Below are 57,671 nucleotides of genomic sequence, written 5' to 3' on the forward strand. Positions count from 1 at the left end.
CACCAGACCCCCACCACCCAACCGAGTGGCGAAGCACCCCCAGGAATCCGCTATTGTTGTGCCGTCGCCCCACGGAGCCGATCTCGATCGGAGCTGCGGGACGTGCTATTGGCGGGTTGCCCGAGCGGCCAATGGGAGCGGACTGTAAATCCGTCGCGAAAGCTTCGAAGGTTCGAATCCTTCACCCGCCACATCCAGGCAAAACAGCCCCTGACCAGGTGAACTCTGGTCAGGGGCTTGTTTGTTCACACTGCCACTGATGTGCGATCCGGACCGCTGTGGATCACTGCTCGCGACAAATACGCGACAAAGTTTCAGCGGGCTAAGCGCCGTCCGGCCCTCCCAACGCATCCTCGATCCGTCGCCTGGCAACCTCGTCCTGGCCGTCAATGCACTTGGCGTAGACCCGCAGCAACACCTCGACGCTGTGGCCGGCCCACTCGGCGATCTGGGTCGGCGGAACACCCGCGTTCAGCCAGGTGGACACGGCAGCATGCCGGAGGTCGTACGGGCGCTTCGCCATCGGCGAGGCGAACTGCCGGGCTGTTAGTGCGTCGAAGCGGGCGTCGCGCCAGGTCTTGGTATAGATGCTGTCGTTGACCACACCACCGCGTGCCGCGACGAACAGCGGGCCGCCGTTCCTGGGTGGGAAGTTGGCAACGTGATCGCGCAGGATCTTCACCAGCTCCGGACAAGCCGGTACCGGTCGTACATCGTCAACGGCCCGATGCTTGAGCCCCCGCTCTTCGTGCGGCTTTCCATTGTCTGTCCAGGCCGAGCCAGCCCGCGGCGCGCTCTTCGCCAGATGGAGAGTCCCCCAACCCTGCTCTGGCAGCTCGCACTGATCCTCACGCAGGCTCTTTGCCTCCGATGGCCGCAGCGCTGCGAAGTACATGAGGGCGAAGAAGGCCACCAGCTTCTTCCCGTACCGGCCTTGTTTCTCGACCGCTGACAGCAGAGCTCTGGCTTGCACCGGGTTGACCACCACGCGCCGATCCACCACCTCGGTCGTCCTCGGCGCCCTCCAGCCGATCTCATTGATGGGATTGGTCGGTAGCCGCTTAAGTTCAACGGCGTAGCCCAAGGCGTTGTAGAACACGGCACGCTTTCGCGTGACGCCCTTCGCCGCGGCTGCACTGCCGTCCATCTTGAGGCTCAGGGCGTCCAACGCTTTGCGAACCACCATGGCATCTGCCAGGTCCTTCAGCGGAATAGAAGACTTCACGATCCAGTCCAGCGCCTGAGTGACGTCCTGTGGCGCTGTGTCCTTACTCCGGCTGAAGTTGAAGGCGTAGCGGTACAGGGCGCGCCGCAGCACAACTGGATCGGGCCGACCAGGAAGGTCTCGACTGAGCACCGGAGCCACCACTGCCAGCGTCTCAGCCACACCTGAGCGTGAGTTCGGCGCCAGACGTGGCCACTTCATCTCCGCGTACTCGACCAGGTGCTCATAGACGGTCGGCCCTTTCGGCACGGCCTTCTTCGCGATCATGTGCTCCGGCAGACCAGTCTCGGTATCAAAGGGAAAACCCTCGCGAGCTGCTGTCAATAGCTTGGCGCGGAACGCTTCAGCCAGCGCAGACGTCACGAACGACTCGGTGAACGTCCTTCCCGCCACCAACCATCGGAGCCGGTGCGTTGTCCGTTTCTTACCCTTGTACTCCTGGATACTCCAGATGTGGACGTCGTAGGACGGGTCCATGGTGGTACCTCCGTGGTGCGGGGCCGGCCCGCCGAAGCGGGCCGGCCGGTTGTGCTGGTTCAGCGCCGGTTCTGGCAGTCCCGAAGGAATCGCTCCAACGCAGTACGCCGGATCCGGATCGAGCCGTTGGGCAGTTTCAACGACTCCGGGGCCAGCCCTAGGCGCCGCCACCGGTAGAAGGTGCTGCGTGCCACGCAGAGCTCAGCGGCGACCTGGTCGATGGTCAGGAACTCGTCTCTGGGCATCAGGCTCCTTGCACAGGCGGCGCGGATCGATCGGAGTGCGGCTTCACGGGTCCTGCCAGAGGCTCCGCGAAGCCGAGCGAAAGGAACTTCGGGCCAGAATCAGCAGGCACGGACTCCGGGAAGTCCGTCACCCGCCAGATCTCACAAAGGTCGATCACATCTGGACGCGCGGTAGCCTTTTCGTTCACGCCGATCTCCTGCTCGATGCGTTATAGCGCAGGTCAGGACCGCAACCACAGCCTGTGTTCTCCATCGAGTGATCGTCAGGGCCACCAGCGCGAGCCACCACGAGCGGAGTGTCCGCCGCGCAGCCCATCGGCTCATCGTCTGGTGGGGCGAGGAGTAGATGGCAGCGCTCGTGTAGAGCAAACCCGGCGTCGAGTACAGCATCAACGGCCACAGCGGCGACGTCGCCCGCCTGGCCAAGACCGCGTCCGGCGTTGGCGACGATGACCAGGAACCCATCGGGCTTCAGCAGCGTGCGGCAACTGGACAAGACCTGTACGAACGCGCTGCTGTCGCAGCACGAATCGCCCAGATTCCATGGCAGCGAAGCAAGCACAAGCGAAGCCCTCCTCCGCACATCCCGGCCGACGAGCGCTTCGATTTCACGAGCGTCGCCATTCACGACGGTCGCGAACCCAGGCGCACCGCGGTTCACAGCGTGCTCGACGTTCTGCATCGCCAGCGCCGCCCACCGCGGCTCGTACTCCACGCCGATGGCCATCCGGTCGAGGCGCATCGCCTCTACAAGGGTGGTTCCGATCCCGGCCATCGGATCGACGACCAGGTCGCCCGACTCCGTGTAAGCGGCGATGGCGTGCGCGGCGACCGCAGGAAGCACCTTCGGCGGGTGGGCATCGGACTCCGGAAGGTATTTGTCTCCGGTTCGCATAGTCGGGTTGTCTTGAGCCGTATCCCAGGGCAGCGGTGGCACGGCGAATGACGCTGAGTCGGGTGGGGTGCTCGCGGCGGGAGCTCGCAAGGGCTTCCTTCCGATGGATGGCGTCCCGGCCGAGGCGGCCGTGATCGCTTTTACCCCTAGGAATCAGTCACCGCCTGCCAAGACGGGGTCACCCCTGTTCCCGTGGCCACGAGGTGCGAGGCTGCGCGCCCGAGTGATCTTTGTGGCAGCCGGTTACGCCACCGCTGTCTGTCGCCTCTGTTCACCTCCGAAGGGCCCGGCTTAGCGATGTAACCGCAGGTCCGAATCAGCTTCCTCGCAGTACGCACCCCTAATCACCACCCGTTACGCACATGTGGTCGCCGAGAACGATTACAGCGCTCTGAGCTGGGCGTTTACACGCTTCCTAAACGTTCATTACGTCTCCGGTCCCTTGCCTTGGCGGCGGGTCGAACCCGGCCCCTCGAAGCCCCTGACGCAAGGGAGCCCGCCATGTCCCTGACGACCACGAGCAAGTCGTTCGAGGCCACCTCCATCGCGATCGCGGAGGAGGCGTTCCTCACCCGCTTCTCCGACACAGCCATGCTGTCCATTCCGGGCACGATGCTCGGATCCGACTGGGCCCGTCGCGATGTGTCGCTGGCCGAGGCGAAGCACCTGCTAATGGGCCCGGCCGCCGAGGCCTGCGATCGCGTGTGGGCGATGATCGCCCGCAACGCGCGCCGTGACGGCGGCGATTGGAGCCTGGCCGCTGTCGGCATGGCCGCACCAATGCTAAAGCGGATCGCGGCCGGCGCCTGCGCCAAGTTCGACGGAATCCGGCAGGACGACCTAGCCGCAGAGGTCGTCGCCGCCTTCTTGTCCCACCTAGCAGTCGTCGACCTAGAGCGGGCCGGGATCCTGGTGCGGCTGCGCTGGGCGACCTGGCGTGCCACCGTGAAGGTCGCGCTTGCGAACACCGAAGCACCGGCGCCTTACTCGTTCATCGGCTCGATGCCGCCGGCGATGCCCTGCGCGCATCCCGACGTGGCGCTGGCCCGGGCTGAACGTGCCGACGTAATCACCCGTGCGGAGGCCGATCTGATCGGTATGACCAGGCTGGACGAGGTGTCCCTGGCCGAGGCAGCCGAATGCCTCGGGATCACCGCGAACGCAGCGAAGATCCGCCGCCAGAAGGCTGAAGCGCGGCTTGTCGCCTTCTTGACCGGCCAGCCGATCCCGACGCGGAAGGACCTCAAGCACGCCCGCGTCCGGTCCACGGTCAACTCCGTATCGCTCGCAGCCTGAGCATCCCCATACAGCTCAACCGCGGTGACCCGATCTGCGTCAAGTAGCTGATTCCTAGGTGCGACGGGATGGCTGTCAGCCCTCCCGGAGCACCGACGGGAAGGCTCGATCGTGAACGACACGAACCACAAGATCCGCGCTGCGGTCCTCCTGGCAACGTCAGCTGTCTTGGCCTTATTTGCCGTGACCCGCGCTCACGCGGACACCGGTCAGTACACCGTTGTCGCCGCAGCCGCACTCGACAAGGTCATCGACAACGTCACAACTTGGCTGGTCGGGCTGCTCACCGGCCTGGCCACGATGTTCCTCACCATCGGCGGAGTCAAATACCTGATCGCCTCGGGCGATCCGGGCGAGGTCGAGAAGGCGAAGGGTGCTCTGAGGTCGGCGGCCATCGGATACGCCGTCGCGATCCTTGCCCCTGGGCTGGTCAGCATTCTGCACAAGATCCTCGGTGCGGGGTGATCGCGCCGCGTCCGTGCCGACTTCCGCCATCACCCCACACAGGAGCAGCGCCATGCCGTCATTCATCCGCCGAAGCCTCGCCGCCGTCGCCATGCTCAGCCTCGTCGTAGCAGCCTCAGGCTGCTCAGCGCATACACATGTGGCTCCGACCAGGAGGGTGATCGTCATCCCCAGTCCTGGTCAGGCTCCGCTCGCCACGCTCCCAACCGGCCTGGACTGGCTCAGCCGCTTCATCGCCGTCCACTCCGGACGCACCGGTCGTTGACGTGCGTCCCCACACCTCCCGCACCGGCCGAGCGATGCTACTGGCGGGTGTCTCCACAAGCCTCGTGATGCTCACCTCAGGGACCGCCTACGCCGCTCCCACCCCGCCAGGCCCAACGCCTCCCGCACCAGCGTCCCCAGCCGGAGGCGCCGATCCAGGGATCTACGGTCCGCTGGTTGGCGGCGGCACGATGTCCCCGCCGCCGGCAGTCGGCCCGGGTCTCACGCCGGCCGGCGGGTCTGATCCGTCGTGGTGGGACGTCCCCGGCCAAATCGAAAAGGCGATCGACACCTGGTTCGGTGACCTGGTGAAGTCCGCCCTGGAGCCGGTGCTCAAGCTGATCGGCGACACACTGCTGTCGAGCCCTGACGTGTCCGACGGCCGCGTCGCCCAGGTGTGGACAGGCGTTCTGATCACCGCCAACACGCTCTACATCCTGTTCTTTCTGGCTGGCGCGGTGATCGTCATGGGGCACCAGACGGTACAGACGCGCTACTCGATGAAGGAGATCGCCCCGCGCCTGGTCATCGGGGCAGTCGCTTCGAACGCCTCACTGTGGGCGATCTCCCAAACGGTGTCCCTCGGAAACGCTCTCGCCGCAGCCCTGATGGACAGCAAGTTGTCCGCCGAGGGCATCGGTTCGCGGCTGACCTCGATGATCGTCGACAAGCTGTTTCTGCCATCTGGCATCACCCAGCTGTTCCTGGTACTCCTCGGCGGCGCGGTGGCGGTCATGGGCATCGTGCTGCTGATCACCTGCCTGATTCGTGCAGCGATCTTGTTGACTCTGACAGCCGGATCTCCGCTCGCCCTCGCCTGCCACGCACTCCCGCAGACCGATCCGCTCGCCCGGCTCTGGTGGCGAGCGATCATCGGCTGCCTGGCCACGCAGGTCGCACAAGCGCTCGTCCTGATCACCAGCATCCAGATCTTCTTCGACCCGAACGCCGACACGATCCTCGGGCTCCCCTCAGGTGGCGGCCTAGTGGATCTGCTGCTCTGTCTCGTCTTGCTATTCGCCCTCATCAAGATCCCGATCTGGACCACCAGGGTGGTGCTAGGGCGTGGTGCGATGGGCGCGACAATGGTTGGCCGACTCGCCCGCTCATTCATCTATTACAAGGCGTTCACCCTTGCACGCAGCCGCCTTGGCGGGCAGGAGGCCCGGCAGCGCACCTCGGGGGTCTGGCACAACAACTTCCGGCCCGGCCCGCCCACACCGGGCGCGGGGCTGGTTCCGTCCGGAGGCCCGCGGCCCGAAGACGGCGGCGGACTCGGCGGCTGGTCCCCGCGACCGGAGACGGTAACCGCGACCGCGACCGTTCACCAAAGCAGTTCATCATCCGGTTCCGGGCACCCCGGGCCGCCGCATGGACGGGGCCCGAGCGGCCAGCCCTCAACCATCCCGCCAGGTCCAACCCGACGTCCGCTCGCGCTCCCGCCCGGCCGCTCGACCAGGCTCGACCGGCTCGCCAAAGAACGTGTGGAGAACCCACTCCCGAACCGCGGAGTCCAGGAAGGCCTGTTTCCGCCGATCAGCAGCTCGGCCGGGCCACGCCAGGCGAAGCCTCACAACAAGACAGCACCAGCGGCTCAGCGCCCAAACGGCCAACACGAGTCAGCTCCACCGGCCCCCACGCCGCATACGCCTGCCACAAGCGCAGAACGGCCTGCTGGCCGCACATCTGGCGCCCCAGCAAAACGCACTTCAACACGTAAGCCCGACGGCCCAACCGCCAAGAAGAGGAACAGGGGCTGACCGGCCATGACCCAGGACTACGGAACCGCCAGAATCCCCCAGGACGTCTCGCAACCAGACAAGATCATGTTCGGCGCGACAGCCCGCCAGTGTGTAATCCTCGGCGGGACCACCGCGGGGCTCTGGCTTCTCTGGCTCGCTCTGCGCTCGTCCGTCCCACCGCTGATGTTCGCCGCTCCAGCCGGATTGCTCCTGGTGCTGCTCGGGATCGCCGTCACCGCCGAACGCGACGGGATGAGTGTCGATCAGTTGCTGTTCGCGGCGATCCGCCAGGCGCTGTCGCCGAAGCGACGAGTCATGGCGCCCGAAGGCGTAGAAGACCCGCCGGCCTTCGTCTCGGGTCTGTTTCAGGGCAACGCCCCGAAGACCCCTGCCTCGCTCGGCCTTCCTGTCCGGCAACTTCGCGATGACGGCGCAGTGGATCTCGGCCCGGACGGGTGTGCGGCGCTCGCGTCGGCATCCACAGTGAACTTCGCACTGCGCACCCAGGGCGAACAAGCACTGCTCATCAGTGGTTTTGGCCGATGGCTGAACTCGCTGACCGGGCCGGTGCAGATTACCTCGCGCACGACGCCTGCGGACCTTGGCAAGCAGATCAATACTCTGCGCGACTCGGCACCGCGTCTGCCGCATCCCCTGCTTGAGGCCGCCGCACAGAACCACGCTGACTTCCTCGCCGATATCAACGCCTCCGGCTCAGTACTGCATCGCAGCCTCTTGGTCACGGCACGCGAGTTGGACCCGAAGCATGCGCCCCGCGCCGCACGTCGCATTGCGGAGACCGCCGCGCTCTCCGCATCCGAGATCGACGCCGTTCCGCTGGACTCGATCGCCGCGCAGCTGGCTCTGTCCGCCGCACTCGACCCCGATTACCGATGAAGGGAGCCCGATGATGCGCCCCCTGGCCATCGCGACCGCCGCAGCGACCATCCTCCCGATCAGCACGAAGACGAAACAACGCGGGCAGGACAAGCTCGGCCTCGGCCCGTCCAGCCTCGCGGTCGAGACGAAGAAGCTCAGAATCGGCGAGTCCACCCACGCCGCGACCTTCGCCGTGGCCGGCTACCCTGCCGAGGTCGGCAACGGCTGGCTGGAGCCGATCCTGTCCTACCCCGCGCGGATCGACGTCGCCGTCCACATCGAGCCGATCCCCGCACGGATCGCCGCCGACCGGCTCCGCAAACAACGTGCTCGCATGGAGTCGAGTCGTCGCCATACCGCAGAACGCGGGCGGCTGGACGATCCGATGACAGAATCTGCCGCGGCGGACGCACGGGAGCTCGCCTACCGCGTTGCCTGCGGCGAGGGGTGCCTGTTCGACGTCGGTATCTACCTGACCGTCTTTGCCGGCACCGAAGCGGATCTCGACGAAACTGTCGCGGCGGTGCGATCCGTGGCAGACGGGATGCTGCTGCGGCTGGTGCCAGCGACCTTCCGCAGCGTTCAGGGCTGGACCACAACGTTGCCCCTCGGGATCGATGGCCTGAAGATCCGTCGGACATTCGACACCGACGCCTTGGCAGCCTGCTTCCCGTTCACGTCCGACCAGCTCGCACAAGTCGTCGGCTCCACCTCACCGGTTCTGCTCGGCGTAAACGGCACTGGTGCCGGCCTGGTCTGCTTCGACCGGTGGGCCCTGGACAACCACAACTCCGTCGTCCTCGCCCGATCGGGGTCCGGCAAGTCGTACCTGACGAAGCTCGACATCCTCCGATCCCTCTACACCGGTGTCCACGTACTGGTCGTGGACCCGGAGCAGGAGTACGTGCGGCTGGCCAAGGCTGTCGGGGGTACCGTGCTGGAGCTCGGGGCACCCGGAGTAAGGATCAACCCATTCGACCTGCCCAAAGACGAACAGTCACACGACGCAGTGAAGCGTCGGACGCTGTTCGCCCACACAGTCGTCGCGGTGCTCCTCGGGGCGGAGCTGACCGCCAGCGAGCGCGCCGAGCTCGATTCAGCGGTCCTCACGGCTTACGAGCGCGCGGGGATCACCGAGGACGTTCGCACCCACACTCGCGATGCTCCGACGCTTGCAGACGTGGCCGCTGTCCTCGCCGCCCGGGGTAGCAACGAGGCCCGGTCGCTTGCGAGTCGCTTGGCTCCGCACACCAGCGGATCCTTCGCAGGGCTCTTCGATGGGCCGACAACTACAGCCGTAGACGGCCACCTGGTGGTTTTCGCGCTCAAACAGCTCCCCGAAGAGATGAAGGCGATCGGCACACTGCTCGTTCTCGACGCGATCTGGAGGCAGGTCACCTCACCGGAGCGGCGCCGAAGACTGTGTGTGGTCGATGAGGCCTGGCTGCTGATGAAGGAGCCAGCTGGCGCGCGGTTCTTGTTCCGCATGGCCAAGGCAGCCCGGAAGCACTGGGCCGGCCTCGCGGTCATCACTCAGGACGCTCCCGACTTGCTCGGTACCGACCTCGGCCAAGCGGTCATCGCCAACGCCGCGACCCAGATCCTCCTCCGGCAGGCGCCGCAGGCGATCGAGCAGGTCGCTGCGGCCTTCCGGCTATCTGCCGGGGAGCGCGCCTATCTGCTCACGGCCACCCGGGGAACCGGTCTGATCAACATCGGCAGCAGCCGCGCTGCCTTCGCAGCCGTCGCCTCGAACGACGAACACCTTCTCGCGACCACCGACCCCGCGGAGCTGGCAAGGCTCGAAGAGTCCAAAACAGCCGAGCCCGAGGGCGAGGGCATCTGAGATGCACGGCGACGCCTCAGCGCCCCAGGTCCCGGTGATCCAGTTCCTCAACAGCCCACAGTCCTTCCTCAGCTCGGCCGGCCGCGTCATCGGCAGCTTCCTCGAAACGTGGTGGCAGGTCGCTACGCCTGCCGCGCTGGCCCTGACCGGAACGGCGGCGGGTGCACGCCTTGTGCTGCACGCTCGCCATCGACGCTTCATGTCTACCGGAGCACGGCTGGTCGAAGTGCAGCTACCGCCGGAAGTCGGCGCAGATGCCGCGTCGAAGTTCTGGTCCCACGTACACGCCATGCTTCGTCCAACATGGCGGCGGTTCTTCGACGGCCAACCACACCTGTCGTTCGAATACTGCTTCAGCGATACGAACACACGGATTGAGATCTGGGTACCGGGAGTCGTTCCGCCGAGGTTGGTCGAAGCGGCCGTGGAGTCAGCATGGCCCGGGGCACACACGACGGTGCTCAAGCCGGCTCCCAGCCCAATCCCGTCGACAACGGTCGCCCCAGCCACAGGCGGGCGCCTTCGGCTGGCCAAGACCGAAGTCCTCCCGCTGAACACCAAGCACGACTCCGATCCACTGCGACCGTTGTTCGGAGTCGGTGCCGGCCTGCGACCCGACGAGCACATCGCAGTGCAGGTACTTGCTCGTCCGGCCACGGGCCGCAGGTTACGGATCGCACGGCGAAAGGTGCATCGCCTGCGAAGCCACGCCATGGGTCTACGGCGAACCAGTCGGCCCACGATGGTGCTCTCAGTGCTGGACGAGCTGACGCCCGGAGTGAAGAACGTCCCCCTACCTCTCGGCGCCCGCACGGATCCGATGGTCGCCGCAGAGGTACGTGCAGCCGTTTCAAAGACAACAGGATCGCTGTGGGAAGCCGAGATCCGATACGTCGTCGCGGCCGTCGGCCCGATCGGATCGCGACCGCCTGGCGACCGGCTGCGAGGATTGGCGGGAGCTGTCGCCGCCGCCTTCGGTGTCTTCGCCGAGCGGAATTGGTGGGCCCGCAGGCGGCTGCGACATCCAATCGAGAAGCTGACCAGTCGGCATTTCGACCGTGGAGATCTACTCAACAACGCCGAGCTCGCCAGCGTCGCCCACCTGCCGACCGACGCCTTCGCACTCGGCGTCGAGCGGGCTGGAGCCCGCTCAGTCGCGCCGGCTCCGACTGTCGCGACCGCCGGCCGATTCGTGAAGCCGCTTGGCGAAACGGATGCCGGCCCCGCTCGCATCGTCGGACCGAAAGTCGCCGATGCACGTCAGCACCTGCACATCATCGGCTCCACCGGATCCGGGAAGTCCACCCTCATGGGCGGTCTGATCCTGGACGATGTCACAGCAGGCCGCGGTGTTGTCGTGGTCGACCCCAAGGGCGACCTCGTCCCAGATCTTCTCGAACGGCTCCCGGAGTCAGCTGGTCGGCGCACCATCCTGATCGATCCGACCGCTCCCGATCCGCATCCGACGCTGAACGTCTTGGCCTCGGCCGCCGGAGACGACGATCTCCTAGTCGACAACCTGGTCGGAATCTTCCGCCGCATCTTCTCCGCGCATTGGGGCCCACGCACCGACGACGTTCTGCGGGCGGCGCTACTCACCTTGCAAGCCACCAGTTCGAGCAAGGTGCTGGCGAGGGTGAAGGACCCGACTCTCATGGACGTGCCGGAGCTTCTGACCAATGACGCCGTCCGGCGAAGAACCCTGTCTCGCCTCTCCGGCGACGACAACGTTCTGCGTGGCTTCTGGCGGGGCTACGACGCTCTCTCCGAAGCCGGCCGTTCAGCCGTCGTCGCCCCGCTCCTTAACAAGCTACGAGCCTTCTTGCTCCGAGACTTCGTGCGGTCGACCGTCGGCGACCCCGCTTCCACGATCGACTTGAGCGAAGTTCTGAATGGGGGAATCTTGCTGGTCAGGATCCCCAAGGGCGTCCTGGGCGAGGAGACGGCACGGCTCCTCGGCAGCTTCGTGGTCGCAGCGACCTGGCACGCGGCCTCAGCACGAACCAAGTCCGCTGAGGGCGCCCGCATCGATGCCGCGCTGTACCTGGACGAGGCACACAACTTCCTGTCGATGCCGATCTCGATGGAAGACATGCTCGCCGAAGCTCGCGGCTATCGACTGTCTCTCACGCTCGCCCACCAGAACCTGGCGCAGATGCCAACGGACCTGCGCGAAGGCATCTCGTCCAACGCCCGGAACAAGGTGTTCTTCGCCTGCTCTCCCGAGGACGCCAAAGCGCTGGCGGTGCACACGTCGCCGATGCTCACGGAGCACGATCTCGCGCACCTCGGCGGGTACCAGGCAGCCGTCCGGTTGAACGTCGATGGAGTGCAGGCGCCGGCCTTCACGCTCCGCACACTCCCGCTTCCCTCGGCCATCCCGGGCCGCGCTGACCGCATCAGGCAGCTGTCCAGGGAGGCCACCAGCGCTCGACGGCGAGAAATCGAGCAGGCCGAGCCATCTCCTCGGAATCAGGGCCTCGCGTAATCCGAGCCAGCCGACCTGCCCACGGAGGAAGCTATGTCGTTCAGTAAGGCAGCCAAGACGCGTGCCCAGCCCGCTCGCACTGCGAGTCACGCGGCTGCGGACCTTATCACCTCGCGTGACGCCCGCATGCTCCGACTCATTGCCGAGCATCGCGTCCTCACGAGCGGACAAATCACCAGCGCGCTGTTCACCGACAACACCCGCGCTCGCAAGCGAATCAGCACGATGCGCGACGCAGGCCTGATCGAGACGTTCCGCCCTCCGGCCGCCGGGTCATCTCAGCTTCACTGCGTCGCCACGGCCAAGGCGCTGAAGTTGCTCGGCCTCCCGGCCCGAAGCGCCGTGCCGGCCGGCATCGGGCAGGCGGCCATCGCGGCCGCACTCCGCCAGGACCTGGACCACTTGCGAGGCGTCAACGAGCTCTTCTGCCGGCTTCTCGCGCACGGACACGTGCGTGGCTCCGGGGCTGCGCTGGAGGACTGGCGATCAGAGTGGTCCACTGCGCAGCTCTTCCCCGGTCGCGTCAGGCCTGACGGCTTCGGTCGATGGCGCGACGGCGAGGCCTGGTGCGAATTCTTTCTCGAGTACGACACAGGCACCGAGCCGCTTCACCGGCTCTGCACGAAGTGGCTCGGCTACGACAACCTCATGCAGGCCGCCGACACCTGCTCTCCTGTGCTGTTCTGGCTCCGCTCCCCAGGTCGCGAGCAGCACCTGCATGAGCTGTTCGCCGAGAGCAGCACTGGAGTACCAGCCGCCACTGCGGTCGGTGACCCGCAGACTGCCGACATCGCCGGGGCGGTCTGGCGACCGACGTTCGCTGAACGGCGCTTCACGCTGGCCGGACTGGGCAAGGCTGCCTGCGATCACCTTGGTGTTCCACAGCGACCGAACGTCCTGTAATCGCCTCCTGAGCAGGGATTACAGCAGAAATTACACCCGACACGGCCTCGGACTCGTCCGAGGCCGCAGCTGTGTAATCCTCACGATCGGAGCGTTGTGATGGGTGTTCCCGCACGTGTCGCCACTGCCGCGGCCGTCGCGTTCCTGTTCCTCGTCGTCTTCATCTCAGCGGCAGCAAGCGCAGTAACCGCAGCCATTGCTGCGCCGCTCTCTCACCTGTGGCACGCCGTGGCCGCCGATCCACGAGGCACTCAGAGCCTGTGGTCGGCACAGGACTACGTCCACCTGATCGCCGCCGCAGAACACGACGCACCGTCCCCGCAGGCCGCCACCGCTATCGCGTTCGCCGCCAAGCAGATTGGGCGACCCTACATTTGGGGTGGAACAGGCAACCCGGGATATGATTGTTCCGGGCTCACACAAGCTGCCTACCGCTCGGCAGGAGTCGATATCCCCAGAGTGGCAACTGCGCAATATGTCGAAGGTGTAAAGATTGAGTTGGATAGCCTTCGGCCCGGGGATCTCGCCTTCTATGGAAGCACGGCATTCGCGCATCACGTCGCAATTTATCTCGGCGTCGTCCGAGGGGTTCCGGTGGTGTTGGACGCGCCCGCACCAGGCGAAGTCGTGCGGTTCGATCCATTGACCTCAGGTGGCGATCTGTTCGCCGCCACCCGTCCGACTGCCGCTCAGTGACAGCCCCGGCGCGGTGTACGGCGCAGTCGGGAACGCGATGGGCCGCGCGTCAGGTGGCGCGGGCAGCAGGCACCGTAGAACCCCTGTAACGCCAGGTCAGTGGGGGATTACAGGGCTGACGCCGCAGTCCGACGATCATGGTTACCACGATTTCTATGGCTTCCGCCGCGACGCCCTGATCGCGTCACTCCACCTTCCGGCCTACCTAGCACCTACTGCTCTATCCACCCCCGTTCGCTTCGCTCACAGAAGCCCAGCCGGGTCGGGGGGCGCCGTGGTTTGCCGGCCTGAGGGCCCGCCGCGAGCGGTCAAGGAATTTCCTCGAATGATCTGAATAACAAATAGCGGAAGTCGTACTCCATATGGGTGAAGAAATGGCGGATCAGGGCTTTGACCTGTGCGTTTATCAAGATATCCTGGGTACATAAGAACTTGAGGGCGAAAGCGAATTGAAGTGATTCGCGTCGAGCCCGAGGAAAGGACATAAAACGCAGAAGGCAAACCCCTCAAGGTGCGCCCCGACGGCGGGATTAGGGCCCCGCCGCCGGGAATCAGGCACCGACCACCCCACGATCCCATCACAGATCAGTTAGGAGCACGTCATGAGCCTTGACCTCATTATCGCGGAGCTGCGCGAGCTCTCCGCGAACGCCACGCGGGCCGTGAAGTCCCCGGTCCCGTGCTGCGACGGCAGCTGCCCGCACGCCCAACGCGCCGAAGCGATGGCTGCGAAGTTCACCGAGCTCGACATCGTGCTGTCCAACCTCGGACGGCTGCCGAAGGCCTGGGCCTCTCCGTTCATCCCCTCTCAGCGGGCGCCCCGCTGACCCAGCGCGGTCACACGACCGCGCCGCACTCCTCGTAGGCACTGACGGTGGACCGCGCTGACCCGCGGTCGCGCCCTACCGGTCCACCCGCAGACGCCTGACCACAGCCGCCGCTGGGCTGTCGCAGCTTTTTGCGACAGACCACCGGCCGCCGATCACAAGAACTCAGAGCGCCGCGGCCTGGGCGGAGCCATGCCCAAAACAGCCCGCCCTGGCCGCCGTATCGAACTGGAGCCATCCGAATGACGATCCGGGACACGAACTTCCCACCTGCCCCCGACCGGCTCAGCCCTTGGCTGACAGCCTGCGGATTCACCCACCGCCGAGCCGACATCACCCGCTGAGGAGGAGAGCCAACCATGCCCATTCGCACGCCCGTGACTACCAGCGTTCAGCTGGCCAACGCCGCAGCCGTCGGCAGAGCCTTGCGGCCTCTCGGCTGGACGTCGCAGGAGGAGCCGCAAGGCAAGCACCCCGGGGCGCATCGCGCCACCGTCTGGAAGCCGCAAGCGGCGCCGGACCTCAGTCTCTTGATCCTCACGGTGGAAGGCCAGCGCGGTCAGATGGCCGAGCTGATCAGGTCATGCGTGGCGTTCTCGGAACCCGACCGCAGTGGCCGTCGGCACCGCGGGCGTCGACCCTCGTGGCGCTTCACGTGTTACGACGCGCCGCCGCTGGCAGTCACTGCCGCCGCACTCGCCGCTTTCGACAACGCCCCTGACGGCAAGCTGCTGGACGAAGCGGGATGGGACCTTACCCGCCACGTCGCCCGCGGCCACAAGCGGCCCGCGTTGACAGAGTTCAGACGGCGCGACAGCGCGGTGTCCGCCGTCTTCCGCTTTCCGAACTTCACACCGCCGTGCGAGCGCTGCCCGGCAACCAGCGATCTCGGCGACGCCGGCGGCTGGCTGATCTCCGGCCCCGGCTTCTCCGCCGACGCCACGGCCCACGCACCGGGCGCGGTCATCACGGCCTTCGCGCTCAATCTGCCGGGCCGATCGAAGGCCGCCTCGCTCACACCAGCATCGGACCAGGTGGCGAAGGGGCACGAGCGATGAGCACGTCATCAGCCTTCATCGCACAACGGCGAGTCGGTGAAGAACTCCTCGCATCCGGGTGGCACGCCGCGGCCATCGCAAGTCGGCATCGGCCGGGATCGGCGTGGATACTGATCGACCCCAGCCGCCGGGTCAGGATCCGGATGGCAGCGGACTTCGCATCTCCTCGCGCGACCATCACCGCAGCACGTCTGCCTGGGTTCCCCTGCGCGGGCACCGCCTGGGCTGCCGTGATCGACTTCGCCGATGCCGTAGTTCTGCACAAGGCAGCGCTGGCCAGTGCGGCAACTTGCAGAACGAAGCTGGGCGGCGGCGCCGATCGCCGCGCGGTCATCCGAGCTCTGGAAGCAACGGGGCTGATCCCGGACCGCAGCGCCTTCCGCCGCTCAGTCACGGGCGCTGGCTGGTGGGTCACCTCAGATCGTCGCGCCCGCGCAGCCTGGGCCGCACCGCACCGCAACGATCCGGGCGGATGGCGGATCACGGCTCCCACGCTGCGCTTCGATGCCACGTTCACCACTCCCGCGACAGTCCTCACCTCGATCATCGGCGCAGCGGCGCCCTGGAACCGGCAGGAGCCCACGCGATGAGCACTCAGTCGCGCAACGACGAAGCGATGCTGAACTACCTCGTCGGGGAAGAGGCCGTCACGGCTGCGGCCGACGAGATCTGGACGGTGTCGGGCCGCCTGGTAGACGCCCAGGGCGACCTAGAAGTCGCCACCGACCGCTACCGCGCAGCCGTCGCCGACGCCGGCATTCCCTTGAAGCACGTGGAGCGCATCGGCGCCGCCCTGATCCTGCGGCTCAACCGGAAGCGGCTGATCGAAGAGGTCGAGCGCGCGGACGAGGAAGACCGCGATACCCGCGAGTGAGTCCTTTCGGACCGCGGCGTCTCCGCCATACGCGCAGCCGGGCGCCGGAATGGGCACGCCCGCCGCCACATCAGCCCATCGACCTCGAACAAGATCGCTTCCAACCTCAAAGGAACAATCCAGTGAGCACGAACACCGAACCCAGGCCGTCGCCTACGCAGGTCCCGCGTGGTCCCATGCCCGGCCCCGCATCTCAGGCATCAACGCCTACTGACTGCTGCGTGAACTTCAACCTGCCCGACGGCCGGGTCGTCTGCTTCTCCGTCCCGGTCGGGATCTCAGAGGCTGACGCGAACTTCATCGGGAACCTGCTTCAGGCCTACGCCTTCGCCGTCGCCCGACGCGGGCGCTGACGTGACCGGCCGGCGGCCCACCCGGGCCGCCGGCCCTCTTCGCGCCCTGACCCTCGGCCAGGCAGGCCGCGGAGGTGGACTCTCGCACCGCCCAGAACGTCGCTGGCCTGCGCTCAGGCGCTCAAGCAGCCCGGTCCTCTGGTGGCTGGTCGGTCGCAGCCCGTCCAGCGCCGCCCATCCCGAGTGACAACCCGCCCACAGACCGCCCAGACGCTCAACGCGCTCACTCACACATCACTACGGAGGCCCCACAATGGCTCACCCGACGGCCACCCCGCTGACCGACCCGCCCACGGCCCCGATCAGCGCAGTCCGAATCGCCCGCATCGGCGGCACCGCCGCCGAGGTCGCCGCAGCCGCGATCAGCGCCCACACGCTGTACCACTTGGGCGGTCAGCTCAACCTCGGGCCGTTCACAGCCTGGCTCCTGCCGGCCGCGTTGGACGCCTACGCGTTCACGGCGCTGGCCGTCGGCTACAGCCTCCCGGCCAACCACCCGGGCCAGAAGCCCGTCCTCCGAAACGCCCGCCTCGCATTCGCGATGACCCTGGGCTGCAACGCGCTAGACCACGTTCTTCAGAAGGTCGGCCACCTGATCGACCCGACCGCCCGTGACCTGCTCTTGGCGGCCGTAGCGACCCTGCCCCCGCTCGTCGTCGAGCGGCTCCTCAATCTGCAGAGCCTCTTGGCCGACCACCGCAGTGCGCGGGCCGATCAACTGCCGACCGACCCGCGCAACCTCCTCGACCAACCGGGCACGGTGGACGCGGGAACAAGCCCGGACCAGGCCACTCCACCACACAAGCGCCCCGACTGGACCAACCTCGGGTATGCAGTGTTTGCAGAACTAGCAGACCGGCTGGGTCATCGCCCGTCGGGTCGCGAATTCCAGGCCGCCCTGGCGCTCCGGGCCGAAGAGCTCATCGCGGCCGATCAACTGCCCAACAGCGTACGAACACCGTCGCTCTCGTCAGCTAAGCGAATCCGAGCGGCTATCGAGTCGCAGATCGTAAATCAGGTGAGTCGCGTTCCCGATAGCGCCGATCACCAACTGGATCGGAAGGTCTGAGCTTGACTCTGTTGGGGATCTTGGTGCTGCCGCGCTGTAGCAGTGGTCTGATGATGCATACTCGGGCTCGTTCGAAGGATTGTCGCAGTGAGTTGAGGTGCTCGTTGTCCGTCCGTCCCCGTCATAGTGAGCATGTTCCGGCTTTGACCGCGCAGGTCGCGCGGACGAGCAATCCAGGTGGAACGACGGCAATGTGGATGCGCGACCGACTGGACGGCCTGTGGAGCGATGAGGACTTCCTCGGCTGGTATCCACGCGACGGGCGTCCCGAGCTCTCCCCGGCCCAACTGGCTACGGTCTGTGTGCTGCAGTTTTTGCTCGACCTGTCGGACCGTCAGGCTGCTGAGTCGGTGCGTTGCCGCATCGATTTCAAGTACGCCCTGGCCTGGACCTGGACGATCCGGGCTTCCACCACAGTGTGCTGACCGACTTCCGCGAACGGCTGACCTGTGACGACCGCGCCGACCGTTTGCTGGATCTGGCGCTGGACCGCTTGAAGCAGGTCGGACTCGTGCGCGAGCGCACCACGCAGCGCACCGATTCCACCCACGTCCTGGCTGCGGTGCGCGATCTAACGCGGCTGGAGCTGGTCACCGAGTCGGTCCGCGCCGCGCTGGAGGAGGTAGCTCGCATGGCCGGGCATCTGCTGGTCGGGTTGGTCGACCAGGACTGGGGACGCCGCTACGGCCGTCCGGTGCGACTGGGCAAAAACCCCACACGGCCCAAGACCAGGATCCTGGCCGCAGGACGCCTGCCAGTTGCTCAAGCACCTGGACCAGAGCGGATCAGGATACCGGCCCGGCCCACAGGCCGAGGCCTTGCGGCAGATCGTCATGCAGAACCATTTCCGCGACACTGCCGGCCGCCTGCGCTGGCGCACCGCCGACGACGGCGGGCTGCTGCCCTCCTCGTTGGCGATCGTCTCTCCCCACGAAGCCACAGCGCGCTACGTCCGCCACGGCCACATCATCAACTGGAAGGGGTTCGCCGCCCACCTCACCGAGACCTGTGCCCCGGACAGCGTCAACGTGATCACGGACGTGGCCACCACCTCGGCCGCCGCGCGCCGCGGACTACTGCCCGTCGAGCATCTGGTCGACGGCGGCTACACCTCCCTGGTCCACCTGGAACGCGCCGCCCGCGAACCCCAGGTCACCGTCAGCAGGCCGCTGCCGGGAAACCCCACCGGCCAGCACCGCAAGAACGAAGGCTACGACCGGGACGACTTCCACATCGACTTCGACCGCCGAGAAGTCACCTGCCCGCAGGGCCAGGTCAGCCAGGGTTGGCACGGGCCCCATCCGGCATCCTTGCCCACCGCGGCCCCGCTGATCGTCGCCCGGTTCACCAAGGGCCAGTGCCAACCGTGCCCGGCCCGCACGCAGTGCACCAGCTCTCGCGACGGCGCCCGCAACGTGGGCTTCCCCGCGCGAGAACTGCGCGACCTGCAAGTGCGCGTCCGCGCTGAGCAACAAACACCCGGCTGGAAGACCCGCTACGCAATCCGCTCCGGAGTTGAGAGCACCATGAACGATTTTGCCCACGGGCACGGCATGCGCCGCTGCCGCTACCGAGAAGAGCCCAAAGCACACGTGCAACACGTGCTGACAGCCATCGCCGTGAACATCGAGCGCCTCAGCGCCCGGCCGACTGCCGAGGAAACCTCCCCAGCAAGACCGCCGACCGCCCTCCAGACCTTTCTTGACCACCAGGGAATCCACCGCTCGAAGTCCCGGCGAACCCTCTGCACCTGACCTCGACCACCAAGATCCCCGACGGATTCAAGCTTAGCCTGATCAAACCTCTTACTGTGGCGGCAGCGATACTTGCGCGTTCGGGTTGGGAAGCGGATTGACCTGTGTGCACGAGATTTCGGCAGGCTCCGGTGCAACCGATTCTGAACGCTGAACCGTGCCCTGGAAGCAAGCGATTTTCAGCCCATCGCTGATAGACCCCGGGTCAGCATAGCGAGCACTCATAGCGAAACTGATCACCACCGTGCCGTTCTTGTCCACGGCATCGACCCTGTCTGGACCGGGTCTCGTCGTGGCCAGCGTTTTCAGCTGTCCTACGGTCAGCGGGCCGGCGTGAAGCGCCGTCGCGGCGGCGGCGAGGTAGCTGGCCGCATTCGTCTCGATCACTTTGCTCGCCGCAGCCTCTTGCTTGTCTGCTATCGAGTTGTCGCGGTGCCAGCTGATGAGCAGAATCGCCCCGTACAGCACGGCCCCACCGATGACAACAGACATCACGATAATGAATCCCCTACGCAACGCGTCAATTCCTCCTGCAGTTGATCGCCGGGGGGCCGGGAGCAGTATGGCCAGCCTGCTCCCGGCCCCTCGGCGAGTGTGGTCTATCAGTAGTTTGCCGCTCTGAGGGCGTTCAGGAACGCCGCTGCGTAGATGGGTGTGCCGGTGTTGTTCGGATGGTAGCTCTCCATGCTGCCACAAGGCAGTTTGCTGCCAGGGCAGGAGAAGTCTCCAGGTCCTGTCGGCGCCGCGACGGCGTCGTTGATCCCAGATGTCGCGTTGTCGCAGATGCGGTGGTTGGAGAACTCGGCGTTCGGCCAGTAAAACGTCGCCGGCACGTGGGCCTGGCTGGCAACTGCCGTCGCCACCGCGTCGGCCTCGTGGGTCTCCATGTAGTCGGCCCAGCCGTTCAGCTGGGACGCGTTCGAGGACGCCATGACGCTACACCCGAGGATGACGTTGGGGGCGTTGAACAACTCGGGGTAACCCAGCAGAACGATCTTCGCGTTCGGCGCCTTGTCGTGGATCGCCGCCAGGACGCCCGGGATATTCGCCGTCGCAGCGACGATGTCCCCCTTGACCTTCGAGTCCGCGGGACAGTCGAGCTCGACGCAGTGCTTGACAACGTCGCTGAACCCGGCATCGTTTCCGCCAATAGTGAGCGCCACCAGGGTCGTGTGCTCGTCAAGGAACCCCGCAGCGATCTGTGGAACCTCGTGGTATTGGCCCATAGTGCCCCAGATAGGTTGATTCGTTTTGGTGTCAACGAGTTCACCGGGGCCGAAGTTGTATGTATACGCCCCCGAACAGGCCGTCGATTGGTAGTCGAGGCTGTCGCCGAACACATCGGCCGTCTTGCCGATGGTGTTGGTCTGGTGCGGCAGCGTAGTCAGGCGGATCCACGAGTTCTGGCTCTGTCGGCATGCGTTCCAAGTCGCGTCCGGCGAGGTCGAAGTGTCCTGGCTCGCATACGGGCCCACATCTGTACCGGGCAGGTACGGTTCGGCGCCCTCCCCGGAGGAGTATGAGTCGCCCATCGCCACTACGAAGTCTGACGGCTGGCCCGGCAGTTGCTGAAAGGCTATGGCATCCCACGCGATGTCCGCCGAGCCGGTGCCGTCGCCGTCCATTGTCGTGTTGCTCAGGGACACACTGGTCGGTCCCGATCCGCTGTTCGTGAACTGGAAGGTCCCCAAGCTCACCCAGGTGTTCTGTCTCAGGTGAGTGTTGATGATCCGAGTCTCGGACTTGCCGTCGCCCGTATTGATCACGTACGCGGCCTGCTGTGTGGTCGCTGCGATGTCAGGGATGTGAGTCATGACTCGCACCCAGCCATTGAGCTTCGCCGACGGCGTCCACGTTCCTGTGACCGTCAGGTTGCCGCCTGGTCCGCCACCATAGTTGTACTGCGCTCCCTGGGTACCGGCACCGCGAGTGTGGGCGAACCACATGTGCCCGTCGAAGCCTGCGGAGAGTTGGTGCAGGTCTTCCTTTGCTTCGTAGGCGCCGCTGGCGTCCCCGTAGAAGTTGAAGGCGAACGATCCGGCGTCGACGGCCGTTTTCGAGCCCGAAGCACAACCGACCTGGATCGGTGCTGAGTCCGGAACCGAGGTGACGACGCTGGTGTTCGGGGCGTTCGGTAGGACGCAGTCTCCGGTGGTCGGATAGGTGGTGCCGTGCGCGTCACCGGGTTCGCTGCGTGGCGTCTTATAGGTCATCGTCTCGTTGCCGCAATCGGCGGGGCAGGTCTTCCAGGTGACCGACTGGTGATACCACAAGGCCTGGTTGCAAGCGAGAGTCGTGCACTTCGGCGGGTTGGTGGGGTCGCAACCGTTGCTGGCGTCACAGAAGGCGTTCAGCGGCGGCTTCACAGTCGTCCGGTCTCCGACGGCATTCCACCATGCGGCCTGGTAACCGTGAGTGTTCCCATTGTTCTGCAGCCCGTTGTCGTCATAGGAGTAGCCGGCGTCGATGGGCCAAGCCGCCCAGCCAAGTACCTTCTCCTCGTACGGCCAGTCCTGCGGGTGCCCGGCGTCGCTGTAGGTGTTGTTGTCCAAGAACGGGTGCCGGTTCGGCGGATAGTTCGGGTTGGCCGGGTTGTTCAACCAGCCCAGACCCCAGGCAGTCATGCCGGCGGTGGGGATGTTCAAGCCCTCGTTGTAGTCCCACAGGGCCGCGAACCAGTTCTCGAGCTTCGAGGGGTCATCGTTGTTGAGGGTGATCGGCTGCGCCAGCATGTGCAGTTCGTTCCACTTGCTCTCGAGGATCCGCAGACTGGCAGCGATGTTGGTCGCGTAGTCCACCGCGACGGCGGTCTGCTCGTCCGGCGGCAGGGCGACTTCGCCAGGCTTCTCCTGGCCGGCCATCCGCATGCCGTCGGTCACCTGACCGACACCGTAACCACAGTCGGCTTTCGACCAGTTGACCGCCCACGAGCCTGGGTCGTAGCCGGGAGTGGCCGATACCTTGACGCCGTAGAAATTGGCCACCAACGGGTTGCCGTACTCGCCTGGCAGCGCGTGACCTGTGGCCTGCCAAAGATTGGACTCCTGGGCCAACACGCCGAGCAGCACCTGGGCCGGAACGCGGGCAGTGGATCCGGGCAGTGGCTGTCCGTCGGTCCCGACCAGCGGGATCGACGGGAACATGCCCTGCGGGGTCCAGGCCGCCAAACCACTGTTCTTCCAGTTCGTCGGCCGCTGTACGTTCAGGATGCCGCGGACCGCGTCGTCCACAGCCCACTCGACCTGGTTCGGCGTTGGCTGGTAGACCTGCGTGTTCGCATCATTGCGGGCTACAGAACAAGATCGGTCGGCATCGACCGGGTCAGTGGGCGATCCGGTCGTGGCCGCCGTCCCGACGCCGTGTGCCTTAGACGTTGGAGCCATCCGCATCAAAGCGGGCGTTGGCACGCCGCCACCGGCTGGCGACTGCTGGTCGGAGGCAACCGTGAAGTCGACCGATTTCGACGTTCCAGCTATGTCCGCCTTGATGGAGAAAGGGGCCGGCACCGAAGCGTCAGCCTCGGGTGACCCAGCGACTCGCGTCTGCGCCATCCGCTGCCCGAGGTCGGCCGGCTGGGCCGAGCGCACCACCAATCGCGCTTCGGTTGAGACCATACTGTCCACGTCCGCTGCCACCTGCATGACGTCACCCGGCAAGGCTTTGACCGTTTTAGCCTCCCCGGTGATAAAGACGCGGCCCGCAGTGCCGGCTGCGATACCGACTGCGGAAGCCGGGCCGGACCCCAAAATCGAAACAGTGCCACCCGCCATCCGCTTGGCTGTCGCCGACGAGGCATCCTGCTCGACGTAGTCCAGCCCGTTGTGCGCGTCCGGGTGCAGATCGAACAATGTGCCCTTGCCATGGGCGACCTCGGTCACCGCCCCGCTTCCGTCGATCGAGTCGAGGACGGAGCCCTTGGCTCCGAGGAGTTTGTTCCCTACCGGAACCGCGGAGGTTATCTGACCCGGGACCGTAACGATCTTTCCGACCGAACCAGTCGCCGCGTCGATCGGTATCAACCGTGTTTGCCCGGCCGCCGAATTCTCTTGGGTAAGTACCGCCGACTCGCCTACGCCGCAGCCGGGACTAAAGTAGGCGAGCGTCGTCGTCACCGGAAGCTTCGTAACCTTCCCGGTATCCAGATCGACGACTGCGGCGAACGCACCTCGCTCGAACATCGTTGCGTCATTCGACGCAGAGCGTGGCGCGTAGCTAACGACCGCGTGCGTTCCGGATCCAGTCACACAGGCGTTACCGATCCACTGATCGTCGGTAAGCCCCGGCTCCGACAACACTGTGGCCTCGCGCCACTGATAGGCGTTCTTGCTGTCCGCCACCAACACGTGGAGGCCGTTACCATCGCCGACGACCTGAACTGCGCGGTCTGTAGACGTCCGCCAGTCGCGGGGCAGCACTTGGTCTGGATCGTTCACCCGGTCCGATTGAGCGGCCGGAGATTGCGGCTGGTTCGAAGTCTGGCGCTTACCCGACGGTGAATCCGGTGGTTTCTGGACTGTGGTGGCAACAGATGTTTGAGCGGCACCGACGACGAAGACTGTTGCCAGCGTCACCAGCGCGAGAGAACGTCTCGTCCGCCTTGATTGTCGTTGAGTACGCAATTCGAATCCTAGGATAGGAGGTTCCGAGCACCATCGAGGTGATATTCGCCTTTGCGACCGTCATGCCGACCGTTCAGGCAAACGGGCCGACTGTCGCCCCTAGAGAACGCCTTGGAGCTCGCCTCGGCGCCGGTCGTCCAGGGTGTCAGAGGAAAATCGCGACGCAACTAGTTCGTCAGAGCTTCAGCTCGCTTGTGAAGCCGGCGAGGATCAGACGCCTGGCTTTCTGTCGTAGCATGTTGTCACTGCTCCTTCTTGTCGTACTACCGATGGGTCGTTGCCGTGCGGTGGTGCGGATGGAGCACACGGGTGGCCTCGCTTTCCAGAGCGGGGCCACCCGGCACACGGACCCTTGTAAGGGTCCTTCGATACGCCGGAGTGCTATGGGTCAGCATCCAGATCACTCCTTACCGTGTCAATCGACCCTCAACGCGGTACGCCGCGCGACCAGCTACTTTGTGTAGCACCCCGCCGAACAGACCAGTAAAATCGGACACCCTTCTGATCGATTCGTCCATTTTTGTAATGATTCATACATGGGCGTATTTTGTCGCATGTATCACGAGTAAAGTATTAGTAAAGAGATCTTCGTACCCTGATAGACTTGACACGTTGGCCTCAACGCGTACGCGCCGGCACAGACCTGATGCAGACTCACATAAGCGTTCGTATGCTCCACCGCTTGGACCGGTCCAACAGGGTGGGACTGCGGCGCATGCTTTCCACAGACACCAACGATCTGGGTCGGTTCACAGCCGGTGTCTAGTGGGCTGCACAGGTCTCGCGCACTCACCGGTTCGGTGGTGCCGGCTAGGACGGTGAGGGCGTGCAGGTAGACGGGGCCGTCCGGGAGATGTGGTACCGCCTCGTCGAGGGCGAGCGCCAGGATGACCTTGCGGGCGGTGGCCAGTTCAGCATCGGCTTCGCGCGACTGCCCGCTGCTGTTCACGATCTGCGATCTTGGCTAGCGCGGTTGTCATCTCAGGCGCCTTCACACGCTGCGCCAGGTAGGGATGACCTGGCCGGTGAGCCGGGCCGGCCACGACGGCAGCTACCGTCCAGCAGACCCTGGACTCGGCCGAGGCTTCACAGGATTCGTCGTCCCGAACCAGGCGGCGGTGCAGCATCGAAGTGCCATTGCTCTTCTCCACCACCCACCGCTTGTTGGCTGGACCGCGATCCCCTGCTGCCCGGCGCGGCGCGTGACGATCTCCACATCGATACCGGAGTACGCACCATGCTCGAGGGCTAGTGTCTTGAAGCCCTGATCCACCCACGCGTTGGTCACGGTGCCGACCGTGGCGACCTCGTCCAGCAGCCGAGTCGGGTGCCGGACACGTTACCCGTGCCTTCAAGACCGCGAAGGATGGAGTCGGCAGGCTACCCCGCTGCTACACGAAGCAAGGTGTGTAGCCACTATCAGCGCTGCTTGGACCCGCGACACGATGCCGAGCTTGGAGAAGATCTTGGTTGTGCAAGCTTTGACGGTCGATTCGCGGATGCCCAGTCCACGGGCAATGCCGCGGGTGCTCAGCCCCACGCCAATGCCTGACAAGACCTCTATCTCACGCGGCGTCAAAAGGCTGAGCTTGGGTTCGTGGACATCGGTAAACGAGCCGAAGCGTGTTAGCGGGCACGGCACCGAGCCAGATCCGGCACTGCCTGCGGCGATCTCGATCATGAAGCACCCTCTTCTCACAGTGACCACAGTCGACATGTCGAGGTGGAGCCGCTCCACAACGGGATGCGGCGGTAGCGCGAGGGGGTGCAACTAGATCATCGTTGCGACAGGACGAGGTCTTGTCAACGCCGACCAAGCAGTAACACAGAGGTTTGATAAAAGGGTTCAGCTACGCTACCCTCCGTTCGGGTGGGGTGTGCACTTTGATTTATCTCCGTTGCGGAGAGTGAGCAAGACTCAATACCTGCTTGGCCTCTCAGAGCAGCTCGATTCGCCAATGAGCCAAGATCATCGCGGGGCCTCAGGGCGTACCGCGGTACGACACCACTTCTCCTGCACTCGGGCAAATAGGGAGCCGTGTGTTCACACGCAAAGCAGACGATGCCGAGACAACCAATGGTCTGTCACAACCGACTCGACGACAGACCCAGTTCCTAGCAGTGGCATTGCTTGCGGCGGTGCTGGCTTGCGGCGGTCTAATTGGCTCTACATGGGTCAAATCGCCAGCCGAGCAAGCTGCGCAGACCCGTCCGCCGAGACCTTCCGTGCTGACTGCATCGGTTGTGCGAAAGGTTCTTGCGAACACTGTCACCACTCGGGGTAGCGTGTCAGCTGGTGGAGGCATCGCTGTGACGCCACAGCCCCCTCGCGGCTCAGAACCCTCCAATGGCACATCGGCATTGATCGTCTCCAAACTCACAGCCAAGGCTGGGGATGAACTGTCGGCAGGGGCAGTTCTGATTGAGGTGTCTGGGCGACCAATAGTGGTCCTTCAGGGGCAGGTACCAGCCTATAGGGATCTAGAACCGAACGCAGACGGCGGCGACGTGGCCCAATTGCAGAACGCGCTGGCATCCGCGGGCTACCCCTCGGGCTCGGATGCGCATGGTCACTTTGGCCCTGGCACACAGGAAGCACTTTCGGCCTACTACCGCCACCTCGGCTACCCGCCGCCAATAATCGGCGGGTCGGAACCAGCCGGAGTCATGCTGCCGGCGAACGAGGTTGTTTTCGTTCCCAGCTTTCCCGTACGCGTAGCCAGCCTGAACGTGCAGCTAGGCCAGACAGTCTCGGGTCCGACCCTGACGCTGGAATCCGGGACTCTGACAGTGTCAGCCTTCTTGCCGCCCGCGCAGGCTGATCTCGTGAAACCGGGGATGAAGGTCCAATTGGATGCCGAGGCGTTGGGAGATCAGACCGCAGAAGCGAAGGTGGCATCGATCGGCACCATAGCCGCTGGCCAAGGCCCTGATACCAACGGAGCAGATGCTAGTGGTCCTGCGGCGGGTTCAAGCGGCATACCGGCTGTCGGCGCAAACGTATTGCAGCAGCCAGTCAAGCCTCAACAGACAGGAATCGGCTTGCCGTTGACCATTACGTCCACTGAACCGCTGCCCACAACGTGGAACGGACAAGACGTCCGGGTCACGCTCACAGGAGCGGCCACTGATGGTCCAGTCTTGGCGGTACCACTTTCCGCACTGTCAACAGGTGCTGATTCGGTAACCTCGGTGACTGTTGTAGCACCGGACGGATCCCAGCGACGAGTGCCAGTGTCGGCGGGTACCAGCGCTGACGGCGACGTGCAGGTCACACCGATCAAGCCCAGCGCCCTTCGTGAAGGCGACACCGTAGTTGTCGGGCAGGCACAGCAGTGACTTCCGCCACCTGCGCTGCCCCACCCGTCGTAGATTTGCGAGGGGTGGCACGCACTTATCAAGGCCCGTCACCTGTAACCGCACTGCATCCAGTTGAACTGCGGATCGGCGTAGGCGAGCATGTGGCGATCATCGGGCCATCCGGCTCCGGCAAGTCGACCTTGATGAACCTGATCGGCCTGCTAGATCGCCCAACCGCCGGCACATACCTGATGGACGGCGTAGATACCTCCCAGATCTCGGAGCGGGACCGAACCGCTTTGCGTGGCCATCGAATTGGCTTCGTCTTCCAGGCTTTCCATTTGATGCCACACCGTTCATGTGTGGAGAACGTCATGCTTGCGCAGCTCTACACTAGCCGCCGCCCCAAAGCCACACGCAGGGCAAACGCAATCGAAGCGTTGGTACAGGTTGGCCTGGGGCACCGGCTGGAAGCCCATCCGGGCACGTTGTCCGGTGGTGAGCGTCAACGCGTGGCCATCGCACGTGCCATAGTCAATCGCCCAAAACTGCTTTTGGCAGATGAGCCGACAGGAAATCTGGATTCGAGCATGGCGCACAGTGTGCTCGACATCCTGGATAATCTCATCGCTGACGGGCTAACCCTGCTTGTCATTACGCACGATGCGACCGTTGCAGCACGAGCACGCAGAACGGTCCGCATCGCCGACGGCAGGCTTACGGAGACTCAGACGGGGGCCACTGGTGCGGGCTAGAAAGCCGAAACTGAATGCCCTCAACCCTGACATGCAGATAGATCGTTCACACCTCAGGATCCGTGAACTCGGAGAGGAGGCGTTGGCCGGACTCTCTCAGCGCCCCGCTCGCACGCTGCTGACCATGCTCGGTACGGTCTTGGGCGTCGGGGCGTTTGTGGCAATCCTCGGTCTGACTTCAACTGCCACCGGCCAAATCTCTTCGGCGTTCTCGCCGCTGTCGGCAACCCAAGTCGATGTGCAGGATACAGGGCCAGCAGGCAACGGCCAGGGACTGCAAACCGACTCCCCTCGACGTGATGACTTCCCTGAAGACGCGGACCAGCGTGTGGAGCGCCTGAACGGAGTCGTCCATGCCGGGGTCTGGTGGAAGGTACACAGCCAGGACGGTCAGCCCGTGTCGGTTGCAGCCAACCCACCGAACGCAGTAGATAACGCCAACGCTGAGAGCGGTTCAGTCGACATCTACGCGGCATCCCCTGAGGCTCTTGCCGCGATGAGGCCGACCATCACGATGGGTCGTTCGTACGACGCATTCGCGGAGAATCGTGCCGAGCACGTCGTGGTTCTGTCTGAATCGACAGCCCAACGGCTTGGTATCTCTCGGATTGATGCCCAGCCCGCCGTTTTTCTCAACGGTGTCCCTTATTCGGTCGAGGGGATTTTCTCTGACGTCAACCGCTTGCCAGAGGTTCTTCTTGGCATGGTCATCCCGACCACTACCGCCAAGCATGACTTCGGCCTGCCTACCTCAGGGGACCCCGCGCACATGCTCATTGAAACGAGACTCGGTGCCGCACGATTGGTCGCCTCTCAAGCGTCAATAGCCCTTTCTCCGGAGCAGTTTGACCGCTTCAAGGCGATACCGCCTCCGGACCCACACGCTCTCAAAGACCGTGTCGCCAGTGATCTCAATGCACTGTTTCTGCTACTGGCTGGAATCACGCTGGCCATAGGGGCGGTGGGCATCGCTAACACTACCCTGGTATCGGTACTGGAACGTACTGGTGAAATCGGGCTGCGGCGCTCACTTGGAGCACGTCCACGCCACATCGCCAGCCAATTCCTTGCCGAGTCGACAGCCATCGGCGCTCTCGGAGGGCTGATCGGAACAGCGCTCGGCGTCGGCACAGTTATAAGTGTGGCCCTGGCAAAAAACTGGACAGCTCTTCTGAGCCCCAGTGCGGTACTGCCGGCTCCATTGATCGGAGCCGTCGTAGGCCTTGCAGCGGGAACATACCCGGCATTACGTGCGGCGCGAATCGAACCCGTGGAAGCTCTGAGGCGCTGATCCTTCGATGCACGAAGCATGTGGGTTCTTCGCTGGGAGGCCATCAGCCAATCCGCGTTGCAGGGTGACTCAACCGTCTGGATCTTGGTCGCCCAAAAGGCCAGAGTCTGCTCCGAGCAGAAGTGGATATTTGCTTCAGCTGCGGAGCGACAGCGCGGCCTACGAGTCCAAAAAAAGCCAGCAGTTGTAACAACAAGCAGGGTAGGTATGCATGTACAACCGCCGCGAGCAGTCACGTTCGTTTGAGAGGATAAGGGTCCTTATTAGTTCGGCCGGCCCGGTGAACTGGATGGTGGCGGTGCCGGGGAGTTCAGCCATGGATCTTTCGGAGAACCAGCAGCGGCCGGCGACTTGCCCTTCATCGTGGATCGGCCAGGACGGCGCCGGTAAGGCGTTCGAGTAGGGCGGGGTCAGGAAAGACCTGCTTCGACATCTGAGACTTCGAGATCCCAGTGTCTACGCCTACGGCCTTGACCAGCTCGTCGACCGATCGTGTAGACAGGCCGTGGATGTAGGCCTCTACCACGACCGCGAACCACAACTGGTCGATGCGGCACTTGCGCTCCAACGGTGAGGGGCGAAGGAGCCGGTGCGCAACTTGGTGATGTGCAGCTGTACGTCTCCGGCCGCAGTCGTCAGGTCTGGCTCGCGGTGTCCGTAACGCTGGGTCGTGCGCTCCGGGCTGTGCTGGAACGGTGCCGAGCCGATCGTCGCGGGGTCTGCGGCTTCTCTTGCAGGATCCGCTCCAGCACAGTGCGGACCGTGTCAGTGTTGTCGGAATGGCGCAGCGACGCTGGCAGGCCCAACAGCTTAGTCTGGGAGAGAGCCATCGCAGGTCCACCCTTCGGGAAATTGAAGCCTTCTCTCTGAAGGCCCTGCGATGGCCCCCGCACATTAGAGCTCAGCCCAAGATCAATGACACCGCACAAGCGAACGCCGCCCAGCCTCATGACCTTGGCGAAAAGGAGCTAGGGAATCAATGGCCAACCACCTGAGCTGCGTGCTTTACCGCGCTACCTATCGCAGCTCGTCCGTTAGTGAGAGCCTCGATGTTGTTATCTATCGCCTTGCGTTCGATTTCGTTCTCCACAGCGAGCCATGTGCCAGGCAAGCCCGTTGCCTTCTTGCACGCGACGTCCTTTCGCGCGGTGGAGATTTCTTCTGCGGATGCACTCTTTTCAGACCAGCGGGCGTCATTTTGAGCGTCGTTAGGCGTCTTGTAGGAGTAACCGGCCGACTTCATGCATGCTGACCACTGTGCGAATGCGGTAACAACTCGGCTGTCACTTTGAGACTGCGCAAAGCTGTCTGCCTTGATTTGCTGTGCTATTTGATCCTCGCCCTTCAAGTCCTGCCCTGCTGGCGACCCCCATAGTTGGGTGCTCGCCTCTGCCTCACAGCCCCCGGGAGGTGTTTTCGGGTTTGGCTGTTCTGAACCCGTAAGAGCCTTGAGTAGCGCCGGCGTTCGCTGCGGAAGCTGGTCACTGCCGAATTGGAAACCCTTGTTTCGGCTGTCCACCAACGAGACCATGAAGTGGTAGCCCTGGCTCGCTTCCTCGTCTGAAACGGGGCCGTATCTGCCTTTGAGATCGGGCATTGCAACGATCTTTTCCACGTTGAGGACAGGGTAAGTGAATCCATGAGTGCCAAGGCAACGACTCACCAATATGGACTGCGCTACCGCGAGCTCCGCCGTTTCGTGATCGCTGGCCACAAATGCCTCTATTGCCAGGTCATCGTTGCCTCCAGCCACAGCAGGCGCGGCGGTTCCGGCAGATTTGGCCGCGGCCGACCCCGAGTGGTTGCTTGAAGAATGGCCACAGGCAGCGACCACCAGGAGCGTGAGGGCACTGAATGAGATTATTCGTGAGGCAGTTTTCATTGATTCCCTTAGCACAATATATTTCTCGGCATGCAGTTACCCGCCTTCAGCAAAACGGGCCGAAGACGGGCACTATCTGCCAAAACCCAATTCAGTACGTGAACAACAACGAGGCTTCGTTGTGCCATAGACCATTACCGAGATGGTAATCGGACGTCGAGGAGTTGACACGGTCTCGGTTGCCGAGGTAGTTGGAGTTGACGCAGAAAACGGACGCCAGGGGGCTGCCGTAGTTCCACGCGGAAGCAACGTTGTTCTTCACTGGCAGCCCGGCGCCGTCTGAGCCGCCGTTGCCAGATACCAGCGTTTCGTGCATGGCTGGGACGTTGTCAACGTCATTAGCGCTGTAATATTCGTAGGTTCCGCCAGCGCCAGTGTCGTAGTCGCCATACCATACACAGACTCCAGGGCCGTACGCCGGGCTGAACGAAGCACAGTCACCCTGATAGAGCGTGCCGCCGCTGGCTTGAGCCGGCGCCGAGATCAGGAGACTGGCACCCACGGCCAGGGTGGCCAACGCCGCACCGGTTCTCATTACTCGCATCTTACCCTCCCGATGAACAGCCGATCATTTCCACTTCATAATTGTGGCCATCGGTTCGCGGGGACACCACTAGACCTTTGTCGGTGTACCAAGGTCTGTATGCACTGCCGACACTAACGATCTTTAACCTGGATGACTCAGCATCCATAGACGCCTTGCTCGTGTGACGTTAGGATCGCGTTTCGCGGGCATCTGTCCGTTTCGGCTGGGTCGGCGGGGTGGCCGGGTGCCCGAGGCGCTCGGGCGGGCGGCGCGGTTCCACGTCCGGGTGGGGTGCCGCATGGCTCCTTCCACGCTCGTCGGGGTGTTTTCGTGCAGGTCAAGTGGGTTCTGGCAGGGCGTTCAGCCGACTCCAGACGTCGGTGAGCACGGCCGCCCAAGGCCAGTCGGATCCGATCTTCAGGGTTCTGGCACGGGCGTGGCGTACGAGGCGAGCGGGCACGTGCAGGATTCAGAACCGCAGGGTATCGATGGTGGCTTCGGCCAGGACGGTGCCGGCGAAGCCAAGTAGCCGGATGTAGGCGGCCAGGTCGTTGGCGATGTTCGCTACCAGCATCCAGGCTGCGTTCACGGTCTGGACACATCCCGGAGCGGTTCCACGACAAGCCTAGGCTGATTGTACAGCGTCTGTTTGGCAGTACGCTGGTCAACAGTGGAACAGGGCCTTTAGTAAGTCGCCCATAGATCAGTCGAGCAGGTCTACGTCCGCAGCGACTTCGAACCGGTTGAACACCATCCAAACAGCTCGCACTTGCTCGCCGAGACACGGACTGGCACCTTCGATCGATACCCTCACGTCGACATCGCCTTCTTCTACCTGCTTTGAGATCGCGATCTCAATCTTTGCCTGGCCGACCAATGGATACCTGAACCAGGATGGATCGCCGCTGTCGGACTCAAGGCCAGTCTCAATGGCATCCCAATCGGAGTTGTCGAACCGATACTCAGCCAAGGACGACAGGGCTACGAGGAACCCCTTGAGGTTGTCACGCTTCAGCCAGTTGTTGATTTCAGGCACTGCGATCTCCCTGGCTCAGCCGTTACTGGGCGGGCCGACCGGCCACGAGTGGACCATTCTGCCTTCTCTGGTCACTCTGATCCAGTTTGTCAGCTCGCCGGTCTTTCCGACGATTCCGACCGGCCCGTTCTCGATGTACACGCGAGCCTTGTTGCCGACCCACAGGCCGTGGGCGTCTGCGTAAGCTGCGGCGTCCAGCGTTATCTTTTCGGGTTCGCTGTTGAACAGGAACTGGCTCTTGCCGTCGACGGTGCTGCCTGACATGTGCGGCAGCATGGCTTGCTGCCGGACGGTGTATACGTCGTTGGTCCAGTTGCCCTTGGGGTTGATGTATGGCTTCGGGAGGTCTGGGTTGACTGTGTTGAACCCTTCCCCATAATGAGCCCCTTCGTATTCGAGGCCCAACGGGTCGGCAAAGATCAAGGGGTTCGGGGCGTATGCATGATCGTTCGGCGCCGGCGCCAGCCCCAGGGGGTCCGGAGTGAGGTACGCGGCGGCGTCGGGGTCGTAGTAGCGGTGGACGTTGTAGTGCAGGCCGGTTTCGGCATCGTAGTACTGGCCGGGGAACCGTAGTGGGCAGTCCAGTCCCGCCTCGGCGACGGTGCTTGTGGTGCGTCCCCACAAGGTCGTCGTGGTGTGCCAGGCGACATGACCGTCGGGTGTGACCAACTCGGTGGGGGTGCCGACGAGATCGGTGACGATGGCGTGGAACGCCTCGTCGATGCGGTCCTGGTCAGCGTCATCGCCAGACCGGCCCCGGCGCCGCTGCGCTGCGGGACGGTAGGTTCCGGGATCGTAGTCCCAGGTCAAGGTCACAGACGAGCCGCGAGCCCCAGGTGTTTGTTGCTCTGCGAGGCGCGGGCCATCCCAGGAGAAGACGGTCTGCTCCGCTATGGCGCCGTCGTCGCCGACCCGCCGTTTCTCCGTGCGCCGGCCGAGGGGGTCGTAGATGTAGTGCCAGGTGCCATTGTCGGGTGTGACGGCTTGCACGAGACGATCTTGTGAGTCCCAGCTGTACTCCCATACCCGTCGTCGTCCGTCCAACGTGCGACGAACTGTGCGGATGAGGCGTCCGGCGTCGTCATGCTCGAAGTGGATTCGCCCGGCGCGCCGAATTAGGGTCCTCATTGCACCACTCGATGCCGCCGAGGTGGCCTCCTCCGGGACGGCGCCGCTTGGTCGGCCGTTGGGGTCAGCATCCTTGAGGGTTGCGTTGCCGAAGGCCTCGTATGCGTAGTCCTCTGTCCAGCCCTGCGCGGTTACGGTGGTGACCCGACCCGCACGGTCTGATATGTAGTGCCGTATCACGCCGCGAAGTGTGTCCTGCAACTCCTCGGGCGTGCCGTCGGCCCGCCAAGCCCACGTTCGGCCGAACACGCTGTGCATGCCACCTGCCGAACCGGCGAGCAGGTCTTGCGTGACCAGGCGGCCGACCGCATCGTAGCCCCGCGCCAGCGACGCTCCCGCGCTGAAGAGCCGTTCGATCTCCCGCCCGGCCTCATCGAATCTGAACGATACGTGATCATCTCCGGCGGCCAGACCGGTCGGACGCCCCGCCGCGTCATACGTCCAGTCCGACTCGATGCCAGAGGCCGTAACGCGTCGGACAAGTCGTCCTGCAGGGTCGTACCCGTAGCGCATGGTCCGGCCATCAACCGTCTCGGCGGCCACCCGGCCCAGCGGATCGTATTCGAAGGCAACGGCGTTGTCTGGACCCGCCGCGTTGACCATGTGTCCCGTGGAGTCATAGCTGTAGCGGTAGTCCCCATCGGGGGTCCGCAGCGCCACCACGTTGCCCGCGGAGTCGTGTTCCAACGTCATCCGCTGCCCGACCCGAGTGGTCCGCATGACCAACTGGCCGAGCGCGTCATACTCGTAGGCCAGAGTACGGCCGATGAAATCAGTCTCACTGGCCAGCCGTCCAGCGGCGTCGTAGTGGTAGTGCCAGGTTGCACCCGCAGGATTTCCGACTTCGACGAGATTGAGTTCGCTGTCGTATGTAAAGGTATGGCGAACACCATCCGGTCCCGTCCGAGCCATCAGAGTCTCCACGGGGCCCGGTTCGAAGACGGTAGTCGCGCCGACGGGATCCACAATCCGCACCAGCCGTCCGCTGGCATCGTGGTGCCATACTGTGCGGGCGCCATCGGGATCGACTCGTGCCACTGGTTGACCTTCGACATTCCACTCGAAGGCCGTGACAGCTCCGCTTGGATTCGTCACCCGCACCATCCGGCCGGCACTGTCCCGGTCAGCCTGGGTCAAGCCCCCGAGCGGATCCAGCACCGTGAGCGACAGGCCGGCGCGGTCGTTGGTGAACCGGGTGACAGCTCCCACCTGGTCGGTAACAGCGATGGGAGCGCCATCGTCGGAGTAGACGAACTTGACGACGGCGTCACTTGGATCAGTCACAGATGTGAGGTTGCCCCGTTCGTCGTACTCCCGACGCCATTCGGCGCCATCGGGATAGACGGCAGAGACGACCTGGTGAAGTCGATTGTGACCGAACTGGACGGTGGATCCGTCGGCTGTGACGACAGATTGGATGTCTCCGGCTTCGTCGCGATACAGAGTGGTGATGTTGCCGAGGGGGTCGGTACGCGACAAAACCCTGCCGTACAGGTCCGACAGCGTACTCGTCGTATTGCCCAGGGGATCGGTCTCGGCGGTGATATGACCGTTCTCGTCGTACACGAAGGTGGTGACGTGACCGAGAGAATTGGTGAAGACGGTGGTGCGGTTGGCGGGATCGTAGCGGAACGAGCCCGCCAGAAAGGCGCCCTCGCCTCGGACTACACGGTCGAGGTGGTCATAAACGTAGCCGTAGCGATAGCCACCGCGGTCGCGCCAGGCGATGATGCGGTCGTTCTCGTCCCATTCATAGGTGAACGGCGAACCGGAGGAGTTAATCACGCCTGTCAGACGGCCGCGCTGGTCGTACGAGTAGCGCTTCACCACCGTGTCGTCGCCGAGGCTGTCACCGGCCACCAGGCGCAAAGAGCTGATACGCGGACCAGTGGCTGTGGCAATCGTGTCGACGGCGATGCGGTAGCCCGGGTGCTCAATCAGCGTGGGTGTCCCCTGCGCGTCCCGTATCACGTCGATGCGATTGCCGTTGCGGTCGGAGACCGCTGTCAGATCTCGAATCTGCCCCAGCTCGTTTTGAAAGTGCGTGACAGCGAAGTGCCGTGTCTGGCCGGACCAAGGGTCAGTGATCCGGACCTCATCACTGCCACGATCCCAAACAAGCGGCCAGCGGCTCCCCCGCTCAGGCAACATCTCGCTGCCGCCGACGGGTATCCCGTAGTCCAGCCGCTGCGCGTCATCACCAGCAAAGTGGATCCCCGCCTCGTTGATCGAGATCCGCTGGTCAAGGGTGGAAGACCAACCGGGGCCGAATAGGTGACCGGTTGCATAGCCGGAGGCGTAGGCGCGACGCAGGATCACCGGCAGTGTGCCGGGCAGTTCCAAGTCGGTGGCGTCGGTGAGCATCCACCCGGACACCACATCGACGGGGTCGGCCATCTTCCCTGCGGGCCTGGCACCGTCTGCGGTTCGGGCTTCGGCACCAACGGCGTTCTCCGAGCCTTCAGCTTCCTTGCCGAACTTCGAAGCCATTGAGTCGAACGCCTTGCCGCCAACTTTTGACAATGCTCTACCACCCAGGAAGGTAGCGCCGAGCATGCCGGCGCCCAGCAGTGCGTCTCCCCAGTGGCCTTGCATGCCGTCGCCGGCGATCTGCACGCCGGTGCCGACAAGCGCGATCAGGTTGTCGGCCTCGGCCAGACCTGCGGTGACGACGTCCACTCCGGGGATCCAGGCGGTCGCGATCGCCAGCACGTCCAGGACCGGCGCGATATCCCCGGCGATCTCGCCGATCTTCCCGCCCCACTCGGCCAGCTCCGCACCGAGGTGCTCCCACCAGTGCTTGTTGTGGATACCGTCGGACTGGGCGTGATGGATCGCCTTGGCACAGTCTTTAGCCGCGGCGATGCGATCGTCGTGTGCTTGGTTCGCCTGCGCTGTGAGCGTGGCCATGTGCGCCTTGGCGTTGCTCAGGTTGGTCTGTGCGGTGTCGTGCGCGGCTTGCGCATCGGTGACGGCCTGCGGGTTGGGGGTGGTGGCGTGGCTCTGCTGCGCTGTCTTCAGATCGTCCGCGGCGGTGTTGGCGTTGGTGGTGGCGTGCTGCAGATCGACCTGCGCATCCTGCGCTTGCCGCAAAGCTGTATCAGCTTTGGATTGGGCTGCCTGCAGCTTTGGAGCGTACGCGGATAGTGCATCGGATGCCTCGCTGTAAGACGTGTACAGCTTCTGCAGCCGCCCCGGCAACGGGCCGTAGTTGGCCTTGAATGCTTCGGCTGTCTGGCCGACCCACTCCAGCGTCGTTGTGTCCGATCCGAACGAGTTCAAGCTCCGATACGCCGACTCGACGTCGTGTGCGAAGTCACCGAACTCTTTGGCCAGAGCCTGGACCGATTCCACGACACCCGGGGTGGGATCCCCATCCAGACCCAGAATGTCCCAGCCAGACGGACGCGCCATCAGTCGAACCCTCCCCCGAGTGTGCTGCTTAAATCAAGCGTGAGCAGTTGCTGGGCCAGCGCTGCTGGCCTCGGCCTCCCCTACTCACAACGAGAAATGAGTCTACAAAGCGGTCAGGATCTCGGTAACCCCCGAGCATGATTTGGTTGCGCTCTGTTCCGACCGTGTACGCGACCCATTGGGCTACGCCACCGAGTTGGTCATCATCGCTGCGAGGTGTGCGCTGGGCGTTGTCCCCAGCTGCGCAAGGAGATCGACCAGATCGCGAAAGCGGCGATCGGCAGCATGCCGCTGACCGAGGTCAAGGTGGAGGCTGATCAACGACTCATAAAGCCCCTGGTTCCAAGGTTCCATGCGAATCGCCCGATCCAGCACGTCAAGAGCTCTCTCGGGGTCCGAGGTACGTACCAACTCGGCGAGGCTCTGGTGTGTGTCGATGATGCGTGTCCAGTACTGCTCGCGAAACGGGCGGAGCCAGATCTCGTAAGGTTCGGTGAGCTTGTTCGCCCGCTCGATCGCGTAGCCGAGTTCCCCGCGATACAGCTCTACCGCGGCGGTCAACTCCTCGATGCGAGTGGCAGCGTCCACCCCATCGCGACGCTTGATCAGTTCGTCAAACTGCCAGAGGTCGCTGTCGAAGTATTCGGGATTCAGATAGGCCACGCCGACGCTTCGATCCTTGGGGAAGAACTCAAGCTTGTCTCCGTAGATGCCGGCAAGGGCCGTACGGGTGTGGGACAACGCCGTGGTGAGGTGGGCCCTGCGCTTATCAGGGTCGTCTTCGGGCCACAGGTCGGCTGCCAAGGCAGCGCGGCTTACGCCGTTCCGATGGAGCACGAGGTACGTAAGCAACGCGATGAGCTGGACACGGACGTCAGCGGTTGCGTCACGGCCACCGCAGAGGATCTGGACCGGGCCAAGGATGTTGATCATGATGGCCTCCGACGCGGCCGGCTTCGCGTGGGAGGCCTGCGGAGGGATCGACGCCGACTCCATAGGGGTTCGCGGCGCGGGTGGTGCGGAGACCGCGGGTTTCACTGAGGATTCAGCCGTGGCGTCAGGATCGCTCCATGCCAAGGGCAAGTGTCCGAAAAGATCGCGTGCTTCGGGCAGGCTGAGATGATAGGCAGTCCCGCCTTCCAGTGCATTTGCTGCCGGACCACTTGCAGTGATCTCGAAAGCGGCGTTGATGTTCGCGACGCTGTTTGCCTGTCGGTTGCCGAGGTAGATCGGCACCACACGGCCTGTGGGCGCCTCCGTAGGCTCGTCCGACGGAGTAGCGAGCAGGAGACAACGATCGGCTGTCGTGGAATTCGCTTCCTTCACAGCTTCTGCGTAGTCGGCGCAGACGGTCAGGTGCTCGACGCGCCGCGCGGCCAACTCGTCGCCCAGCAAGGCACGTAGGTCGGCGTCTGTCGTCACCACGGGAAAGGCAACCGAACTCGCCAAGAATCCGCCAGCCGTTAGACAGCTGAGCAGAAGTGCTCGCGCAGCGTCCTGCGCACCGCCGCCAGCGAGCGCGAGGCCGTTGCCCGCAGCGGTCTCCAGCAAAATCGGTCGTCCATCACAGACCCCGAGATAGACCGCCTCCGGTGCGCGCATCTCCGCTAGAACCGGTGGGACCGGTTCTACATCGCTGACCGGAACCGAGTCGATATAGGGATCCTCGTCATGGAATCCGAGTACGCCCGCAGCCTGAAGCAGCGACGTCTCGGTGTCGCTGAGCCTGGGCGTCGGCGGGACAAGTTCGTCGGGATCCCGGCGTGGCGGGCGAACGCGGGAGCGAATCCGCGCGGCGGCCAGGGCTGCTGTGAACCCGGCCGCGAGGGTGAGGCTGACGTAGCCGCCGCTCGGCAGATCCACCGCGACGGGGCGGCGCACGACGGGGCGCACAGCAGACGAGTTGTCCACGCGATGGTGGGGTCCCGAGAAGGCAGGAGTCGAAAGCGCGCTATCGCGTTCACCAGCTGCGTTCGGAACCACCGATGTCGATCCTGCCCGCACGGTCCTGGTCGCCGCGGAAGCTTGCGAAGGCACGGTCTTATGCCCGGGGGTGACCTCTGAGTCACCACGGGGTAGCACAAGCCGCCAGCCAGGCTGGATCAAGTTCGGATCGGTGAGAACGCGGCCATCGTCCTGGATCCGATGGCGGTTCAGCTCGAAGATCTCCCTCCACCGTTCACCATCCCCGAGGTACCTAGCAGCGATGTCCCACAGACGGTCTCCTACGACGACGACATGGATCGCGTTCTCAGAGGCGACGCTGACAGCGCCCCCTGACAGGCCGCCAACCTCCGTTCCACCATGCGTGCTGGTCGTAGCCACAGCAACGCCAAATGTCCCGCGTGCCGCGATGATGCTGAGAGCGATACTGGTCAGGAACCGGCCGGCAAGGTTGGCGTTCTCCATTGTCGGCATCACCACGCCAGTCCGCAGGCAACGTGCGGTGTCGGCGACGGCGCCTGGCAGTTGCACAGCGATCTGCAGTGTGAAGAGTGCCCACAGTATCCACGCGGCAGAGACCAGGACGTCGATCAACGCCTGGTCAGGGAACAGCTTGGCTGCGTCCAACCAGCCGGTGACGTCCGTATAGTCGGGCACGTGGTTCGGCACGGGAGACCAGTAGAAGCACGACAAGCCCCACGGCAGACCGCCGACGATCCCCACGAGCACCACCAACAACAGCGTCGGCCGGGCGATGCGAAGGAGTGCTCGCACATCAGAGCCTTTCATTGGCTGAATTCATGGGCTCGTGGTCGCTAGGATCGGTCGCGAAATCGTGCAGGAACATCGCGGACAGAACCGCGCCAGCGTATAAAGCCACAGGTCGCCGCGTTGGAGAGCCGAACACGTGTCGTTGCGACGTCACCCCATCGGGCGATCAGCCCAACGAGGCGCCGGAGCAATGACTCGGGTGGTGGTGGCGATCCAAGAACGGCGCCACTGCCGTCAAGGTCGCCGTCCCCATAGGGTGGGTTCATGAGCGCGCGACGATTCAACGGCCTCATCCTCGACTTCTTCGGCGTCCTGACATCGAACATGGTCGAGGTCACCACACAGTTCGTACTACGGGAAAAGCTTCATCCCTCAGCATTCCTGCGCGCGTGGTCCGACCCCCGCGGACAGGAGCTCTACCGGAAGCTGGAGCTGGGCGAGATCGATCAGGCGGCCTGGAACACAGGGTTCGCTCCGCTGATCGGTGCCGAGCCGGACAACCTCATGGAACGCATGTGCTGGGACCTGTACCCGGCTCATGAAGTACTGAAGGTAGCCAAACAAGCGCGAGCAGCAGGCATAAGGACAGCAGTGCTGTCGAACTCCATGGGACGCCAGCCATACGACCCGTATGCGCCATACGACCTGCGCGGCAATTTCGATGAGGTCGTGCTGTCGGGCGAACACGGCATGCGTAAGCCCGATCCTGCGATTTTCCGCCTCGTTCTGGAACGGCTCGGGTTGACCGCTGAGCAGTGCGTGTTCGTCGACGACTCGGAGGAAAACCTTCAGGCTGCTTCGGACCTCGGGATGACGATCGTGTTCTCGCTGGACGAACGCGTGGTCGCACAGAGGCTCCGGATGTTGTTCGGTCTACCCGACCTGTAGAAACTCCCTCACCGCGGGATTTGATGTGTGCGCTGCTAGTTTGCGTCGCAACCCGACCAGCGTCGAAGACGAGCGGGCCGAATCAACCGAGCCTAGACAGCGGGCGGCATGCCGGGCCTGCGCCACAGCCGCGTCAAGGTCGTGCATAGCCAAGTGAGCCTCGGCAGCGCGGGCAAGGTAGATGGCATGGGACCGTGGATACTGGACGTCTCCGGGGTAGACGGCTTGAGCGGCGTTGAAGCAACTCAGGGCTCTGGAAGGATCGTTCATTTCCAGCGCCGACGAGCCGGCGATCATCTCCACTTCTCCTCTGGTAACCCAGTACAGGAACGGCGGATCATCGTCGTGCGGGCCCTTGTCCACCAGTACGCGGGCGGCCTCCAGAGCCCGGGCGCTTCCACGGAGGTCGTTCGTTTTGGACAATGCTCGCGCTTTGCGGGCGGCGAGCATGGCGCGCATCTTCGGCGTGGCATTGCGGGACACTGACGTCTCCGCTGCGTCCAGGAGGTTGACCGCGTTCTGCGGGTTGCCCGCGGTGTAGTGCTGAATCGCCATGAACGACATCGCGTAGGCCCCGGCGATCGCGTCCCCCGCTGTGGCCGAGGCCCGGAGTGAGGTTTCGAAGAACCGTTCTGCCGATGCGTGCCGACCGGAGTCGAACATGTTCCACGCGACCTGCCGGGCTGCCTCGCTTGCCATGCTGTACGCATTGTCTTCGGCGGTGCCGTTCAGATGCCCGGCTCTGAGGAGTTCGACGATCATCGCGAGCTCGCTGCGCGCGTAGCGTGCGATGTCACCGCTGCCGAACTCATCATCGAGGTGCCTCAGGTAATCGAGTCGCTTCTCGATATGACCGAGTAGTCGTGGCGCAGCGACAAGCGGGGGGCTGCTCGCTGTCGCCGGCTCGTCTTGGGCCCCGAGGGCCGTGGACCAGTGACCGATCAACGTGGTCAACGCCGCCGCACCTGTTGTCACGACGAAGTTCCGACGGTCCAAGCCGCCTCCATTTGCCATTTCCGTCAGGGCCGCGAAGGCCCCCTGACGGTTCCATGGTGCCTCCTGCGCAGCCGTTCCGTCGACCATTGCGCCGAATGCGCCACCGGTCGCCAAGACGCGGTCGTAGGCCTTGGCGACGTCGCAAGTGACGGGCTTCGTCCCGTTCTCCACGTTGCGCAGGTGACTCTCAGAGTAGCCCGCTGCACGCGCGAACACGTTGAAGGCCAGCCCCGAACGCCGCCGAGCGGCTCGCAGTTCGGCTCCTAGCTCTTCCGTCATGATGCCGCCCTTGCCGGAAAAGGAATCGCCTGGGAATCGGTCAGCGTCATTGTTCCCCGTCCGGTGACGCGGTGTGCTCATTTCGGCGCAGATCGCGTCGGCCTTACGGGAAAGCGGGAGGAAATCGTGGGCCTCACCAGCATCGACGAGCCTTTCGATGGTTCGCACACCACAGCACCCCCAAAGTGTGAGAGCGCGAAGGCTTCGATCCTCAGCCGAGTCACGCAAGAGGGTCACACAGACAGCTATGGCGTGTTGCTGCACCTCGTCGCAGTCATGGGCAGGGAGCCGAAGGCACTCAACCCTCGAACGGAGAAAGAGCTCGCCGAGTGGAGCGGCCACTTCCGGGGCTTGAAATCCGCGCTGCTTTGCCTGGTGATGCACGAACGGAAGGTTGAGCCCAGTTCCGCCGCACTGGTCGTCTATCGGCACGTCAAGAGCGCAACGGACGATCTGGACCGTCGCGGCGGCAGCGAGACCGGAGGGTGAGCCATGTCCTACTGGTCCAAGACCTTCGACGGACGTCCTGAACACGTATCGGAAGTAAGGGAGTTCACGCGCAAGGCGATCGGTGACTATGACGGTGTCGACCTGGTGGAACTGGTCGCCTCCGAGCTGGCTGGCAATGCGGTCCGGCACAGCGACAGCGGCGAACCTGGCGGAGAGTTCACGCTGCATCTTGCGACGTTCCTCGACCGATGGCAGGTCCGCGTAGATGACGCGGGCGGGCCGAAGGTGCCGCACATCTGCGAGCCGAAGCCGATCGACAGCATCGCGGACCTGGATGCTTTCGGCGACGAGGTCGAGACCGGACGAGGCTTGGCACTCGTCGCGGCGGTGTCGTCGAAATGGGGCGTGCTCGGAGACCAGGCCGGCCACGCTGTGTGGGTCGAGATCTTGATGCCCCAGGAGATGGCTGCGCGAAAGGTGTTCGGAGTTCGTGGGACCGTCCACAGGGGCTGGAGCGCCATGACGCTGCGAGTTGACGATGCGGCGGAGCAGAACCTCGCACGGATCGTCGGTGGCCTGCGAGCTGTACGACTGGTTACCACACTTTCCCAGAACGCCCTGTCGTCAGGTCTGCCAGTTCGGGGAAGAGCAATCTCCGAGTGGGAGACCGGACTCGTAGAACCGACCTTGGATCACCTGATGCAGTGGTCGCGTGAGCTCGGCCGACGCCTCGTGATCGTCGGTCCGGACAACGAATTGCGGGATGGATCACCACGTCCGCGCGCTGGCGAGACCTGGGAGGTTCTCCAGAGACGACGGCTGGCTTCGCCTTTGAGAAACCGTCGCTTGGCCTTGCGGCTGACACAGAAGGAACTCGGTGAACTGGTCGGCGTCAGCCGGGACTCGATCCAACGGTGGGAGCACGCTCACGTACCTCCGCGACCGATTGCGCTGATCGTTTGGGCGCACAAGCTGGAGTGCTCCCTGGCCCTGCAGGCAATCGATGTGCCAGCCACCGGGCTGGTCTCAGGAGTCGGCGGATTCGGGGTGCGCGGTGGCGGCGGCGTGCATGGTCATGGTGTTCATGCCGATCAGCCCGAGCAGCCAGGTGCGGTGCGAGGCGGAAACAGTAACGGTCACAGCACCAGAGGTCGCTGTGACGCTTCCACTGTCACCAGTGGCCGCCAGGTATTGCTTGGCCGCCAAGGCAGCAGCGGTCTCGTCTAGGACACGTGTCCCGGTGCGGTGGAAGATCCCGATGTCGAGCTGTTCGGCTCCGGCGCGAGCGGCCTCAGACGCCTCGTCCACGGCCCGGACTTGCGTGGCCAAGGCGGATCCGCCGTCGCCGACGAGACCGGTGAACAGCAATAGCGCGGCGAACACGATGACGATGACGATGAACGCCGTTACCGATCCATCTTCCGGATCTCGATACCTCAGCCTGCGGATCACGGAGCGTCCGCCTGACGCCAGGTGTCGATCCCGGACACCATCCGCTCGCTGATCTGTATTGTGCCTGGGAAGCCGACACCAGTGATGTCCGCGAGCCGCGGATGGCAATCCACTGTCACGGCGACAGTGCCACCTGGGCGGAATGCGGAGGTGTCGACGATGACATTCGGGTGCGGGCACGACATGCTGCTGTCGGCATCCACCGTCGCGTACGCGGCGGCGACGGCCTGATCCGCGCTGCGGGCCAGCGACGCAGCCCGTGCAGCTGAGCCGGCGGCGGTCTCGGCCAGCATCTGCGCCTCGGTAACGCGCCCCAGACCGACGGTGAACAAAACCACCAGTATCAACAGAGGAGTGGCTACAACGAGCTCGACGGCCGCACTACCCTCCTCACGGTCTCGCGACGTCATGATGCGGCGGCGGTGGTCAGGGCCTCGTTCGGAGTACGTGCGACCGAGGAGACCTTCAGGTGGAGGAATGGCACGACCGTCGCAACGGTGCCGGAGATCCGCACCGTCGTGAGCGTCGCGCTCCTGGTGACTGCGACATCGGTGGCGGTGAGAAAGCCAGCTCCGACAGTTCCCAGAATCCGGTGCGCTTCAGACGTCCCGTTATCGATTTTGCCGTGTTCGCTGCTGGTGCCAGCCGCCGCCTGTGCGGCGGCGGCCTGGGCGACGTGCAGCGCGCAGAAGTACACCGCGAACTGCACGATCACCATGAGCACGAGCAGCATCACCGGCGTAATCACGACCATCTCTACTGTTGATGAGCCGTCGTCGGCGGTCCGAGACGTCAGGGCACGACCGGACCTAGTCGGCGGCATCTTCTGCAAACGGGTCACGGATTCGTGTTGAGGCTCGGGGTGTCGAGGCTGATGCTGTGGGCCTTGGCGATCACGGCATTACCGATGATCGTCGCCACCCCGATGGCGATCAGCGCGAAGGCTGCGGTGATGATGGCTGTCTGTAGCGCATCACCGGCTTCGGGGTCGGACTTGGCAATACGTTCGAGGTGGCTGCTAGCGCGTTCCCGCAGCGTCGAGAGACGGACGGCGTAGGCCGCGGCCAGGCGGTACATCATCTTCAGGGTGCTCCATTCTCTTGGGGGATGGCATACAGCTACTGAAAGGTGGTCATGATCCGGTAGACAGATGGAAAGCCGAGGATCAGGAGGAATGCGAAGAGGATCAGACCGACCGGAATGTGCATCATCTCGGTGGCCGAGGCCGTCTGACCTTCACTTTCGGCCTGGAGGCGTCCGCGCAACGCTGTGGACTTGGCAGTCAGGGAGTCTGCGATGCGTGCGCCTTCAGCTCCAGCCAGCCTGATCGAGGCGCCGAGTTCGGAGAGTTCTGGGAGGTCGATCTCGTTGCCGAGTTCGCCATAGCAGTCCCAGATCGAGCGTCGCGACAGCCTCGATTTCGTTGCCGCGGCACGAAAACGGGCAAAACTCGGCCCACTGCCGATCGCGGCTGCGCTGGCCAGGGCTTCCTCGATGCCATCTCCGGACTGCAGGCTGGTGGAGGCGAACGACAACAGCGCGCCCAGCGCGGCACGGGACTCGGCCCGCGCAGTGCGAGCTCTCGCGCGAGTGTCGAAGTCGGGAACGAGGAACAAGGCCGCGCCGAGCACCAAGCCCATGCAGACCACGACCGCGTTCGGCAGTCCGACGCCGCCAGCGGTGAGCATCAGCTGGAACAAGGCTGGCATGAGCAATCCGGCAACGGCCGCGGTGACCTTCTTCGTCAGGAACGTATCGGGGTCCTGGCCGGTCAGCGCCAGGTCCGTCATGAGTCGATCGCCTGGCAGGCCGAACGCGGACAGCGCTCGGATCGCCGGGGCAGTCAGCCACTGTTCCAGACCGGGCCGTGCAGAGGCGGCCGGTGCCGACGTCTCGGCAGGCGTCTCGCTGGCGAGGATTTGTTCGGCTTCGGCCAGGCCGATAGCCGGGGGCCGGATCCCGTAGAGGAGGGCTGTCAGCCCGAGACCGAATCCCGCGCCCCAAAGCATCGCAATCAACGTGTCGCCTCCGTATCTCGTGCGCCTCGGGGGCGGGGCGGGATCGTGGCCGACAAACCGCCTACCTCTGGGGCCTGGTTCAATGCGTCCAGCCGGGTCAGGAACCTAGGCACGGAGGCCGGACGAGCGATGCGGATCAACCAGGCGAATCCGGCGGCGAAGATACCGCCGGCGACTCCGAGGTCGAGTTGCCCGGCTGCGGTCGAAAACGGATCGAGGTAGGTGGCGTCAGCGACCAATAGCAGGATCGTGATGCCGAGAATCACGGCGGTGATCACGCGCACGGCAGTGCGGATCTGAGCGCGGGCGGCCACCGTCCGGCGCATGGCCAACGCCTGGCCACGGGCTTCGGAGGCGAGCGCGGTAAGCGTGGCGGGCAGATTGCGGGACGGTCTACCGTTGGCGTGGATCAGAGTGGCACAGATCAGGTCAGCGATCGGATCGGCGAGCGTTTCGTCCAGCTTCCCGAGTGCATCGGTGACTTTCACACCGTGCCGCAGATCGTTGTGCAGCGTGCGCAGTGGTGCCTCGATCGCTTTCGGCGGTACGGCGGACGCGGCAAGTACCGCCTCGGTCAGCCCAGAAGCCGCCGACAGAGTGTCTCGGAGCATCTCGGCGAACCCGGCGCAGCCTTCAGTGCGGGCGATGATCCGCTCGGATTCGCTGTCTGGCCCGAGCACGGCTGGAAGCCACCAGCATCCAGCGGTAGCCAGCACTCCGGCCACCGGCCAGCCTGTGGCCGCGACCGCCGCGATCCCAACCGCCAGACTGAGAAGAAGCCTGCGCCATTTGACGAGCAGCGGACGCAGGTCGATATTCACAGCCAGCCGCGGGTTTGGACGGCTGCGCGACGCCTTGGGCCGGAAGGCGTGGCGGACCATCAGCAGGCCGATCCCGAACCCCGTCCCGCACAACGCGCCGAACAGGCCGTTCACGATGCCCACGCCGGAACGTCGAACCAGGCACAGTCGAAGCCGGCTTCTTCCAGCAGTTCCAGTTTCTCGTCGCTCGGGACGACGTTGAACACCCCGCGTCGGTCCGAACGTTGTTTGAAGATCTCGTTCGACACGACGTCCTCGCCGCGAGCGTTCGCGACCTCCCGGATCGACGACACCACCCGGACCTTGTCCTCGTGACTGCCCTTGGACCACTTCAGCTGGATCACCAGATGGACCGAGTTCGCGACCATCAGAGCCGTGGACGCTGGTGACAAACGCTCGGGAGCTTGTGCAGCATAGGAGGCGAGCTTCCCAAAGGCGCCGCGCGAATCAGAGGCGTGAATCGTGGCCATACTGCCATCAATGCCTTGTGACATGACGTTACATACCGATACAACTTCCTCGCCCCGGATCTCCCCGAGGATCACTCGGTCGGGCGAGCCTCGCAGCGCCATCCGCACCAGCTCGGCCTGATTGATACCGCCGACGTTTTGGGTGTTCGGGTACTTGACCTGGTACGCGGTGACGTCGGGATGCCGCTCCGGATCGTACAGCCCGAGTTCATAGACGTCTTCGATGGTGATCAGCCGCTCGTCAGGCGGGATCGCTGAGGCGAGCGCGCGCAGCATGGTCGTCTTGCCCAAACCCGGTCCCCCGGAAATGAGGATATTGAGCGTTGCGCGGACAGCAGCCTGCAGGAACTCGTACAACACGTCGTCGAGCGTGCCCAAATCTCGGAGCGTGGCGAGCGTTGCGTCAGGAAAACGGTGACGCCTGATAGAGACTGTTGGGCGGTCGCACACGCCCATTGCGGCGAACAACCGCGAGCCGTCCCCCAACTTGAGGTTGATGCTCGGTTGCTCCCGGTCGAACCGCCTCTCCTCGGCACCCGGACGGGCCGCGAGCACGCGGATCAGCTCGATCAGCTCGCTGTCCGAAGCTGCGACCGGCGTCTTCCCTTCCGCCCGTCGGCCGTCGGAAAACTTCAGACGGACATTGTCATACCCATTGCAGTTGATGTTCTCAATGGATAGATCATCCAGATACGGCTGGAATCCGCCGTGGCCAAACAGCACGTCGACGACCTGGCCAGCGATCCGCTCCTCGGCCTCGGCGTCCAGGTAGTGCGCCCCGACCGACAACGACCGCTTGGCGTGCACCGCAAGTTCGCCCTCGGTGATCGCAGCGACCATCTCTCGTCGGCGTTGTTCGGGGACCGGCCGCCCCGTCAGTTCCTCCTCTTCTTGGCATAGCTCGGCCAATCGGATACCGACCGTGGTGGCGATCTGCGATCCGATCCCAGCTTCCGACTTAAGGCTGATCTCGGTCACGCGGAAGCTCCTACTCCTGTAGCAGTGCGGGCAGCGTGCGGCGCCACGCCAGCGACGAGCCTTCGCCCGATAAGCATGTCTCCGATGCCGACGGCGGCTTCTCGGAATCCGGCCTGGGTGTGGTCGCGGCGGAGCCGGTCCACAACCCGGGAGGCCGCGCCCGTCGGCAGCAACGGCAATGTGCCCCAAACCGGCAGTTCCAGCAGCCATGTCAGCTCAGCCGGCGAGTAACCAGAACCGACCAATACGAGCCCGACATCAGGATGAAGTTCTCTGATGCGCCCGAGGGCAGCCTTTAGCCCGAGGGCGTGTTCAACCACCGGCCGGATCACGAGGATCAGCGACTCGGCGCGGGCAAGCACTGCGCAGGTCTCGGCATCACGCGGGTCCAACCGTCCGCAGTCGGCGAACACGACAGCCTCCGAGTCCGCGGCAACCGTCGCCAAGAGCCCACCCGGCTTTGCCAACACCGCGATCAGCGGACGCAGCCGCTCGCCGTCCTCTGGCGCAGTCACCACCGCGGCTCCAGCCGATGTCGTGCGAGTGTGCTCGGCCAGCAGTCGGGCATCGCCGCCGTGTCGGGCGGCGCTGGCCAGGGCTTCAACTGTCCGGGATCCGGGGATCAGAAACCGGCAGGCCGCGGAACCACCGCGCGGATCGCACTCCAGTACGACTGCGCTCTGCGGACCAGGCCAGGACTCGGCAAGCGCAAGCGCAGTCGTGGTCACACCCGGCGCGCCGCGCCACGATCCCACCGCGAACAGCATCAGTTGCCCGCTGACGGTGGCAGTACGGCAAGGGATACCCCAGACGGGCCGGCCGAGGCGACTTTCTGGATCGAGGTCTGGTCCATCAGGAGATCGGCGACCGTGCCGCCTTGACCGTCTGATCTCCCGACCTTTGTCACCACCGCATACGTCGGGACCGGCGCGGGAGCGACTGCCGCAGTATTGGTCGTCGGCGTCGGAAGCTGGCTGTCGCCCGCGACTACGACCTGGACTCGGTCACCGGCCGCCAGATCCAGCGGGTAGGCGCCGGCCCGAAGCGCCACAGCCAGCTCGGCCTGCCCGGCAGGCGGGAACGTCGACTTCCCGATGTCGGTAACGTTTAACAGCGATCCCGGCGTCAGCGGCACGGCTACCGTCCGTCCGACCACTTTCGAGGCCATCGAAGCGTCGATAGTCCCCACACCAGCCTCGGCAGCCACAGGAATCGTGCGCAGTGCGTCGGAGGTGATCGTCTGGCCTGCGGCCAGCGGCTCCGCGACCACGAGCACGGGGGACTTCTGACTAAGCAGTCCCGACGCGGCGGAAAACCCGACCGCCGTGGCGACGACTGTCAGACCGCCGCCGATCGCCCACGGCAGCTGCATCCTTCGCGGAGCCGACAGCAGTCCTGTCCTGAGCTGCTTCTTTCCTGCCTGGCGGGACGGATCGGGAGCGGTACGTCCGGGCGGAACTTGGCCCGGGCGCGTAATCTGCGTGGTCATATACGTGTCCTGTGTGTTCTTCGTTGTCGGTCGCGTCAGTTAGAGACGCCGGTGACCAGTGCCTGAACCTCGGAGACCTGGACCTGCGTGCCAGACGATGTGCGCAGGTTGGGGAAGGTCCCGCTGCTGTTCCCGGTCCCGGACCACGCCACTTGCCAATCCACCGTCGCGGTCACCGGGAACGACCCGCCCTGCAACGTCGCCGACGGCCGCTGGTAGGTGTATCCACAAGTTGGGGATAGCGATGGAGGATGCGCCGATGGATCGGATGGATAGGGCGTCCCCGGCCCGTGGCACGTCACGCTTCTGCCGTCGCCCATCGACCATGTGACCGACACAGGCGTCGCGCTCGCGGTCACCGACGCCCCACCCGCCGACGCACGCGCCGTGAGCGGAGCCCACATTGCGGTGGGGACCGAAAGCCATAGCGGCATTCCGACCAACTCCGGCCGCGTGCTCGGCGGACTCAACACCAGCGTCGGAGCTGGAGGCTTCAGCTGCTTGTAGGCGACTTGGGCAAGGGCTGACGGCGTAGCAGGAGCCGCCGCCGGGACCCAGACGATGTCGCCGACCATCGGACGCAGCATCTTGCCCATCTTGAGGATGTCATCTGCGTTTCCGCTGCATTGCTCGCGCATCCAGGACCCGGCTTCGCCCACGTGAGAATCAGCCGGGCTCATTGCCGACGGCGGAACGAAGCTCGGGTCGGGCGTGAAGTAGCAGACAACGGGTGGCGGCCGTCCCGGCCCTGATGCAGCAACCGGCGCAGCGGTTTTAGCCGGCGTAGAGCTGGCGCCCAGGTCGCACTCGGCAGTCTCGCACTGGATCTCAGCAATCGTGTCGCTGATTACCGGAGACTTGGACTGCTGACCAGCGGGAACCGACGTCGTTGGGGAAGGCGGAGGCGCCGGGATCACGGTCGCGAGCAGCATCGCGAGCGCCCCCACCGAGGTCAGCATGTACCCGCGGGGTGGAAGACGAACTTGCTGACTTTCCACACGCCGTCGATATCGTCGACTTGCACGTCAACCGCATGGCGTCCCCCAACGCCGGGGATCTGGGTCCCGTCGGTCTTGAACTGAAGCCATGTGGAGGCGTCCGCGCAATCGGCCAAGATCGCCTCGGTTGGAGTTCCCTGCGGCGTCAACTTCACGACTCGTGGGCTATCAGCGGGTCGCCCCTTGCTCACCACACCTGCGGCCTGCGCGGCCGCGACGGTTCTGACGAGTTTTGACAGCGCATCACCACTGGTATGGCGGGTCAGGATCGGATCCTGATAGTTCGAAGTCTTCGATACAGCCGTCCAGTCGGCCATCATCCCGTCGTACGCAGCCAGTGCATTTCGGCTTGCGATAGACACCGGGTCGGTTGGCAGGATGGAGGATGGCGCCGATGCCGGCGTGTGCGGTGATGGCCGCATCGAGCTACCGCAACTGGCGGTCAGCACCGTGACCAAGGCGTACACGACGAGGGCCACACGACCGACATGCTTCCCCGCCACAGCGATCCTCCCGAGTCTGGTGTATTCGAGCCGCGCCGACTCGAAAACTTGATGACGACTACTTCAGTCCATCAGCAAACGTGAGGAAAGCAACAAAGCACTGATATCACTCGAAAGTGGTAACTATGGGTATTATCGAGCTGGGTATTCGATCGACGGATCCCTCCGGACCGTTCAGAGAATGACAGCGACCAACGTTCCCGCCACCAAGAACGGCCCCAGCGGGATACGCTCGCTGCTCCCCGCGCGGATGCCGCTGAAGACGATGAAGATCGCCGCAAGGACAAACGCCGCGAGCATGCCGGTGTAGACCGCGGTCCAGCTTCGGAAGCCTATGACCAGCCCGAGGAGACCAGCCAACTTGACGTCGCCGAGTCCCACTCCGCGCACAAACGCTGATGCAAAGAACAAGGCCACAAGGAGAATCGCAGCTGCAGCCGCCCGCACGGTAGATCCTTGGTCCGGGGATACACCCTCGGCAACGCAGAACATGATGACGAGAATCGGATAAGACGGCAGAGTCAGACAATCTGGCAGCTTCCCCGTCGTCGCGTCGATCGCCGCCAACGGTACGCCGACCACGACGAAGTACAGATACGCGGGAAGCTGAGGGGCCATACCAAGGCGTACAACCAGCAGCGACGCTGCGACCACAGCGCCGATGACAGCGCTGGTCACAACGGGCCGCGTTGCCCGAAGCACCCGCGCTTGATGGCCGATCGTCGTGATCGGTACCTGGGTTCGATCCATATCGTTGGCACCCTTACCTCGCCGAGTTCCATCCCCGCGCATACTCGACGACCAGGGACTTGCCACGATGACAGAAAGATCCTCCCAGGAGTAGTCGCCTTGATCTTTGAAGCGCGGCCTCGCGGCTTCCGCCGCTCGCGCGGAGAGAACTACCGCCTTGGCGATCTCCTTGGCTCTCATCGCGATCCACCTCCGCTCGCGCGGAGAGAACGAGCTGCTCGGCCCCCTCCCGCTCGAGGACGTCGATCCACCTCCGCTCGCGCGGAGAGAACTCCTGGCGGTCGGTGGCGGCGGGCGCCTCCGGCAATCCACCTCCGCTCGCGCGGAGAGAACGGTTCGGCTCTGAAGCTGTTGAACGATCTCGACGATCCACCTCCGCTCGCGCGGAGAGAACACCGCAACCGGCCGCCGTCCGGACCGACCGTGAAGATCCACCTCCGCTCGCGCGGAGAGAACTTCTCCGTCGCCGACGGCGCGGGCGCCATCATCGATCCACCTCCGCTCGCGCGGAGAGAACGTCCGGGGAGCGGCCGAGACGCTTCTTGGTCTCGATCCACCTCCGCTCGCGCGGAGAGAACGGCCTGCGCAAGCTGCTCGAAGCGAAGGACTGCGATCCACCTCCGCTCGCGCGGAGAGAACGCCAACTCGACACGCCGACGCGATGCCCGCGACGATCCACCTCCGCTCGCGCGGAGAGAACGACGCCATCCACGCGGCCGGCCTGAACGTCCGCGATCCACCTCCGCTCGCGCGGGGAGAACAAGGAGCGCCTGATGGTCACCCTCGACGAACTCGATCCACCTCCGCTCGCGCGGAGAGAACCTGACCGCACAGGCGATGCGAAATGACGCGACCGATCCACCTCCGCTCGCGCGGAGAGAACGACCACTACTTCTGCGGCCGGCACCGCGACCACGATCCACCGCCGCTCGCGCGGAGAGAACACAGCCGCCGGGTTCATCGTCTGGTCCTGGACCGATCCACCTCCGCTCGCGCGGAGAGAACCGTTGCCGGTGACGGTGCAGACACGGAGACTCCGATCCACCTCCGCTCGCGCGGAGAGAACTCGGCCTGCGCCTTTGCGGCGGCGGCCTGGGCCGATCCACCTCCGCTCGCGCGGAGAGAACGACGTCCACGAGCTGAAGACCTCCCGCTCCGACGATCCACCTCCGCTCGCGCGGAGAGAACAAAACGGCGCCCTGGATCATCTCGCAGTCGTAGATCCACCTCCGCTCGCGCGGAGAGAACCCGCGGAACACGCCGATCAGCGTCGAGCAGACCGATCCACCTCCGCTCGCGCGGAGAGAACGGCAGCAGCACCACCAAGTACTGGCTGCGCCCCGATCCACCTCCGCTCGCGCGGAGAGAACGACCTAGCCCCCGCGAGGATCCCGCCGTGAACCGATCCACCTCCGCTCGCGCGGAGAGAACGAGGTCAACGACATGCTCGCCGATCCCGATGCCGATCCACCTCCGCTCGCGCGGAGAGAACCCGGTGGCTTGCTGTCGGGCCTTCGCCCGCTGCGATCCACCTCCGCTCGCGCGGAGAGAACGCGACCGCCCCGGTGATTCGGGAGCCGTTGCGCGATCCACCTCCGCTCGCGCGGAGAGAACTCAGGGTCAGAGATACGGAATCGGCTGGAGCGCGATCCACCTCCGCTCGCGCGGAGAGAACCCTTCACGACCTGCACTACGGCTAGGACGTGGCCGTTTCGTTATCTTCTTCCAGCTGGTTCAACGCCACCAATGCCAGACCCTCAAAGTCGACGACCTCTCGCCTCCATGTCCCGGCTGTCTGAATTGCGAATCGCTGCTCGGTGTCGGCGGGATACACCAGCACCGCTGCGCCGTCGCTGACACTCGCTGACACCACGGCCCAAAGTTCTTCTCGAACCTTCGCAGACAGTGTTCCTACGTAGAGTCCGGGGGCTGGTTCTAGCATCCAGCGGCTAAGTGCGCCCCGGACATAGGCTGGGACAGCACTGGTGTTGATGACTGTCAGGTTGGCCATGAGCTGCTTGGTTCCTCATCGGCGTCGGTCCAGTCAGCGATGTCTTCCTTAGCCGGTGCGCCGACGCGGTCGGCGTAGTTTGTGCCTCCAGCGAGGGTTCCGGCTTGGGGATCCCACAGGTGCACAAGTTCGACGTCGTCGATGTCGAAGCCCTCGTCATCGGGCGCTTGAGCGCCATCGGGTTCGAGAAGGTTCTGGATGTCGCGAACGATCCGCGGCATGAGCCGATATAGCCGCAGCTTGCTACGGAAGGCACGTCGAGCGTCGCCTTCTGGGTCGTCCGAATTGTGCAGCGAGAAGGCCACCGGCAGCGTCAGCTCAGCCTTGTACAGGTCGGCGACGTCGTAAACGAAGGAATGGGTGGTGCCGGTGTGGACGAACCCAAGTCCCGGAGAGCAGCCGAGCGCGATGATCGCGGCGTGCACGATGCCGTAGAGACAGATGTTCGCGGCCGAAAGGGCCAGGTTGACGGGGTCTTGGCCTTCCCAATCATGGGGATCGTAGGAGCGTTTGAAGCGCGGTAGCCGGTGTTGTGTGGCCAACAGCCGGTATAGGGCCTTCATGCGCTGGCCTTCCAACCCGCGGAGTTGGGCGAGGTTCGTCGCCGCCGGCACCGTACCGCCAAAGCGCATCTGGTACATCCGCGCCGCAACGTCAAGTCGCGCCTGCTCGTCGGCCCACGCCGCGGCTTGGGCTTCGAGCCAGCGGCTGCTTTGGCCCGGAGCGACGATTCCGGCGTAGGTGCGAACGGCGGCGGCGCCGGTACACACCACAGTGGTTCCGTGGCGAGCTAGAGTCGCCAGAGCAGGAGCTGTGATCGAGGTGCCTGGCCCGAGTAGAAGGCAGCTGAGTGCCGCGGTAGGGATGCGCAGCCGCCTGACTGGCGCTGCCTCGGAAGGGAAGGCGATCAGTCCGGTGTCGTCCTGGATGATCCGCATCATGTCCAGGTAAAGGAAGGACAGGCTGTCGCCGATGCGCGGCAGCATCGCTGCGGTGGGTACGGCGATCTTCCGGCGTGCTTCCCGGCTGGTCGGGGCGGCCCGGGCCGCTGACGTGGGCTCCGGCGGCTGACCGGTCATCGTGTGGGTGCCAGGGTGAGCAGTCCGCAGCCGTATGACTTTCCGCGGCCTATTCCGGCGAGGATCCGGGTGCGGAGGAGTTGCGGGTCGGTGATGATGGCGGTGCCGTCAAACTGGGTGCGGGCGTGTCGCTGTGGCTGCTGGTCCCTTGTTTGGGGATCGGTGCGGAGTCCGGTGGCGGCGTTGACGGCTTGCGCGTCGATGCTGCGAACGTCCAGGCCTGAGAGCTCAGCCTGCCGTATCCACCACTGTTCGGCATCGGCGCCTGACAGGGGCACAATCTGATGCGGTTTGCCTGCTTTTGTATTGAGGCCAAGCTTCTGGGTGGCGTTTCCGGCCAGGCGATACCGCACGGGCAGACCGGGCCGCAGTGCATCGAGGAGCAGGTCCAGCGGTCGACTGATCACCTCGCCGTAGCCGGCGGGCAGGCGTTCGGCGTTGGGTTCGATCGTACTTTGGACGAGGATCGTGATCCCGCCGATGGCACTTTGGTCGACGCGAAACAGCACCCCTGCGGTTTGTCGGGCTTGGGGACCCAACTGGTCGGGAAACAGCTTCATGACGGTGTGGTGCATCTGGACTGCGTTGTTCAGGTCCGTCGCGGCTCGCTGGTGTCGTAGGTCTGGTGTAATGCGGGTGAGCCAGGTGGTCATTGATCGACCTCTGTGTTCGCGTCGGCTGGCGTGTTCGCCGTCATGGTTTGGAGGGTTGCCGCGAGGCGTTTGAGGTAGGGCGTGCCGAGTCCGGCGCATGAATCAGCAGGCGCGGCGAAGTCTCGCCGGTACAAGTCGCGTCGCCGGTAGGCGCGGTCCATCGCGCCGAAGGTGATATGCGGATCGTCGGTGATGGTGCTGGAGGTTTCGACACCGCGTGCTTCCCAACCTGTCGGTGTCGGCAGCTCCCGCATTGGCTGATCGGCCCAGTAAGTGACGTCGATGGTGTTGTCTGGTTTCCATGGCTGCGTTCGGTGAAGCGGCAGGGCGCCCAGGCTGTGCCAGGTGTCGTTGGAGGCGGTCACGTAGATCGGTGTTCCTGCGGGGCAGGATCTGCGACCCAGGTAAGGCGGCCAGAACGGTTTCTGCAGCGCCTCGCCGCATCGTGTAAGCAGCCCGGCGTCTTCGTCCGCGGAGCCGGCAGTGGTGACGGCGACTGTGAAGGCGGCGTCTTGAAGGTAGTAGCGGGTAGACACCAGGGTCGCGGTATCCCCGCCACGGCGTCCGCCTTCGGCTGTCGCGATGGTCCGTTCCCGGGGATAGCCGCCACCGACGGTGTGGAAGTCCCGCAGAAGGGTCCCAGGCCGGTCGACTCGTATCGTGAACCGCAGCTGGGCCAGCTCTCCGAACGGTTCGTCGCGGCGCACACCGCGCGCTGCGGCGATCATGCCGATCAGTCCGGAGCGGGTCGGCATACGGGCCGTGTCGCGCTGGGTGAATCGCGAGCGCTCGCCCCAAGACTGCACGGGCCCGGACAGATGCAGGATCAAGCCTGGTGCTGGCGTGTACGGGAGGTCGCCCGCGGCTGATACCGGCACGGTGTCACTGTCCGTTGCGCGGCGCAAACGCGGCGGTCGCGGCTGCGGAGACCAGGTCGTCAACGGATTCGAGACGCTCGCCCAGGCCAGCCGTGTCCAGGGCGCTGGTGCCAGCACATGCCTGGGCCAGCGGAGCCCGGGAGGCGCCCATCAGCGTGTTCAGTGCGCTGGCGTAGTTGTTCAGCTCACGGATGGAGGCTGCGGTGTATCCCTCCCCGCTTTCCTGGATGACGGGAGCCTCGAAAGCGGAGACATACGACAGCGGCCGGTCAGCACGCACGGCCATGGCGATGAAGTCCGGGAAGGTGTGGGGCGCGGTGGAGTTCTTCTTGGCCTGCGGCAGTGCATTGATGGCCGCGGTTAGGAACGCTTGGGCCAGCTTGCGGGCATCCTCGGCTCCGCCGACGTTGCGCAGCAGCTCGGCCATATCGATCGTGGTGTAGCGGTAGAAGGTGCCGGCGCTGTATTCGTTGTGACCCATGTGAGCGCTCCCGGACTGGTCGCCCCAGGCTTCGGTGATGTCGTCGACGGCGCTGAAGTAGTCGATCTCGATGTCGGTGGCGTGGGTGGAGATGACGTGCGCTACCTGGACGGACCCATCGACGCCGGCGCGGTCGAGTTCGGCGAGCATCCGGCCCATCAGATTGATGATGCCGTTGCGGGAGCGCAGGATGTCGTCGATCTTCTCGCCGGGCATCACGCTCTTGGCGGTGGCGACGGCCTTACCGTCGTGGCTCTTGAGATCGGTCGCGGCCTGGAGCTGGTCCCGAAACTCGATCGCGATCGCGCCCAACTCGGTAACGGCGGCCTCCGGGACATAGACCATGGCGTTGGTCCCCCATGGCACATCCGCCTCGCCGCCGGAGTCGGGCATCTCACCGCTCTTCTTAGGCTTGGGTGCCTTCGCACCGACGCTGCTGGCCATCACGGTGTAGA

51 protein-coding genes, 1 tRNA gene, 1 pseudogene and 1 CRISPR repeat array (1 of these 54 running past the window's edge) are annotated in these 57,671 nt (G+C 64.5%); of the genes and pseudogenes, 24 read left to right on the forward strand and 29 right to left on the reverse strand.

Translation table 11 applies throughout. The features are described 5' to 3' along the window. Window positions 1-110 precede the first annotated feature (110 nt). Window positions 111-191 (forward strand) — tRNA-Tyr (locus KGQ19_RS11075). Between the two features lie 131 nt (window positions 192-322). On the opposite strand, the gene KGQ19_RS11080 is transcribed toward KGQ19_RS11075, so the two are convergent. From KGQ19_RS11080 to KGQ19_RS11090, 3 genes are all read right to left on the reverse strand, one after another. Further along, a complete protein-coding gene (locus KGQ19_RS11080) occupies window positions 323-1,702 on the reverse strand; it encodes a tyrosine-type recombinase/integrase (RefSeq protein WP_194896528.1) in 1,380 nt (459 codons plus the stop codon). 59 nt (window positions 1,703-1,761) lie between these two features. Then, on the reverse strand, window positions 1,762-1,947 hold the full coding sequence (locus KGQ19_RS11085) for a helix-turn-helix transcriptional regulator (RefSeq protein WP_194896529.1): 186 nt from the start codon (window positions 1,945-1,947) through the stop codon (window positions 1,762-1,764). Between the two features lie 184 nt (window positions 1,948-2,131). Beyond that, window positions 2,132-2,884, reverse strand: a complete 753-nt coding sequence (locus KGQ19_RS11090; RefSeq protein ID WP_307856390.1) for a TRM11 family SAM-dependent methyltransferase — start codon at window positions 2,882-2,884, stop codon at window positions 2,132-2,134. Window positions 2,885-3,343: 459 nt separating this feature from the next. Here KGQ19_RS11090 and KGQ19_RS11095 point away from each other — a divergent pair, with 459 nt between their 5' ends. The 16 genes from KGQ19_RS11095 to KGQ19_RS11165 all read left to right on the forward strand — a co-directional run bounded on the left by KGQ19_RS11095 (window position 3,344) and on the right by KGQ19_RS11165 (window position 19,356). Then, window positions 3,344-4,138, forward strand: a complete 795-nt coding sequence (locus KGQ19_RS11095; protein WP_194896531.1) for a hypothetical protein — start codon at window positions 3,344-3,346, stop codon at window positions 4,136-4,138. Window positions 4,139-4,249: 111 nt separating this feature from the next. After that, window positions 4,250-4,603: a pilin gene (locus KGQ19_RS11100; protein WP_212009012.1), complete on the forward strand. Its 354-nt coding sequence runs from the start codon at window positions 4,250-4,252 to the stop codon at window positions 4,601-4,603. A gap of 455 nt (window positions 4,604-5,058) precedes the next feature. Then, a complete protein-coding gene (locus tag KGQ19_RS11105; protein ID WP_212009013.1) occupies window positions 5,059-6,627 on the forward strand; it encodes a TrbL/VirB6 family protein in 1,569 nt (522 codons plus the stop codon). Between the two features lie 6 nt (window positions 6,628-6,633). Next, window positions 6,634-7,506, forward strand: a complete 873-nt coding sequence (locus KGQ19_RS11110; protein WP_194896533.1) for a PrgI family protein — start codon at window positions 6,634-6,636, stop codon at window positions 7,504-7,506. Between the two features lie 13 nt (window positions 7,507-7,519). Continuing rightward, window positions 7,520-9,334, forward strand: coding sequence for a VirB4 family type IV secretion system protein (locus tag KGQ19_RS11115; RefSeq protein ID WP_212009054.1), 1,815 nt, complete (start codon window positions 7,520-7,522; stop codon window positions 9,332-9,334). 1 nt (window position 9,335) lies between these two features. Then, window positions 9,336-11,822 (forward strand): type IV secretory system conjugative DNA transfer family protein, encoded by a 2,487-nt coding sequence (locus KGQ19_RS11120; RefSeq protein WP_212009014.1) that lies wholly within the window; start codon window positions 9,336-9,338, stop codon window positions 11,820-11,822. A 33-nt stretch (window positions 11,823-11,855) separates the two neighbouring features. Beyond that, complete coding sequence (locus tag KGQ19_RS11125) at window positions 11,856-12,725, forward strand: replication-relaxation family protein (protein ID WP_212009015.1); 870 nt, start codon at window positions 11,856-11,858, stop codon at window positions 12,723-12,725. 99 nt (window positions 12,726-12,824) lie between these two features. After that, window positions 12,825-13,421 (forward strand): C40 family peptidase, encoded by a 597-nt coding sequence (locus tag KGQ19_RS11130; protein WP_194926425.1) that lies wholly within the window; start codon window positions 12,825-12,827, stop codon window positions 13,419-13,421. A gap of 602 nt (window positions 13,422-14,023) precedes the next feature. Then, entirely contained in the window at window positions 14,024-14,248 is a 225-nt protein-coding gene (locus KGQ19_RS11135) for a hypothetical protein (RefSeq protein ID WP_194896537.1), read from the forward strand. 359 nt (window positions 14,249-14,607) lie between these two features. Then, a complete protein-coding gene (locus KGQ19_RS11140; protein ID WP_194896538.1) occupies window positions 14,608-15,306 on the forward strand; it encodes a hypothetical protein in 699 nt (232 codons plus the stop codon). Beyond that, on the forward strand, window positions 15,303-15,896 hold the full coding sequence (locus KGQ19_RS11145) for a hypothetical protein (protein WP_194926426.1): 594 nt from the start codon (window positions 15,303-15,305) through the stop codon (window positions 15,894-15,896). Before KGQ19_RS11140 ends, KGQ19_RS11145 begins: the two co-directional genes overlap by 4 nt. Further along, a complete protein-coding gene (locus KGQ19_RS11150) occupies window positions 15,893-16,180 on the forward strand; it encodes a hypothetical protein (protein ID WP_194896540.1) in 288 nt (95 codons plus the stop codon). The genes KGQ19_RS11145 and KGQ19_RS11150 overlap by 4 nt, the downstream gene beginning before the upstream one ends. A gap of 221 nt (window positions 16,181-16,401) precedes the next feature. Next, the gene (locus KGQ19_RS50975; RefSeq protein ID WP_267254939.1) at window positions 16,402-16,533 is read left to right on the forward strand and encodes a hypothetical protein; all 132 of its coding nucleotides are present in this window, start codon (window positions 16,402-16,404) and stop codon (window positions 16,531-16,533) included. Window positions 16,534-16,786: 253 nt separating this feature from the next. Next, window positions 16,787-17,602 carry a hypothetical protein gene (locus tag KGQ19_RS11155; protein ID WP_212009016.1) on the forward strand — a complete coding sequence of 272 codons (816 nt, stop codon included), beginning with the start codon at window positions 16,787-16,789 and terminating at the stop codon, window positions 17,600-17,602. Window positions 17,603-17,745: 143 nt separating this feature from the next. Next, window positions 17,746-18,027, forward strand: coding sequence for a transposase (locus tag KGQ19_RS11160; RefSeq protein WP_212009017.1), 282 nt, complete (start codon window positions 17,746-17,748; stop codon window positions 18,025-18,027). Between the two features lie 333 nt (window positions 18,028-18,360). After that, window positions 18,361-19,356: a transposase gene (locus tag KGQ19_RS11165; RefSeq protein WP_212009018.1), complete on the forward strand. Its 996-nt coding sequence runs from the start codon at window positions 18,361-18,363 to the stop codon at window positions 19,354-19,356. Window positions 19,357-19,407: 51 nt separating this feature from the next. Here KGQ19_RS11165 and KGQ19_RS11170 read toward each other — a convergent pair whose 3' ends face one another. The 4 genes from KGQ19_RS11170 to KGQ19_RS11185 form a co-directional block, all read right to left on the reverse strand. Continuing rightward, window positions 19,408-19,848, reverse strand: a complete 441-nt coding sequence (locus KGQ19_RS11170; RefSeq protein WP_194896542.1) for a hypothetical protein — start codon at window positions 19,846-19,848, stop codon at window positions 19,408-19,410. A 110-nt stretch (window positions 19,849-19,958) separates the two neighbouring features. Further along, window positions 19,959-23,927, reverse strand: a complete 3,969-nt coding sequence (locus tag KGQ19_RS11175; protein WP_212009019.1) for an SGNH/GDSL hydrolase family protein — start codon at window positions 23,925-23,927, stop codon at window positions 19,959-19,961. Between the two features lie 607 nt (window positions 23,928-24,534). Then, window positions 24,535-24,924 carry a hypothetical protein gene (locus tag KGQ19_RS11180; RefSeq protein ID WP_212009020.1) on the reverse strand — a complete coding sequence of 130 codons (390 nt, stop codon included), beginning with the start codon at window positions 24,922-24,924 and terminating at the stop codon, window positions 24,535-24,537. Window positions 24,925-25,326: 402 nt separating this feature from the next. Next, window positions 25,327-25,656, reverse strand: coding sequence for a response regulator transcription factor (locus KGQ19_RS11185; protein ID WP_212009021.1), 330 nt, complete (start codon window positions 25,654-25,656; stop codon window positions 25,327-25,329). Window positions 25,657-26,483: 827 nt separating this feature from the next. Here KGQ19_RS11185 and KGQ19_RS11190 point away from each other — a divergent pair. The 3 genes from KGQ19_RS11190 to KGQ19_RS11200 all read left to right on the forward strand — a co-directional run bounded on the left by KGQ19_RS11190 (window position 26,484) and on the right by KGQ19_RS11200 (window position 29,321). Next, on the forward strand, window positions 26,484-27,314 hold the full coding sequence (locus KGQ19_RS11190; protein ID WP_212009022.1) for an HlyD family efflux transporter periplasmic adaptor subunit: 831 nt from the start codon (window positions 26,484-26,486) through the stop codon (window positions 27,312-27,314). Continuing rightward, a complete protein-coding gene (locus KGQ19_RS11195) occupies window positions 27,311-28,030 on the forward strand; it encodes an ABC transporter ATP-binding protein (protein ID WP_212009023.1) in 720 nt (239 codons plus the stop codon). Before KGQ19_RS11190 ends, KGQ19_RS11195 begins: the two co-directional genes overlap by 4 nt. Window positions 28,031-28,154: 124 nt before the next feature. Beyond that, a complete protein-coding gene (locus tag KGQ19_RS11200; RefSeq protein WP_212009024.1) occupies window positions 28,155-29,321 on the forward strand; it encodes an ABC transporter permease in 1,167 nt (388 codons plus the stop codon). A 424-nt stretch (window positions 29,322-29,745) separates the two neighbouring features. Here the strand turns inward: KGQ19_RS11200 and KGQ19_RS52695 are convergent. From KGQ19_RS52695 to KGQ19_RS11230, 6 genes and pseudogenes are all read right to left on the reverse strand, one after another. Next, window positions 29,746-30,151 (reverse strand): annotated as a pseudogene (locus KGQ19_RS52695) (transposase); the annotation flags it as partial. Between the two features lie 146 nt (window positions 30,152-30,297). After that, window positions 30,298-30,936 (reverse strand): hypothetical protein, encoded by a 639-nt coding sequence (locus KGQ19_RS11210; protein WP_212009026.1) that lies wholly within the window; start codon window positions 30,934-30,936, stop codon window positions 30,298-30,300. A 358-nt stretch (window positions 30,937-31,294) separates the two neighbouring features. Then, window positions 31,295-31,738, reverse strand: a complete 444-nt coding sequence (locus KGQ19_RS11215; RefSeq protein ID WP_212009027.1) for a hypothetical protein — start codon at window positions 31,736-31,738, stop codon at window positions 31,295-31,297. Window positions 31,739-32,432: 694 nt separating this feature from the next. Continuing rightward, complete coding sequence (locus KGQ19_RS11220) at window positions 32,433-32,765, reverse strand: hypothetical protein (RefSeq protein WP_212009028.1); 333 nt, start codon at window positions 32,763-32,765, stop codon at window positions 32,433-32,435. 15 nt (window positions 32,766-32,780) lie between these two features. Beyond that, window positions 32,781-37,307 (reverse strand): RHS repeat-associated core domain-containing protein, encoded by a 4,527-nt coding sequence (locus tag KGQ19_RS11225; protein ID WP_212009029.1) that lies wholly within the window; start codon window positions 37,305-37,307, stop codon window positions 32,781-32,783. Between the two features lie 183 nt (window positions 37,308-37,490). Beyond that, window positions 37,491-40,025, reverse strand: coding sequence for an AfsR/SARP family transcriptional regulator (locus KGQ19_RS11230; RefSeq protein WP_212009030.1), 2,535 nt, complete (start codon window positions 40,023-40,025; stop codon window positions 37,491-37,493). A gap of 261 nt (window positions 40,026-40,286) precedes the next feature. Between KGQ19_RS11230 and KGQ19_RS11235 the strand changes: the two genes are divergently transcribed. Next, window positions 40,287-40,910 carry an HAD-IA family hydrolase gene (locus tag KGQ19_RS11235; RefSeq protein ID WP_212009031.1) on the forward strand — a complete coding sequence of 208 codons (624 nt, stop codon included), beginning with the start codon at window positions 40,287-40,289 and terminating at the stop codon, window positions 40,908-40,910. On the opposite strand, the gene KGQ19_RS11240 is transcribed toward KGQ19_RS11235, so the two are convergent. Then, window positions 40,896-42,353: a helix-turn-helix domain-containing protein gene (locus KGQ19_RS11240; RefSeq protein ID WP_212009032.1), complete on the reverse strand. Its 1,458-nt coding sequence runs from the start codon at window positions 42,351-42,353 to the stop codon at window positions 40,896-40,898. The two genes, KGQ19_RS11235 and KGQ19_RS11240, sit on opposite strands and share 15 nt — an antisense overlap. Window positions 42,354-42,437: 84 nt before the next feature. Between KGQ19_RS11240 and KGQ19_RS11245 the strand changes: the two genes are divergently transcribed. Next, window positions 42,438-42,674: a hypothetical protein gene (locus KGQ19_RS11245; RefSeq protein ID WP_212009033.1), complete on the forward strand. Its 237-nt coding sequence runs from the start codon at window positions 42,438-42,440 to the stop codon at window positions 42,672-42,674. Window positions 42,675-42,677: 3 nt separating this feature from the next. After that, on the forward strand, window positions 42,678-43,862 hold the full coding sequence (locus tag KGQ19_RS11250) for a helix-turn-helix domain-containing protein (protein WP_212009034.1): 1,185 nt from the start codon (window positions 42,678-42,680) through the stop codon (window positions 43,860-43,862). Window positions 43,863-44,083: 221 nt separating this feature from the next. Here the strand turns inward: KGQ19_RS11250 and KGQ19_RS11255 are convergent, their stop codons facing one another. The 8 genes from KGQ19_RS11255 to KGQ19_RS11290 are packed head-to-tail and all read right to left on the reverse strand — an operon-like array spanning window position 44,084 to window position 49,746. Next, window positions 44,084-44,497: a TadE family protein gene (locus KGQ19_RS11255; RefSeq protein ID WP_268907783.1), complete on the reverse strand. Its 414-nt coding sequence runs from the start codon at window positions 44,495-44,497 to the stop codon at window positions 44,084-44,086. Beyond that, entirely contained in the window at window positions 44,494-44,928 is a 435-nt protein-coding gene (locus KGQ19_RS11260) for a TadE family protein (RefSeq protein ID WP_212009036.1), read from the reverse strand. The genes KGQ19_RS11255 and KGQ19_RS11260 overlap by 4 nt, the downstream gene beginning before the upstream one ends. Continuing rightward, entirely contained in the window at window positions 44,925-45,167 is a 243-nt protein-coding gene (locus tag KGQ19_RS11265) for a hypothetical protein (protein WP_212009037.1), read from the reverse strand. Before KGQ19_RS11265 ends, KGQ19_RS11260 begins: the two co-directional genes overlap by 4 nt. 38 nt (window positions 45,168-45,205) lie before the next feature. Beyond that, window positions 45,206-46,096, reverse strand: a complete 891-nt coding sequence (locus KGQ19_RS11270; RefSeq protein WP_212009038.1) for a type II secretion system F family protein — start codon at window positions 46,094-46,096, stop codon at window positions 45,206-45,208. Between the two features lie 5 nt (window positions 46,097-46,101). Next, the gene (locus KGQ19_RS11275) at window positions 46,102-47,049 is read right to left on the reverse strand and encodes a type II secretion system F family protein (RefSeq protein WP_212009039.1); all 948 of its coding nucleotides are present in this window, start codon (window positions 47,047-47,049) and stop codon (window positions 46,102-46,104) included. Next, entirely contained in the window at window positions 47,037-48,374 is a 1,338-nt protein-coding gene (locus tag KGQ19_RS11280) for a TadA family conjugal transfer-associated ATPase (protein WP_307856392.1), read from the reverse strand. The genes KGQ19_RS11275 and KGQ19_RS11280 overlap by 13 nt, the downstream gene beginning before the upstream one ends. Beyond that, the gene (locus KGQ19_RS11285; protein WP_212009040.1) at window positions 48,371-49,141 is read right to left on the reverse strand and encodes a P-loop NTPase family protein; all 771 of its coding nucleotides are present in this window, start codon (window positions 49,139-49,141) and stop codon (window positions 48,371-48,373) included. Before KGQ19_RS11285 ends, KGQ19_RS11280 begins: the two co-directional genes overlap by 4 nt. Continuing rightward, window positions 49,141-49,746 (reverse strand): SAF domain-containing protein, encoded by a 606-nt coding sequence (locus KGQ19_RS11290; protein ID WP_212009041.1) that lies wholly within the window; start codon window positions 49,744-49,746, stop codon window positions 49,141-49,143. Before KGQ19_RS11290 ends, KGQ19_RS11285 begins: the two co-directional genes overlap by 1 nt. Before the next feature lie 204 nt (window positions 49,747-49,950). Between KGQ19_RS11290 and KGQ19_RS50980 the strand changes: the two genes are divergently transcribed. Further along, complete coding sequence (locus KGQ19_RS50980) at window positions 49,951-50,082, forward strand: hypothetical protein (protein ID WP_268907784.1); 132 nt, start codon at window positions 49,951-49,953, stop codon at window positions 50,080-50,082. A 733-nt stretch (window positions 50,083-50,815) separates the two neighbouring features. On the opposite strand, the gene KGQ19_RS11295 is transcribed toward KGQ19_RS50980, so the two are convergent. The 7 genes from KGQ19_RS11295 to cas7e all read right to left on the reverse strand — a co-directional run. Then, entirely contained in the window at window positions 50,816-51,364 is a 549-nt protein-coding gene (locus KGQ19_RS11295) for a hypothetical protein (RefSeq protein WP_212009042.1), read from the reverse strand. A gap of 174 nt (window positions 51,365-51,538) precedes the next feature. Further along, on the reverse strand, window positions 51,539-52,294 hold the full coding sequence (locus KGQ19_RS11300) for a prepilin peptidase (protein ID WP_438801863.1): 756 nt from the start codon (window positions 52,292-52,294) through the stop codon (window positions 51,539-51,541). A gap of 3 nt (window positions 52,295-52,297) precedes the next feature. Continuing rightward, window positions 52,298-53,789: direct repeats of the CRISPR family, unit length 28 nt; unit sequence GATCCACCTCCGCTCGCGCGGAGAGAAC. A gap of 21 nt (window positions 53,790-53,810) precedes the next feature. Further along, entirely contained in the window at window positions 53,811-54,125 is a 315-nt protein-coding gene (cas2e, locus tag KGQ19_RS11305) for a type I-E CRISPR-associated endoribonuclease Cas2e (RefSeq protein ID WP_212009044.1), read from the reverse strand. After that, window positions 54,113-55,111 carry a type I-E CRISPR-associated endonuclease Cas1e gene (gene cas1e / locus KGQ19_RS11310; protein ID WP_212009045.1) on the reverse strand — a complete coding sequence of 333 codons (999 nt, stop codon included), beginning with the start codon at window positions 55,109-55,111 and terminating at the stop codon, window positions 54,113-54,115. Before cas1e ends, cas2e begins: the two co-directional genes overlap by 13 nt. Before the next feature lie 89 nt (window positions 55,112-55,200). Continuing rightward, on the reverse strand, window positions 55,201-55,857 hold the full coding sequence (cas6e, locus tag KGQ19_RS11315) for a type I-E CRISPR-associated protein Cas6/Cse3/CasE (RefSeq protein ID WP_212009046.1): 657 nt from the start codon (window positions 55,855-55,857) through the stop codon (window positions 55,201-55,203). After that, complete coding sequence (gene cas5e, locus KGQ19_RS11320) at window positions 55,854-56,687, reverse strand: type I-E CRISPR-associated protein Cas5/CasD (RefSeq protein ID WP_212009047.1); 834 nt, start codon at window positions 56,685-56,687, stop codon at window positions 55,854-55,856. Before cas5e ends, cas6e begins: the two co-directional genes overlap by 4 nt. A 52-nt stretch (window positions 56,688-56,739) precedes the next feature. After that, a protein-coding gene (gene cas7e, locus KGQ19_RS11325; RefSeq protein WP_212009048.1) for a type I-E CRISPR-associated protein Cas7/Cse4/CasC crosses the window boundary here: on the reverse strand, window positions 56,740-57,671 show its 3' portion. The gene runs 292 nt beyond the window's last position; the window shows 932 of its 1,224 coding nt (coding positions 293-1,224); its start codon lies off the right edge, out of view; the stop codon is at window positions 56,740-56,742.

This window comes from Catenulispora pinistramenti (assembly GCF_018274385.1).
Classification (GTDB): Bacteria; Actinomycetota; Actinomycetes; order Streptomycetales; family Catenulisporaceae; genus Catenulispora; species Catenulispora pinistramenti.

What these genes read in the sequence shown, in the direction of transcription:
- KGQ19_RS11140 (WP_194896538.1), top strand. Translation starts at nt 14,608, where the DNA reads ATGCCCATTCGCACGCCCGTGACTACCAGCGTTCAGCTGGCCAACGCC.
- KGQ19_RS11290 (WP_212009041.1), bottom strand. Translation starts at nt 49,746, where the DNA reads ATGCAGCTGCCGTGGGCGATCGGCGGCGGTCTGACAGTCGTCGCCACG.
- KGQ19_RS11225 (WP_212009029.1), bottom strand. Translation starts at nt 37,307, where the DNA reads ATGGCGCGTCCGTCTGGCTGGGACATTCTGGGTCTGGATGGGGATCCC.
- KGQ19_RS11215 (WP_212009027.1), bottom strand. Translation starts at nt 31,738, where the DNA reads ATGAGAACCGGTGCGGCGTTGGCCACCCTGGCCGTGGGTGCCAGTCTC.
- KGQ19_RS11130 (WP_194926425.1), top strand. Translation starts at nt 12,825, where the DNA reads ATGGGTGTTCCCGCACGTGTCGCCACTGCCGCGGCCGTCGCGTTCCTG.
- KGQ19_RS11265 (WP_212009037.1), bottom strand. Translation starts at nt 45,167, where the DNA reads ATGATGTACCGCCTGGCCGCGGCCTACGCCGTCCGTCTCTCGACGCTG.
- KGQ19_RS11255 (WP_268907783.1), bottom strand. Translation starts at nt 44,497, where the DNA reads ATGACGTCGCGAGACCGTGAGGAGGGTAGTGCGGCCGTCGAGCTCGTT.
- KGQ19_RS11250 (WP_212009034.1), top strand. Translation starts at nt 42,678, where the DNA reads ATGTCCTACTGGTCCAAGACCTTCGACGGACGTCCTGAACACGTATCG.
- KGQ19_RS11270 (WP_212009038.1), bottom strand. Translation starts at nt 46,096, where the DNA reads ATGCTTTGGGGCGCGGGATTCGGTCTCGGGCTGACAGCCCTCCTCTAC.
- KGQ19_RS11145 (WP_194926426.1), top strand. Translation starts at nt 15,303, where the DNA reads ATGAGCACGTCATCAGCCTTCATCGCACAACGGCGAGTCGGTGAAGAA.
- cas2e (WP_212009044.1), bottom strand. Translation starts at nt 54,125, where the DNA reads ATGGCCAACCTGACAGTCATCAACACCAGTGCTGTCCCAGCCTATGTC.
- KGQ19_RS11095 (WP_194896531.1), top strand. Translation starts at nt 3,344, where the DNA reads ATGTCCCTGACGACCACGAGCAAGTCGTTCGAGGCCACCTCCATCGCG.
- KGQ19_RS11120 (WP_212009014.1), top strand. Translation starts at nt 9,336, where the DNA reads ATGCACGGCGACGCCTCAGCGCCCCAGGTCCCGGTGATCCAGTTCCTC.
- KGQ19_RS11285 (WP_212009040.1), bottom strand. Translation starts at nt 49,141, where the DNA reads ATGCTGTTCGCGGTGGGATCGTGGCGCGGCGCGCCGGGTGTGACCACG.
- cas6e (WP_212009046.1), bottom strand. Translation starts at nt 55,857, where the DNA reads ATGACCACCTGGCTCACCCGCATTACACCAGACCTACGACACCAGCGA.
- KGQ19_RS11235 (WP_212009031.1), top strand. Translation starts at nt 40,287, where the DNA reads ATGAGCGCGCGACGATTCAACGGCCTCATCCTCGACTTCTTCGGCGTC.
- KGQ19_RS11150 (WP_194896540.1), top strand. Translation starts at nt 15,893, where the DNA reads ATGAGCACTCAGTCGCGCAACGACGAAGCGATGCTGAACTACCTCGTC.
- KGQ19_RS11105 (WP_212009013.1), top strand. Translation starts at nt 5,059, where the DNA reads ATGTCCCCGCCGCCGGCAGTCGGCCCGGGTCTCACGCCGGCCGGCGGG.
- KGQ19_RS11135 (WP_194896537.1), top strand. Translation starts at nt 14,024, where the DNA reads ATGAGCCTTGACCTCATTATCGCGGAGCTGCGCGAGCTCTCCGCGAAC.
- KGQ19_RS11300 (WP_438801863.1), bottom strand. Translation starts at nt 52,294, where the DNA reads ATGAGAGCCAAGGAGATCGCCAAGGCGGTAGTTCTCTCCGCGCGAGCG.
- KGQ19_RS11115 (WP_212009054.1), top strand. Translation starts at nt 7,520, where the DNA reads ATGCGCCCCCTGGCCATCGCGACCGCCGCAGCGACCATCCTCCCGATC.
- KGQ19_RS11085 (WP_194896529.1), bottom strand. Translation starts at nt 1,947, where the DNA reads ATGCCCAGAGACGAGTTCCTGACCATCGACCAGGTCGCCGCTGAGCTC.
- cas1e (WP_212009045.1), bottom strand. Translation starts at nt 55,111, where the DNA reads ATGCTGCCGCGCATCGGCGACAGCCTGTCCTTCCTTTACCTGGACATG.
- KGQ19_RS11170 (WP_194896542.1), bottom strand. Translation starts at nt 19,848, where the DNA reads ATGTCTGTTGTCATCGGTGGGGCCGTGCTGTACGGGGCGATTCTGCTC.
- KGQ19_RS11200 (WP_212009024.1), top strand. Translation starts at nt 28,155, where the DNA reads ATGCTCGGTACGGTCTTGGGCGTCGGGGCGTTTGTGGCAATCCTCGGT.
- KGQ19_RS11185 (WP_212009021.1), bottom strand. Translation starts at nt 25,656, where the DNA reads ATGATCGAGATCGCCGCAGGCAGTGCCGGATCTGGCTCGGTGCCGTGC.
- KGQ19_RS11110 (WP_194896533.1), top strand. Translation starts at nt 6,634, where the DNA reads ATGACCCAGGACTACGGAACCGCCAGAATCCCCCAGGACGTCTCGCAA.
- KGQ19_RS11125 (WP_212009015.1), top strand. Translation starts at nt 11,856, where the DNA reads ATGTCGTTCAGTAAGGCAGCCAAGACGCGTGCCCAGCCCGCTCGCACT.
- KGQ19_RS11080 (WP_194896528.1), bottom strand. Translation starts at nt 1,702, where the DNA reads ATGGACCCGTCCTACGACGTCCACATCTGGAGTATCCAGGAGTACAAG.
- KGQ19_RS11155 (WP_212009016.1), top strand. Translation starts at nt 16,787, where the DNA reads ATGGCTCACCCGACGGCCACCCCGCTGACCGACCCGCCCACGGCCCCG.